Here is a 57671-nt window from a genome sequence, read left to right on the forward strand (position 1 = left end):
CGTCGCGGGTGTAGCCGTGGGTGGTCTGGAAATCTGCGGTCAAGCTGCTCAACGTAGTGCGGAACTGCTCTTCCAACCTGGCGATACGCGGGGTATAGCCAGGGTTGCCTTCGCAGGCCGCGGTGAATACATGGGGTATTTCTTCATCGCCATGGGCATCGACAAAGGCGTCCACACCGTACAAGTTCATCTGGCTTTGGGCGAAGAACACCTCGGGGCTTTGCTCAAGGCTGGCGTTCTGCCAGGCGCGATTGAGGTCCTGGCCCTTGAAGTTGGTGCGCAGGTGGCCGAGGAACGCGCCGTCGGGGTTCATGTTGGGAATCAGGTAGAGGTCGGCCTTGGCCAGCAGTTGCGCAATGGCCGGGTCGTTGGCCTGCAAACGGTCGATAACCCCTTCGATGAACCATTCGGCCATATGTTCGCCGGGGTGCTGCTGGGCGATGATCCACAGCTTGCGCTTGCCGGCACCGCCATCGCCTGCCCGCAGCAGCGGGATGTCCCGGCCTTGCACGCTGCGGCCGTTGGCTAGCACTTCGACGCCGGGGATTTGCCGGGCGCGTTCGATCAACTGGTTGTGGCGTGCGCGGGAGTAAGGCTCGAAATAGGCGAACCAGATAGTGTCGTGTTCGGCCTCGACTTCGAAGCTGAGCGCCTTGCCGTCGTACTGGCTGGGCACACGAAACCAGGTTTTCTGGTCGTAGGAGGCCGCCGCGTTGTAACCCGTCCAGGCGTTTTTGTACGAGGAGGCATGGGCGTTGTCGAGGCTGAAGCGATGCGTTTGCCCCACGATCAGGCCGCTGACCTTGAAGTGGAACCACTGGAAATGGCCGCTGTGGGTGTCCGGGCGGATATGCAGGTGCACCTGGGCGGGGTTGCTGGCATCTACCACATGGATATTGCCGGCATCGAACTCACAGTCGATGTGCAGTGGGGACAGCGTCACGGTCATTGCCAGGCTCCTGTCTTGGCGTTGTTGTGCGGTTACTCTACACCGCAACGCTGGCGACAGGGCGCGTGAAATTTCCTTCAAATAAGTCGGACTGTTCTGTGAGCTGACCAGCTTCTAACCGTGGCGTATTGGCTCAAGGGCAGGCAGGCGTTTTGGTCAGGCCCACAAACCCAGTGCTGCCAAGGCCGCTAGCCCTAGCGCAATGGTCACCGAGCAGCCGCCCAGCGACAGTGCCGCCCGGCCCTGGCGATACCAGCCATCCTGCCCGAGCAGCCGGGCCGGTGCCTGCAGGCTGCGCCAGCGCAGTTCGGTCTGGTGGAAGGCGTGCAGATGCTCGGGGGCTGCATCCAGCCAGCGGCGAAAATCGATACGTTCGCTGGCCGTCACTTCCGGGCTTTGCAGGCGCACGTACCATTGGATCGCCACACTGGCCAACGCGTCGCCCGGCTCGCGGGTGGTCTGCAGGGCCTGGTTCAGATGGCGCTCGATGGCCAGCAACGGCAAGCCCAGGCGCGCGGCAATCTCGGCGAAGGGCAATTGGTCGAGACGGTTGAGCAGAAAGACTTGCTGCACCCGCCGCGGCAGGCGCTTGAGTGCATGTAGCAGGGAGTCGGCAGGCTGGTCGGCGGTGCGCGGGTGTTGCTGTAGAGGCAACAGCAGACGGCTCATGGACAGCTCCTTGCTCAGGGAATGGAGGGAGGGGCGCGTCTTCCGTGACGCCGAACCAGCTTAATCGCAATGAGATTGATTCTCAAGTGCTGATTCGGCAAAGATTTGTAATGAGCGTTCACGCACTGAAACACTTTTGCTATGATCGCCGCCATTAAACGATCTTCATTAGCCTGAAGAGCAAAAAAAATGACCCGGCAAAAAGCCGGGTCAAAAACCGTGATTAGCCTGATGAGGAGATAATCTGAGAGTCCGACCTGAGGACTTGCAGGTTATCCAGCGGGTCTCGCGACCAGCTGAGTGCAATAATAATCGTTATCATTTGCCAGTCAAATGATTTTTACCGTACTCGGTAAAAAAAACGTACCGACGCACGCCTCATCCCTGCCAGCGGGGGATAGCACCAGCCCTGGGCATCACGTCCTGCTTCCTTCCTGCATTCAATCCTGTTCCATGGCGTGGCGCTGCTCCAGCAGAGCGCGGGCCATGTTGGTCATGTGCATCAACGCAAAAACCACCTCACGCGTCGTGCCCTGCTGATGGGCTGCGGTTTCCTGCGCGGTGGCCGCAGCGCAGCGCAGCAGCTCCAGGGCATGTTCCATGGCCTGCTCGCGGCTCACCCCGTCACGCAAGGTCCACAGCGAACGCTCAAGGTCGGGTGTGGCGGTGGGCGGGTTGAGGTAGTAGTCGAGGGCTCGGCGGGCGGCCTCGCTGTCGAGTTCTGTATCCGTTTTTTTCGGGCTGTTCATCCTGATTACCTGAGAGTCCAAGCGGGAAAGGGTGTTCGGCGAGTTTAATACCTTGAGTATTTTTAGTAGATTACTGAAATACTACTTTATGTGTATTGAGCGTGAGGTGGCAGCCCGTATTGTGCCTGCGATGAATATGGACAAATGGATCGCACTCATCCGAGACCGGATCGAGGAGCTGGATATCTCCCAGGAGCAGCTAGCCGAACGCGTTGGGGTTTCCCAGGGCAGCATTGGCCATTGGCTGCGTAAGCGCCGGCAACCGCGGGTCGAATCGATGAACCGGGTGTTCGTCGAATTGGGCATGCCGCATTACCAGGTCTGCATGCAGTTGCGTGTGCAGGGCCAGGTGGGCGAGGAGCGCGCCCGGTACGTGGTGGACGAAGACGAAAGCGTCGATGATGCCCAGGCTCAATACTTTGTGTGCTTCCGCTACCCGCTGCGCCAGTGGGTGGCGTTGGGCGAGCCTGAGGCAGAGGCACAGGTGTTCGAGCAGACGGACTATCTGGCCCAGGGCAAGGCGTTCTGGTTGACGGTGGAGAACGACAGCATGAACGCCGCCCACGGCACCAGCGTGCCCCAGGGGGTGCGCATTCTGGTCGACGACGGCCTGCCTGCCGAGCCTGGCAAGTTGGTGATTGCCCGGTTGCCTGGCAAGAGTGCGATCTTCAGGCAGCTGGTCGAGGAGGGTGGGCAGCGTTATCTGAAGGCACTAAACACAAGCTACCCGACGTTGTTGTGCGAGGACGGGTGCGAATTTCTTGGGGTGGTGGTGCGGATGCAGGGGGCTTTGTAGCTGGGGCTACACCAACCCCTTCTTTCAAGGGGGGCGCGAGAGGGCTGGCAGGTGCTCGCGGGCAGGTTTCCAGCGCCTACAAGATCGAGCGCCGCCCGCGCGGCGCATCGCGGGACAAGCCCGCTCGCCACAACTCTCTATCATTTCCCACAGCATTGGGTCCAACCAGCAATGTTGCGGTTGAGCACGGTCTCTGTGGGAGCTGGCGATAGCCTGCGATGCGCCGCGCGGGCGGCGCTCGATCTTGTAGGCGCTGAAAGGCTTCCGGCAAACACTTGGCAGCCCTGACTCGATCACCTCGATGCCCCCGCAGGTCGCCTGTCCCCTCACTCCATCTCCACCAACACCCTCCCTTCGCTCACCATCTCCCCCTCCTGGCAAAACAGCCCCTTGACCGTGCCATCCTCAACCGCGCGGATGCTGTGCTCCATCTTCATCGCCTCCAGCACCACCAGCGTCGCGCCTGCGGCAACCACCTGGCCAGGCTCCACCAGCACCCTGACGATGCTGCCATTCATCGGCGCTGCCAGCCCGCCATGGTGCCCCGGGCCCGCTTCAGCAGCGGCTATCGGGTCATGCTGGCGCAGCGTATGCAGCTCGCCCTGCCACTGCAGATACAGCACATCATCACGACGCACCGCCAGGTAGCGCCGGCGCAGGCCGTCGTGGTCGTGGCACAACTGCTCCCCGGCCAATTGCCAGGCGCTCGGTGCGTTACCTTCAACGGCAACCGCCTGGGCCTGCCCGTCGCTGTGCAGATACACGCTGCTGCGCGCAGGCAAACCCAGGCGCAGGCCATTGCGGGTGGCCCAAGGCGAGGCCGGGTCATCCTCGCGTTGCAGGGCCGGAGTGCTTTGCAACCAGGCCTGTGCGGCAGCCTCCCAGAACAACGCTGGCAGCGGCTCTGGGGCCGGTAGCAGCACCTGTTGATGACGTGGAATGAAGCCTGTGTCCAGTTCTGCCGCCGCAAAGCCTGGGTGGGCGAGAATGCGGCGCAGGAAGGCGATGTTGGTTTTCACCCCGCCGATAGCAAACTCGTCGAGCATTGCCAGCAGGCGCAGGCGCGCCTGTTCACGGTCCACGCCCCAAGCGATCAGCTTGCCCAGCATGGGGTCGTAGAACGGCGAGACTTCATCGCCCTCACTGACCCCGCTGTCCACACGGCGCCCGGCGCCGGGCGCCGATTCACGGTACAACGCAAGGGTGCCGGTGGCCGGCAGAAAGTCGTTGGCCGGGTCTTCGGCGTACAGTCGCACCTCGATGGCATGGCCATTGAGCGGCACCTGCTCCTGGGTGATCGGCAGCGGCTCGCCGCAGGCCACGCGGATCTGCCAGGCAACCAGATCCAGGCCGGTAATCGCCTCGGTGACCGGGTGCTCCACCTGCAGCCGCGTGTTCATCTCCATGAAGAAGAACTCGCCACGGGCATCGAGCAGAAATTCCACCGTGCCAGCCCCGACATAGCCGATGGCCTGGGCGGCGCGCACTGCCGCCTCACCCATGGCCTTGCGCAGCCCAGGCGCAAGGCCTGGCGCGGGGGCTTCCTCGACCACCTTTTGGTGGCGGCGCTGGATCGAGCAGTCGCGCTCGTTCAAATAAATGCAATTACCGTGCTGGTCGGCGAATACCTGAATCTCCACGTGCCGGGGCTTGAGCACGTATTTTTCCACCAGCATGTGCGCATCGCCGAACGAGGCCTGGGCTTCGCGCTGTGCCGAAGCCAGGGCATCGGCCAGTTGGCTGGGCTCATCAACCACTTTCATGCCCTTGCCGCCGCCACCGGCGCTGGCCTTGAGCAGCACCGGGTAGCCAATGCTTGCGGCCGCCTCGCGGAAGGTGTCCAGGTCCTGTGCCTGGCCATGGTAGCCGGGCACCAGCGGTACGCCAGCGGCCTGCATCAGCGTCTTGGCCGCCGACTTGCTGCCCATGGCATCGATGGCGCTGGCGGGTGGGCCGAGGAACATCAACCCGGCCGCTTCAATGGCGCGGGCAAAGGCGGCATTTTCCGACAGGAAACCATAGCCTGGGTGGATCGCCTGGGCGCCGCTGGCTTTGGCGGCCGCGAGGATCTTGTCGATCACCAGGTAGCTCTCGGCGGCTTTGCTGCCGCCCAGGTCGACGCGGATATCGGCTTCGCGGCTGTGCCGCGCGTCGCGGTCGATGGCGCTGTGGACGGCAACGGTGGTCAGGCCCATGGCCTTGGCGGTGCGCATCACCCTGCAGGCGATCTCGCCACGGTTGGCCACCAGCAGGGTAGTGAGGGTTGCGCGGCTCATGGCTGCTGCTCCTTGTGCGGCTTGGCTTGCCAGCTGGGCGGGCGTTTTTCGAGGAACGCGCGCAGCCCTTCCTGGCCCTCGTCGCTGACCCGAATGCGGGCGATGGCGTTTTCGCAGTAGCGGCGCAGTGCCGGGCTCAGTTCGCCGTCATCCACTTCGCGCAGCAGGTCTTTGGTGGCGCGCAGCGCCTGGGGGCTGTTTTGCAGCAGGGTTTCGATCCACGCCTCGGCCTGCGCGGGCAGCTCTGCGGCCGGGTATACCTCGGCCAGCAGCCCCAGTTCGCGGGCGCGCTCGGCGCTGAAACGCTCGGCGGTCAGGGCGTAGCGGCGTGCGGCGCGCTCGCCGATCGCCTTGACCACGAACGGGCTGATGACCGCCGGGGCCAGGCCAATGCGCACCTCCGACAGGCAAAACTGTGCATCATCGGCGCCAATGGCCATGTCGCAGCAACTGATCAGCCCCAGCGCGCCGCCGTAGGCTGCGCCTTGGACAACCGCCAGGGTCGGCACCTTGAGCCGGTGCAGGGCGTACATCAACTCGCCCAACTGGCGCGCGTCGTCCAGGTTGGTGTTGAAGTCCAGCGCAGCCGACTGCTGCATCCAGGCCAGGTCCGCCCCGGCGCTGAAGTGCCGGCCACGGGCACGCAGCAGCACAAAGCGCAGGCTAGCGTCGTTGCCAAGCTGTTCAATGGTCACGACCAGCTCGCGGATCATCTGGGCGTTGAAGGCGTTGTTCTTGTCCTCGCGGCTCAGCCACAGGGTGGCGAAGCCGCGAGGGTCCTTGTGCAGTTCGAGGGTGGCGAAATCGCTCATGGGTCACATCCGGAAGATGCCGAAACGGCTCTGTTCAATCGGGGCGTTCAGCGCAGCGGAAAGCGCCAGACCAAGCACGTCGCGGGTTTGCGCCGGGTCAATGACGCCGTCATCCCACAGCCTTGCGCTTGAGTAGTACGGGTGGCCCTGTTGCTCGTACTGATCGAGAATCGGTTGTTTGAGGCGCTGCTCGTCCTCAAGGCTGAACACCTCGCCGCTGCGCTCGCTCTGTTCGCGCTTGACCTGCGCCAGCACGCCGGCGGCTTGCTCGGCGCCCATCACGCCAATGCGCGCGTTTGGCCACATCCACAAAAAACGCGGGTCGTAGGCGCGCCCGCACATGCCGTAGTTGCCGGCACCGAAACTGCCGCCGATGATCACCGTGAACTTAGGCACCTGGGCGCAGGCCACGGCGGTCACCAGCTTGGCGCCGTGCTTGGCGATGCCGCCTTCTTCGTATTTCTTGCCGACCATGAACCCTGTGATGTTCTGCAAGAACAATAGCGGGATGCCACGCTGGCAGGCCAGTTCGATGAAGTGCGCACCTTTTTGCGCAGCTTCTGCGAACAAAATGCCGTTGTTGGCCAATATCGCGATCGGGTAGCCGTGCAGGTGGGCAAAGCCACACACCAGCGTGGTGCCGAACAGGGCCTTGAACTCATCGAATTGCGAACCGTCGACCAGCCGCGCGATCACCTCGCGCACATCAAACGGCTGCTTGGCCTCGGCGGGCACCACGCCATACAGCTCATTGGCGTCGTACAGCGGGGCAACCGGCGCCTGGCATTGCAGCCTGCCGAGCTTGTGCCAGTTGAGGTTGGCCACGCAGCGCCGGGCCAGGGCCAGGGCGTGTTCGTCATCTTCGGCGTAGTGGTCGGCGACGCCGCTGGTGCGGCAGTGCACATCGGCGCCGCCGAGGTCCTCGGCGCTGACCACTTCACCGGTGGCGGCCTTCACCAGCGGGGGGCCGGCGAGGAAGATGGTCGCTTGCTGGCGCACCATGATCGCCTCGTCGGCCATGGCTGGCACATAGGCGCCGCCAGCGGTGCACGAGCCCATTACCACGGCGATCTGCGGGATGCCTAGGGCGCTCATGTTGGCCTGGTTGAAGAAGATCCGGCCAAAGTGCTCGCGGTCAGGGAATACCTCGTCCTGGCGCGGCAGGTTGGCGCCGCCTGAGTCCACCAGGTACAGGCAGGGCAGGCGGTTCTGCAGGGCGATGGCCTGCGCGCGCAGGTGCTTTTTGACCGTAAGCGGGTAATACGAGCCGCCTTTGACCGTGGCGTCGTTGGCCACGATCATGCATTCCACGCCCTCGATGCGGCCGATCCCGGCAATCACGCCGGCAGCGGGCACGTCTTCGCCATACACCTGGTGGGCTGCCAGCTGGCCGATTTCAAGAAACGCCGAACCCGGGTCGAGCAGCCGATCGATACGTTCGCGTGGCAGTAACTTGCCGCGCGAGGTGTGGCGCTGCTGGGCCTTTTGCCCGCCGCCCTGGGCGACTTGGGCAAGCAGGCTGCGCAGGGCATTGACCTGCTCCAGCATGGCGGCGCTGTTGGCGGCGAAATCCGCCGCACGGGTGTTCAACTGAGACTTCAGAATCATCGCAGGTCCTTGGGCAGCGGCCAGGCTGTAACCGGCAAGCTGCAAGCTTGGTACGCGTGGGCTACCCGCTTTCAGCGGGTCTCGTTGAACAGTTCGCGGCCGATCAGCATGCGGCGGATTTCGCTGGTACCCGCGCCGATCTCGTACAACTTGGCATCGCGCAGCAGGCGCCCGGCGGGGAATTCGTTGATGTAGCCGTTGCCACCGAGAATCTGGATCGCCTCCAGGGCCATTTGCGTGGCGCGCTCGGCGCTGTACAGGATCACCCCGGCGGCATCCTTGCGTGTGGTCTCGCCACGGTCGCAAGCCTGGGCCACGGCATACAGGTACGCGCGGCTGGCGTTGAGCTGGGTGTACATGTCGGCGATCTTGCCCTGGATAAGCTGGAACTCGCCGATGCTCTGGCCAAACTGCTTGCGGTCGTGAATGTACGGCACCACCAGGTCCATGCAGCTTTGCATGATGCCGGTAGGGCCGCCGGCCAGCACCACTCGCTCGTAATCCAGGCCGCTCATCAGCACTTTTACGCCGCTGTTGAGCTGGCCAAGCATGTTTTCTTCGGGCACTTCGACGTCATCGAAGAACAGCTCGCAGGTGTTGGAGCCGCGCATGCCGAGCTTGTCGAACTTGTTGCTGCGGGTGAAGCCTTTCCAGTCGCGCTCGACAATGAACGCAGTGATGCCATGGGCGCCGCGTTCAAGGTCAGTCTTGGCGTAGATCACGTAAGTATTGGCGTCGGGGCCGTTGGTGATCCAGGTCTTGCTGCCGTTGAGCAGGTAATGGTCGCCGCGCTTGTCGGCGCGCAGCTTCATCGACACTACGTCGGAGCCGGCATTGGGCTCGCTCATGGCCAGCGCGCCGATGTGCTCGCCGCTGATCAGGCCCGGCAGGTACCTGGCCTTTTGCGCCGCGTTGCCGTTGCGGTTGATCTGGTTCACGCACAGGTTGGAGTGCGCGCCATAGGACAACGCCACCGAGGCCGAGCCGCGGCTGATTTCCTCCATGCATACCACATGCGCCAGATAGCCCAGGCCGGCGCCGCCGTACTCTTCAGACACGGTGATGCCCAGCAGGCCCATGTCGCCGAACTTGCGCCACATATCGGCGGGGAACAGGTTGTCTGCATCGATTTGCGCGGCGCGCGGGGCCAGCTCTGCTGCGACAAAGTGGCGGACCTGGTCGCGGAGCATGTCGATGGTTTCGCCCAGGGCGAAGTTCAGGGTTGGGTAATGCATGAGCGGCACCTTGTTGTTCTTGATATGGCTCGTGGGGGCGGGCTTGCAAGGCCAAAGCGGCAGTGGTTTACGTTAGCAATCGCGGGGCAAGCCCGCCCCCACAGGGCGTTTTTTTGATCACCTTTACGTTAACGTAAACCTGAGTGGGTGAATTGTCCAGCCGGCTGTTTGGGAGGGGTCAGGCTTTTGCGGCCAGCGCCTTGCGCACCAGTCGGTCGAGGGTTTTGAAAACTACGAGGGTGGGGATTTGTGTCGGGAGCCGGATGTCAAGTGCTTCCTCAGCCAGGGCCTGCATCTCGACCATGTCCATGCTGTCAGCGCCCAATTCGTGGAAGCTCAAGTCGCTCAAAAAGTCTTTTTCTTCCAGCTCCAAATGAGCCGCGAAGATGCGCAGAAGCGTGGTAGTGATGGAGTCGTGGGCGGGCATGGCGTTCATCGGCGAAAGGGATGAGCGTCTTGTTACGCGCATTGGCAGGGTGGGGCTACTGATAGAAATGTCAGTTGAGTGTTGCCGAAGGATATGCATCGTCGCCAGCGTGGGCGTAGCTTCCCAGGGCCTCCATTGAGCACCTGCTCAAGGACTCGCTACTAGCAAAATTACAGGTGCCGCCCAACCAGGCGCGGCAACCCGTCTATCCTCACACCTTCACCGGCGGCTCCTCGCTCGGTGGGTCACCCACGGTAGGCGGCACGGTTGGCTTGATCGGCAATTCATCCGGCTCATGCACCGGCGGCGGCAGGGGTGGCTCGTCGATGTTCGGGTCGGGAGTCTCTGGTGGCACTGGGATGTTCATGGGGCCTGACCTCGCGGGGGTGAATGAAGAGGTACTGCAGGCTACGACAAGTGCTTTGCGCCTTTCGCTCAGTTTTTTTGAACCCCCGCGCGCGTTCACGGCTCAGAACCCTTACCGCCACAATCCCCCTGGAGTGAGTGCGATGTCAGGTAACGAGCCCTTCGAAAGCGTGCCAATGGCCTTGGATCATCCGGACCAGGCCATCAGCCTGTCCCAGGCGTTGCTCGCGCCGCGCATCGTGATCGAGGATGCCGGCCCCGTGCTCGACGCTGGCGCATTTGCCGCCAAGGCCATCAGCGGCCAGCCGGTGCAGGCCAGCGCCAAGGTCTACAGCGATGGCCACGACCGCCTGGCGGTGATGCTGTACTGGCGCCAGGCCCACAGCCGGCGCTGGCACGCCGTGCCCATGCAGTCGCCGGGCAACGACCTGTGGTTGGCTGAATTCACGCCCACCGAGCTTGGCCTGCACCTGTTCAGCATCGAAGCGTGGATCGACCCGTTCGCCACCTATTGCTACGACCTCGAGAAAAAGTACGCAGCGGGCTTAGATGTCACCCTTGAACTCGAAGAGGGCCGGCTGATGCTCGGCAAAGGCATCGAGCGCAGCGACGGCTTGCTGCATGAGCAACTGCTGGAGATCCAGCAGCGCCTGCCAAGCCTTGCGCCGCACGAGCAGGTGGCGCAGTTGCTTGACGCCGACACCGCACGCCTGATGAATGAAGCCGAACACCGCAGCTACCTGACCCGCAGCCGCGAGTTCCCGCTGGACGTCGATCGTCCTGCGGCGCAATTTGCCAGTTGGTACGAGCTGTTCCCGCGCTCGGTCACCGACAGCCCGGAGCGCCACGGCACTTTCAACGATGTGCACAAGCGGCTGGCGGCGATCCGCGACATGGGCTTCGACGTGCTGTACTTCCCGCCCATTCACCCCATCGGCAAGCAGCACCGCAAAGGCCGTAACAACGCCTTGCAGGCCGGCCCCGATGACCCTGGCAGCCCTTACGCCATCGGCAGTGCCGAGGGTGGCCACGATGCCATCCACCCACAACTGGGTAGCCGCGAGGACTTCCGCCGGCTGGTGCTCGCCGCCGCCGAACATGGCTTGGAAATCGCCTTGGATTTTGCCATCCAGTGTTCCCAGGACCACCCGTGGCTCAAGGAACACCCCGGCTGGTTCAGCTGGCGCCCGGACGGCAGCATCCGCTATGCCGAGAACCCGCCGAAGAAGTACCAGGACATCGTCAACGTCGACTTCTATGCGCCCGACGCGGTGCCGGGGTTGTGGCTGGCCCTGCGCGATGTAGTGATTGGCTGGGTAGAGCAGGGGGTCAAGACCTTCCGCGTCGACAACCCGCACACCAAGCCCTTGCCGTTCTGGCAGTGGCTGATCGCCAATGTGCGCAGCCAGTACCCCGAGGTGCTGTTCCTCGCCGAGGCCTTTACCAAGCCCGCGATGATGGCCCGGCTGGGCAAGGTCGGCTACGCCCAGAGCTACACCTATTTCACCTGGCGCAACACCAAGCAAGAGCTGCGCGAGTATTTCGAAGAACTCAACCAGCCGCCCTGGAGCCACTGCTACCGGCCGAACTTCTTCGTCAATACCCCGGATATCAACCCGTTTTTCCTGCACAACTCTGGCCGCGCCGGTTTTCTCATCCGCGCAGCTTTGGCAACCATGGGCTCCGGGCTGTGGGGCATGTATTCAGGCTTTGAGCTGTGCGAAGCGGCAGCGCTACCGGGCAAGGAGGAATACCTGGACTCGGAAAAGTACGAAATTCGCCCGCGCGATTACACCGCCCCCGGCAACATCGTCGCCGAGATCGCCCAGCTCAACCGCATACGCCGGCAAAACCGCGCCCTGCAGACGCACCTTGGGGTGGTGTTCCTCAATTGCTGGAACGACCAGATCCTGTACTTCGCCAAAATGACACCTGCGCGCGACAACATCGTGCTGGTGGCCATCAGCCTTGACCCGCACAACGCCCAGGAAGCCAATTTCGAGCTGCCGCTGTGGGAGCTGGGGCTGGACGACACCGCCAGCACCCAAGGCGAAGACCTGATGACCGGCCACCGCTGGGCCTGGCATGGCAAGACCCAGTGGATGCGTATCGAGCCCTGGCACCAGCCGTTCGGCATCTGGCGCATCGAGAAAATGCGCTAGACGCACCGCGCACTTAAAGGAGTTGCACATGGCCAAGCGTTCCCGCCCGGCAGCGTTCATCGATGACCCGCTCTGGTACAAGGATGCGGTGATCTACCAATTGCACATCAAGTCGTTTTTCGATGCCAACAACGACGGTATCGGCGATTTTGCCGGGTTGATCAGCAAGCTCGACTATATTGCCGAACTGGGGGTGAACACCCTGTGGCTGCTGCCGTTCTACCCCTCGCCACGGCGCGACGACGGCTATGACATCGCCGAGTACAAGGCCGTACACCCCGACTACGGCAGCATGGCCGATGCCCGGCGCTTCATTGCCGAGGCGCACAAGCGCAACCTGCGGGTGATCACGGAGCTTGTCATCAACCACACCTCCGACCAGCACCCGTGGTTCCAGCGTGCGCGCCACGCCAAGCGCGGCAGCAAGGCGCGGGATTTTTACGTGTGGTCGGATGATGAACACAAATACGACGGCACGCGGATCATCTTTCTCGATACCGAGAAGTCCAACTGGACCTGGGACCCGGTGGCCGGTCAGTACTTCTGGCACCGGTTTTACTCCCATCAGCCGGACCTGAACTTCGACAACCCGCAGGTGCTCAAGGCGGTGATCGAGGTGATGCGTTTCTGGCTCGACCTTGGGGTCGATGGCCTGCGCCTGGATGCCATTCCGTACCTGATCGAACGCGACGGCACCAACAACGAGAACCTCCCGGAAACCCACGCCGTACTCAAGGCGATCCGCGCCGAAATCGACGCCAACTACCCCGACCGCATGCTGTTGGCCGAAGCCAACCAGTGGCCGGAGGATACGCGCCCGTATTTCGGTGAAGGCGACGGCGATGAATGCCACATGGCGTTCCATTTCCCGTTGATGCCGCGCATGTACATGGCGCTGGCCATGGAAGACCGCTTCCCGATTACCGACATCCTGCGCCAGACCCCGGAAATACCCGCCAATTGCCAATGGGCGATCTTCCTGCGCAACCACGATGAGCTGACCCTGGAAATGGTCACCGACCGTGAGCGCGACTACCTGTGGAACCACTACGCCGAGGACCGGCGCGCGCGTATCAACCTTGGCATTCGCCGGCGCCTGGCGCCGCTGCTGCAGCGCGACCGGCGGCGCATCGAGCTGCTGACCAGCCTGCTGCTGTCGATGCCCGGCACGCCCACGCTGTACTACGGCGACGAGCTAGGCATGGGCGACAACATCTACCTGGGCGACCGCGACGGCGTGCGCACCCCCATGCAGTGGTCACCAGACCGCAACGGCGGCTTCTCGCGGGCCGACCCGCAGCGCCTGGTGCTGCCGCCGGTCATGGACCCTTTGTATGGCTACCAGACCATCAACGTCGAAGCGCAGGCCCACGACCCGCATTCACTGCTGAACTGGAACCGCCGGCTGTTGGCAGTGCGTAACCAGCAAAAAGCCTTTGGGCGTGGCAGCCTGAAAATGCTCAGCCCCAGCAACCGGCGCATCCTTGCGTACATTCGCGAATACACCGACGCCGAAGGTCATACCGAGATCGTGCTGTGCGTGGCCAACGTGTCACGCGCTGCCCAGGCAGCAGAGCTTGAACTGTCGCAGTACGCCGACCGGGTGCCGGTGGAGATGCTTGGAGGCAGCGCGTTCCCACCCATCGGCCAGTTGCCGTTTCTGCTCACCCTGGCCCCGTATGGCTTCTACTGGTTTGTGCTGGCTGCCCATGACCGCATGCCCAGCTGGCACATCCAGCCCGCGCAGAGCCTGCCGGAACTCGATACCCTGGTGCTGCGCAAGCGCATGGAAGAACTGCTCGAAGCACAGCCACGCGATACCCTGCAAAGCGCGATCCTGCCGCAATACCTGCCTAAACGGCGCTGGTTCGCCGGCAAGGAAGGGCCTATCGACCAGGTGCGCCTGAGTTACGGCGTGCGCCTGGCCACTTCGGCGTTGCCGGTGCTGCTCAGCGAGTTCGAGGTGCACAGCGATGGCGTGGTTACCCACTACCAGTTGCCATTCGGCTTGCTGCCCGAAGACCAGATCAACGCTGCCTTGCCGCAGCAACTGGCGCTCGCGCGGGTACGTCGTGGCCGGCAGGTGGGGCTGATTACCGATGCTTTTGTCCTCGAGCCTTTCATCCGCGCGGTGTTGCGTGGCTGCCAGGACGGCCTGCGGCTGCCGTGCGGCGAGGGCCTGGGGGAGCTGCATTTCGAATGCACCGAGCAATTGGCAGCGCTGGGTCTGAACGATGAAAGCGAAGTGCGCTACCTGAGCGCCGAGCAGTCCAACAGTTCGGTGGTGGTCGGTGGTTGCGTGGTGCTCAAGCTGATCCGCCGGGTCAACCCCGGTATTCACCCCGAACTTGAAATGAGCGCGTACCTGACCGAAGCAGGCTTTGCCAATATCTCGCCGTTGCTGGCCTGGGTCAGCCGCGTCGATGCAGCGGAGCAGCCGCACCTGCTGATGATTGCCCAAGGTTACCTGAGCAACCAAGGCGATGCCTGGGCCTGGACGCAGAACACCCTCGAACGCGCTATCCGCGATGAGATGGAGCCGTCCAGCCACCAGCAGGAGGCCCATACCGATGCACTGGCCGAACTTGGCGCCTTCGCCGGCCTGCTCGGCCAGCGCCTTGGCGAGATGCACCTGTTGCTGGGCGCTCCAACAGACGATACGGCCTTTGCACCACGGCCCAGCACTGCCGAGGACAGCGAACGCTGGAGCACGCAGATCAACGCCGAGCTGGAGCATGCCCTCGACCTGTTGGCCCAGCACCGCGACAACCTCGCACCCGACAGCCAGGCGCTGGTCGACGACCTGCAGCAACAGCGCGCAGGGCTCGCCCAGCACATTGCCAACCTGGCACGGCAGGCTGAAGGCGGTCTTTTGATGCGGGTTCATGGCGACCTGCACTTGGGGCAGGTGCTGGTGGTGCAGGGCGATGCCTATCTGATCGACTTCGAGGGTGAGCCGGCGCGGCCTCTTGAAGAGCGGCGGGCCAGACACAGCCCGTACAAGGACGTCAGCGGCGTGCTGCGCTCGTTCGACTATGCTGCTGCGATGATTCTGCGCAGCGCCTCGGCGGTCGACCTGTCGGACGCCGCGGGCCAGGCTCGCCAGCGCGTTGCCCGGCAATACCTGCACCAGTCCAGGCATGCCTTTGTCGAAGCCTATGGCTTGGCCACGGCCGCCATGCCCCACGCGTGGCAGCACGCCGAGGGCGAGCGCGCGGCGCTGGAGCTGTTCTGCCTGGAAAAAGCCGCCTACGAGATCACCTACGAGGCCGAAAACCGGCCAAGCTGGCTGGCCGTGCCTTTGCATGGCTTGCATGGGTTGATCAGTACGTGGGGCGAGGCATGAACCTGAATGAACCTGGCGTTGCGCCGCAGCGTCAGACAATCGCTTTGAACTACACATGGAAAGGGGCTGTGAGATGAATGCAACCACGCGTGACAACGGCGGCCTCCGGCAGCGGGACCTCGATGCCCTGGCCAGCGCCGAGCACGCCGACCCGTTCGCCGTGCTCGGCCCGCACCCCGATGGTGCAGGCGGGCTGAACATCCGGGCCTACCTGCCCAACGCCCTGAGTGTGCAAGTGCTGGCCCGCGACGATGGCCGGCCTCTGGCCCAGATGCAGCAGGGCAAGTTGCCCGGGCTGTTCACCGCCCACGTGCAGCAGGCTCATCCCTACTTGCTGCAGATTGCCTGGGCCGGCGGCGAGCAGGTCACCGAAGACCCGTACAGCTTTGGCCCGCAACTGGGTGACATGGACATGCACCTGTTCGCCGAAGGCAACCACCGCGACCTGGCCGGGCGTTTTGGCGCCCAGCCGGTGCAGGTCGACGGTGTCGACGGGGTGTGCTTTTCGGTGTGGGCGCCCAACGCCCGGCGCGTGTCGGTAGTGGGCGACTTCAACAACTGGGACGGCCGCCGCCACCCAATGCGCCTGCGCCATGGCGCCGGGGTGTGGGAGTTGTTCATCCCGCGCCTGGCCGCAGGCGAAACCTACAAATACGAAGTGCTTGGAGCCGAAGGTGTGTTGCCGCTCAAGGCCGACCCACTGGCCCGTGCCACTGAGCTGCCGCCCAGCACCGCCTCCAAGGTAGCCGGCCCGCTGGCGCATGCCTGGCAGGACCAGCAATGGCTTGATCAGCGCGCCCATCGCCACGCCTACAACGCGCCGCTGTCGATCTACGAGCTGCACGTCGGCTCCTGGCGCTGCGAACTGGACGATGCCGGCGAGGTGGCGCGGTTCTACAACTGGCGCGAACTGGCCGAGCGTCTGGTGCCTTATGTGCAAGAGCTGGGCTTCACCCACATCGAACTGATGCCGATCATGGAGCACCCGTTCGGCGGCTCGTGGGGCTATCAGCCGCTGTCGATGTTCGCGCCCACCTCGCGCTATGGCAGCGCCGAAGACTTTGCCTTCTTCGTCGACGCCTGCCACCAAGGCGGCATTGGTGTGTTGCTGGACTGGGTGCCTGCGCATTTCCCCACCGACGAACATGGCCTGGCACGCTTCGACGGCACTGCGCTGTACGAGTACGACAACCCGCTCGAAGGCTTCCACCAGGACTGGAACACGCTCATCTACAACCTTGGGCGCAACGAGGTGCGCGGTTTCATGCTGGCCTCGGCACTGCATTGGCTCCGGCACTTCCATATCGACGGCCTGCGCGTGGACGCAGTCGCCTCGATGCTGTACCGCGACTACTCGCGCAAGGCCGGTGAGTGGGTGCCTAACCGCCATGGCGGGCGCGAGAACCTCGAGGCCATCGATTTTATCCGCCACCTCAATGAAGTGGCCGCCCACGAGGCCCCAGGCGCGCTGATCATCGCCGAGGAATCCACCGCATGGCCGGGCGTCAGCCAGCCGGTGCAGCAAGGCGGGTTGGGTTTTGCCTACAAATGGAACATGGGCTGGATGCACGACACGCTGCATTACATCCAGAACGACCCGGTGCATCGCAACCATCATCACAACGAGCTGAGCTTCGGGCTGATCTACGCGTATTCCGAGCACTTCATCCTGCCCATCTCCCACGATGAGGTGGTGCACGGCAAGCACTCGCTGATCGACAAGATGCCCGGTGACCGTTGGCAGAAGTTCGCCAACCTGCGTGCCTACCTTGCGTTCATGTGGACCCACCCCGGCAAGAAGCTACTGTTCATGGGCTGCGAGTTCGGCCAGTGGCGTGAGTGGAACCACGATCAGCAGTTGGACTGGTACCTGCTGCAGTACCCCGAGCACCAAGGGGTGCAGAAGCTGGTCGGCGACCTCAACCGTTTGTACCGCGAGCTGCCGGCGCTGCATGAGCAGGATTGCCAGCCCCAGGGCTTCCAGTGGCTGATTGGCGATGATGCGCAGAACAGCGTGTATGCCTGGTTGCGTTGGAGCAGCCAGGGTGAGCCGTTGCTGGTGGTCGCCAACTTCACCCCGGTGCCGCGCGAGGGGTATCGCATTGGTGTACCGTTTGGCGAACAGTGGCAGGAGTTGCTCAACAGTGATGCCGAGCTGTATGCCGGCTCCAACGTTGGCAACCTTGGGGCAGTGGCCAGTGATGCAATCGCCAGCCACGGCCAGCCATTGTCGCTGGCGCTGAACCTGCCGCCGCTGGGTGTTTTGGTCATGAAGCCCGCCTGACGCCCCCCGACCTTCACACGTTCACTGTAGGAGCGGCCTTGTGTCGCGAAAGGGCTGCGTAGCAGCCCCAGGATCTCTGTCTCACACAAAATCCCTGGGTTGCTACGCAGCCCTTTCGCGACATAAGGCCGCTCCTACAAGTGCGGCAAGAAGCCGATCGTTCCTACCACCGCATCCTCACCCCCAGGCTGCCAATCAGCCCGTTCAGGTCGTTGTCATCGACATCACTGCTGTAATCGGCGCTGACAAACAGCGCCACATTCGGCGTGACCCGCGCCACCAGCCCCAAGCCCAATTCCACGGTCGCCGCGCTGCGCGAGCTTGAGATCTTGTCCACTTCATCGAGCTTGACCGTGTCGTAGTTGCTGAAGTCGTACCACACGTTGGTGCGCACATAGGGTTCAATCGGCATGCCGCGTACCTCATAACGCGCCGACAGTTTCGCCCCCACCCGGCCGCTCCAGCTCGGCTGGCTGTCAAAGGCCTTCAGTGTCTCCTCCTGTACCTGGCTGCCGGGGAAGAACTGCTGGTTGATCAACTGGGCCTGGGGCTCGATCACCCAGTGGTCGCCCAGACCAATGGGAAAACCGCCTTCCACCGAAAAGGTCATGGCATGCCCGCTGTCATCGACCCGCTGGCCGCCCTCGGAACGGCCATTGACATCGATCCGCGACCCCATGGCCACGGCATCCACGTGCCAGCCCTGGGCATGGGTCATGCTCCAGTACACCCCAAGGCTCTCGCCGCTGAGGTTGACCGCATTGCGCTGCTTGTCACCGAGCAACGGGCGCATGCCATTGAAGCTGCTCTGCAGGTTGTTTTGGCCGACGAAGATCCCGGCCCGGTGCACATTGCCGCCAGCGGTTTCACGCACGAACAGGTCAGGCCCGACCATCATCTGCTGGCTGGGCGCCTCCAGATGCGCCGGCGCCTGGCCACCGGGTTGTGGCGCACTGGGGAAAAACTGCGCCCATTGGCTGGCGATCAGGTCTGGGGCGCTCTGGCCATGGCGCTCGCCCATCCGCTCGCTGAAGGCCGTGAGCATACCCTGGGTCAGGCCGTTGGCATTGAGGGGGTCGAGCGACAGGGTAGGCGTGGCCGGTACATCCAGATACCGGCTGAAGGGCTCGCGTTCCTGCTCATCGAAGGCAAACGTCTGCACCGGTAGCGAAAACAGCAATGATGCACAGAAAACAGCCTCACAACGCCGGGTGTTCGAAGTGTGGGTCATGGCGGATCTCCTGTTTGTCATGGGGTTGAACAACCACTACCTGGCGTGATGTCACTGAGCTGACGACAAAACAGGAGGCGACAAAGACCAGCGCCCCGGCCTTTCGTGAACACGCGCAAAGACGCGAGCTAGAGGCCCGGAACGTTTTATTACCGTTGTTGGTTCTGTTCAGCTAAGGAGACAGCCGCGCTTGCGTCAAGAAGCTGTGAAATGCGCGTGCACAGCGCGTGAAGGGCGCCAATGTATTGATTGGGAAGGGGATTGGAGGGTGGATATGGGCGTAGGTTATTTCGCCGCTGCTGGCTATGCCGAATCATTGCTAGGGCGCACCGGCGTCCTGCAAAAGACGGGGGCGTTACCGCCCCCGTCTACCGGTCACTCTTCCTCGCGTTGCAGCACCATCAGCAGCACCGAGCGGCCTTGCACCTGGAACTCGGTATCGAATTCCAGGCGCTGAGCCTTGCGCAGCTCCGGTCGGTCGGTATCGATGAGGCAGCTCCAGTACTCGCCCTCTGGCACCTGGGGCAGGGTGAATGGCACCACGTCATGGTAGGCGTTGACGATCAGCAGCATGGTCGCTTCGGCCCCTGGCCGGGCGATACCGCTGACCTGCGCGCGGCCGTCCATGAGCATGCCAAGGCAACGACCATGCGGGTCCTCCCACTGCTCGACGCTCATTTCATTGCCGTCGGGCGCAAGCCAGGTCACGTCCTTGACGCCAATCGCCTCGTTGTAGTCGCCCACCAGGAAGCGTGAGCGGCGCAGGATCGGGTATTTGAGGCGCAGGCGGTTGAGGCGTTTGACGAATGCCAGCAAGTGCTGGCCTTCTTCGTCTATGTCCCAATTCACCCAGCCGATCTCGCTGTCCTGGCAATAGGCGTTGTTGTTGCCGTGCTGGGTGCGGCTGAATTCGTCCCCGGCGACGATCATGGGCGTGCCTTGCGACAGCAGCAAGGTGGCGAAGAAATTGCGCATCTGGCGCATGCGCAAGGCATTGATCGCCTCGTCATCGGTGGGGCCTTCGGCGCCGCAGTTCCACGACAGGTTGTTGTCGGTGCCGTCCTGGTTGTTTTCGTCGTTGTCCTCGTTGTGCTTTTCGTTGTACGACACCAGGTCGCGCAAGGTGAAACCGTCGTGGGCAGTGATGAAGTTGACCGAGGCATAGGGGCGCCGGCCACGGTTGTTGAACAGGTCGCCAGAAGCCGTAATGCGCGCGGCAAAATCGGCAAGCTTGCCCTCATCACCTTTCCAGAAGCTGCGCACGGTGTCGCGGAAGCGGTCGTTCCATTCCGCCCAGCCTGGGGCGAAATTGCCCACCTGGTAACCGCCGGGGCCGCAGTCCCAAGGTTCGGCAATCAGTTTGACCTGGCTCAGCATCGGGTCCTGGCGGCAGGCCACGAGGAAGCCGTGTCGCTCGCTGTAACCATCGTGGTAACGGCCTAGAATGGTCGCCAGGTCGAAGCGGAAACCGTCCACGTGCATCTCGCCGGCCCAATAGCGCAGTGAGTCGGTGACCAGTTGCAGCACGCAGGGATGGCTCAGGTCCAGGGTGTTGCCGGTGCCGGAATCGTTGATGTAGTAACGCTTGTCGTCGGGCATCAGGCGGTAGTACGAGGCGTTGTCGATACCGCGCATCGACAGGGTCGGGCCGCGCTCGTTGCCTTCGGCGGTGTGGTTGTAGACCACGTCCAGAATCACTTCAAGGCCGGCATCGTGAAGGTGCGCGACCATTTCCTTGAATTCGGCAATCTTGCCACTGGCCAGGTACTTCGGGTGCGGGGCGAAGAACGCAATGCTGTTGTAGCCCCAGTAGTTGTTCAGGCCCTTGTCCAGCAGGTGCTGGTCATTGACGAAGGCGTGGATCGGCAACAGCTCGATGCTCGATACGCCAAGGTCCTTGATGTGCTTGAGCAGTTCGTCGTTGGCCAGCCCTGCAAAGGTGCCACGCAGCTCCTCGGGCACCGCCGGGTGGCGCATGCTGATGCCACGGGTGTGGGCTTCGTAGATGATCGTGCGCTCCCACGGCACCGATACACGTTGGTCGCGGCCCCAGGTAAACGCCGGGTCGATCACCTTGCATTTAGGCACGAATGGCGCGCTGTCGCGTTCATCGAATGACAGGTCGTCATCGGGGTGGCCAATGGTGTAGCCAAATAGCGCTTCGGACCATTTCAACTCGCCAACCAGTTGCTTGGCATAAGGGTCGATCAGCAGCTTGTTGGGGTTGAAACGGTGGCCGTTCTGCGGCTCGTAAGGGCCGTAGACGCGGTAGCCGTACACCAGCCCAGGATGCGCATCGGGCAGGTAGCCGTGGTAGATCTCATCGGTGTACTCCGGCAGTTCGATGCGTTCGAGCTCGTTTTCGCCCGTGGAGTCGAACAGGCACAGTTCGACTTTGGTGGCGTTTGCCGAGAACAGCGCAAAATTGACGCCCAGCCCATCCCAGTTGGCGCCGAGCGGGAAGGGCAGGCCCTCACGAATGCGCGACGGGGCAACGGAGCGGGTTTTCTTGTGGGTACGGGGGTTCATGGCAGGCCTCGTGGAGCCTCGCAACGCGAGCGCAAGGGCTTAACTGAAAGACGTTAGCCGGCGGCGTAACGCTGTTGTTCAAAGTCGCTGGGGCCGCTTTGCGGCCCTTTCGCGACACAAGGCCCCTCCTACAGAAGAGCGCAGCCCCGGGTACGAGCGGCCTTGTGTCGCGATGGGCTGCATCGCAGCCCCAAGTGGAGTGGTTATCCAGCGGCGGGCTTTTTCGCAGCCCTTGGCTTCTTCGCCGCCACCGGTTTTGCAACCGCTGCCGTGGCCGGTGGCACTTTTGCGTCAGCTTTGGGCTTGGGCGCAGGTTTCTTGCGTGGCGCCGCCTTAGGCGCTAACGATTCCGCCTCGGCCAGCTTGCGCGCCATGGCCCAATGGCGCTCCTCCTGCCCCTCGGGTTTCCCCTCTGACTCCCAGATCTCATAGGCAAATTCGCGAACCCGTTTTTCATCGACACTCATCACGACGCTCCTGAATACAGTTAGGCACGATCAATCAGTACATTGACCGGGAACTCCGCCAGCACGGTGCTCACTTTCAGCTCCCTTGAAGGGCTGACCGCGGTGCTGCCGAAAAGTCCCGAGCAATTGGCAGGCGACAAGGCGAACGGCAATATCAGCCGAGTATCGTCCCAGTTCTGCGCCGGGATCAGTGGGGTGGTGGCTGAGCCCAGCAGTGCGCTGGCCAGCCGCGGTACAACGATGATGGCGCGCTCACCCTCACCCAGGCGGGCGAAGGCCAGCACCTTGTCGGCGTGGCGCCCCTGCACCGTCAAGGGCAGGTACGCGCCGCGTCTGAACAGGTCGGCATGGGCCTGGCGGCAATCCAGCACACCGGCCACGAGGGCCTGCTTGATGCGCCCGTCGCGCCAATGTTGCAGCAGCGTCGGCAGCGGCGCGCTTGCGTTCAGGCTGGCCCGTCTTGCAGCGTAGTCCACCGGGCGGCGGTTGTCCGGGTCGACCAGGCTCAGGTCCCAGTACTCATTGCCTTGGTACAGGTCGGGTACCCCGGGCGTGGTCATGCGCAGCAGGCACTGCACCAAGCCATTGAGTGCGCCGGGGCAGGCGATCTGCTGCGCGGCATCGTGCAGCGACTGGCGCAGTTGCTGCGCATCGCCCAGCAGCAGCCCATCGAGGTAGCTGCTGCAGGCCTGTTCGTAGCGGTCATTGGGCGCTGCCCAGCTGCTACGCAATTTGGCCTCGCGCAGCGCTTTTTGCTGCCACTGGCGCACCCGCTCCGCGTAGCGCTGCAGCCCGGCTTGGTCATCGGGGTGCAGGTCCAGCGGCCAGCTGCCGAGCAGCGTCTGGTACAGCAGCAGCTCATCACCAGGGCTGGGTGCCGGGCCGTCTTCAAGCGCATCGCGCAGTGGCGCTGCCAGTTCGCGCCAATGCTCCACGCGGCTGGCCAGCCACGGCGCACGTTCGCTGAGCACGGCCAGGCGTGCGCGGCAGTCTTCGCCGCGCTTGTGGTCATGGGTTGCGGTCGCCAGCAGGTTGTCGGGGAAGTCACGCAGGCGGCGCTGCGCCTCGTTGCTGAACCAGGCGGGCTCGGCGCTGAAGCGTTCGGCCTCGAAGCCTACGTCATTGCGCGACAGCAGCCGGGCACTGCGGTAGAACGCGGTGTCTTCCACCGCCTTGGCGGCGCTGGGCGCGGTGAGCTGCTGGAAGCGCACGCAGGCATGGCGCAAATGCTTGCGTGGCCGGCCCGGGGGCAGCGCACGCCAGCGTTGGCCGCCCAGCCAGCGTTCCAGGTGCGCAAGCACCGGCCAGTCGGCCTCGCTCAGGGACTGGCGGGCGCCGTCCATGGCCTGCTGGAAGAATTTTTCGTCCTCGGCAGGGCGCCCGCAGGCATTGATGTAGGTGCGGTAGACCGGGTAGTGCTCCACCAACGCTTGCAGTGCCCGGCGGATCGCGCCCAAGGTCAGATCGCGGGTCATCAGGTCGTCGCGTGCCACTTGCAGCAGGGCCAAGGCCACCGACTCGCAATCGCCGGCAAGGCTTGCGTTAAGCACCAGGCGCCGGGCAATACGCACTTCCTCGGTGAACTCAGGGCGCTCGCTGACCGCCTGCCACAACTCGGTCAGGGGCGCTTCACCCGCGGGGTCATGCTGCAGCAGCGAGACCTGGTTCATGAACTCGTAGCCGGTGGTGCCGTCGGTGAGCCAGTCGCGGTGCAGGTGCTCGTCGGCGCCGAGAATCTTCTCGACGAAGATCGGGAAGTGCTCAAGTGCTGCGTGCATCGGGCGTTGGGCCAGCAGGCTGTTCACCCGCCGGCGCAGGTTGCGGCAATAGCGGCGCGGGTCGGCCAGGCCGTCGATGTGGTCGATACGCAGGCCATCGACCAGGCCGCGCTCGATCAGCTCGAACAGCTTGGCGTGGGTGGCCTCGAACACCACCGAGCGCTCCACCCGCAGCCCGCCCAGTTCGTTGATATCGAAAAAACGCCGCCAGTTGATATCGTCAGCGGCGGTGCGCCAGCTTGCCAGGCGGTAGCTCTGGCGTTCGAGCAGCAGGTGCAGGCGCTTGAAGCCGGCCTCGGTCTGGCTGTCGAAAGCCGCCAGCGCCGCCTCCAGGCTGACGCCGCCCTGCACCAGCCGGGCAAGCTCGCGGTGCAGCGGCTCGGCGCCGGCCAGCGGGTCGGCGCTGTTGGCCAGTGCGCTGAATTGCAACGCCAGTGCTTGCAGTTGCGGCTGGTCGGCCTCGCCAAGAATACGGCCGTAGTCCAATGGGCAGATCGGGAAGCGGTGGTCGTAATGGGCCACCTCGAACTGGCCGCTTTTGCCATCGAACGTCAGGGGCATTTCGCCGTTTTGCAGGGTTGCGCCGTAGTCGTTGCCCAGAAACGGCAGCAGCAACTGCCCGGCCAGCAGCGGGTCGCTTGAATGCCATTGGATATCGAAGAACTCCGCATAAGGGCTGCGCCGGCCCCAGGCAAGCAAGCTCTGCCACCAGGGGTTGTCGGCGCCGCCTACGGCCATGTGGTTGGACACGGTGTCCAGGATCAGCCCCATGCCGTGCTGGCGCAGCGCGCCAACCAGCCGCTCCAGCGCTGCCTCGCCGCCAAGCTCGGGGTTGACCTGGGTGGGGTCGACCACGTCGTAGCCGTGGCGCGAGCCCGCGCGGGCGGTGAGGATGGGCGAGGCATAGACATGGCTGATGCCCAGTTGGGCGAAGTAGGGCACCAGGGGGGTGGCATCGTCCAAGGTGAAATCGCTGTGCAGTTGCAGGCGCACAGTGGCGGTCAAGGGTTTCATCGGTCACGCTCCCAGGCTTGTTCGCGGGCCTGGGCCAGCAGTTCCAGGCGCCGTATGGCGTCTTCGTTGTCGAGTAGCTCACTGGCCGGCACGGCGAAACGCCGCTGCCAGTTGGGGTGGCCGCTGGTGGTGCCGGGGAGGTTGGGCTGCTCGTCGCAACCCAGCAGGTCTTCCAGCGGCAGCAACACCAGCGGGGCGCGGGTATGGCCGACATAGCGGATAGCGGCGTCGATCAGCGCCGGGTCGCCATCAAGGCGGCCGTAGTTGGCGATCAGCGTGCGGCGCAGGCCCTCGCTTTCCTGCTTGCGCTCATCGCGCCAGTGCATTTCGGTGGGCTGGTCGATCAGTTGCAAGCGGTGATGCCAGTCGATGTCGCGGGCTGTGAGCCAACCGGCCAAAGGCGCCAGGTCGTGGGTGCCGGTGGTGGCCAGGGCGTTGTCCGGCCAGTCGAGCAAGGGTTTGAAGCACCCTGGTGCGGTTTGCTCGAACGGCAGCACGCGCATGCCCAGCACGGCTTTGTCGGCCAGCCGCTCACGCAGGCCCTCCGGGACCGTGCCGAGGTCTTCGCCAAGGATGATGGCCTGGTGACGGTGCGATTCCAGCGCCAGCAGGCGGAGCAAGTCATCCAGCGGGTATTGCAAGTACGCGCCTTCGCTGGGCTTGGCGCCCCTTGGGATCAGCCACAGCCTGCGCAGGCCCATCACATGGTCGATGCGCAGCCCGCCGGCGTGGGCCAGGTTGGCCCGCAGCATTTCGATGAACGCGCGGTAGCCGTTGCGTTTCAAGCCCTCAGGGGAAAACGCGCAAATGCCCCAGTTCTGCCCGGCGCGGTTGAGGATGTCGGGTGGCGCGCCGACTTGCAGCTCGGCCAGCAGTTCGTCCTGGCGGCTCCAGGCCTGGCTGCCGGCGCCGTCGGCGCCCACGGCCAGGTCGGCGATCAGGCCGATGCGCATACCGTTGCCGCGTGCAGCATCCTGGGCACGTTGCAGGCTACGCTCGGCAAGCCACTGGCAGAACGCGTGGAATTCGACGCGCGCAGGGTAGCTGCTGGCGATGGCTTCGACTTCCGGGTCGTACGGGTCGCGCCACGCTTGCGGCCATTGGCGCCAGTCGGCACCGATTCCCTCGCTGACCGCTTCTGCCTGCAGCACTTCGAAGCGGCAATGGTGTTCCAGATGCTCGCCCGCGTTGGCGCGGAAGCTGTCGAAATCGGCGCGTAGTGGATGGTCGGTGCTGCTGAACTGCTGGTAAAGCGCTTCGAGCAGCTTCCAGCGCGCTTGGGCCGCCAGCGGCCAATCGACCAAAGGCTCGTGCGCCAACCCTTCAAGCATTTGCTCAAGGCCACACGTCTGGATAGCCTGGCGCACTTCCCGTTCGCCAAACAGCATGGCCGGGCTTGCATAGAGGGCATTGAGCAGCAGGCGGCTGGAAGGTGAATACGGGCTGTAGTGGCTTTGATCGAACGCCGAAAGCGTGTGCATCGGGCTGATCGCCAAGGCATCGGCACCGCGTTCGGCAGCGCTGCGGGCCAGTTCTTCCAAGGCCTGACAGTCACCGTAGCCACCATCGCCCGGGCGACGCAGGCTATACAACTGCACCGAAAGCCCCCAGCAGCGTGCGGGCGGCTGCTCGACTAAATCATCGAGGGCGTGGCAGCGCGGTGGCGCTACTGCCAAGGTGAAGGTGCGGTTGTCGATGGTCAGGCGGTGATAGCCAACGGGCAGTGTGCCTGGCAGGCGGGCCTCGGCGTCCAGGCTGGTCTGCAGGTTGCTACCGTCCTCAAGCACGCACTGCACTTGGGCTGCGGCGGCAAAGTAGTGGTGCAGGGCAAGTGGCTGGCCGCTGTCGGCGGTCAGCAATGGCGGCAGGTGTTGGCTGTCGTTGGCTTGTTCGACCGCGCGCAGGCTCGCGTTGATGGCGGCGTCATCGCCGGCAGGGTGGCCGAGGGCTTCGAGAATATCGCGCAGCACCGCGTCGCTGACCTGCTGCGCACGGTTATTGGCATCGACCCAGTCGCGGGCCAGGCCAACCTGCGCTGCCAGGCGGTGCAGGGGGTGTTCACTCATGGTGACTCCAGTTCGGGGGCAGCAGGCTGACTACGCAGCTGTGCGCGGCCAGTGTCGAGTCGGGGTGGGCGTTGTCGCTGGTGTCGTACAGGCGCAGCGCGCGCGCGGGCAATTGCACCGGCTGCGGCTGCTCATCCAGGTTCAGGTCGATGCGCAGTTGGCGGCCGTCGCCGAGCTGCCAGCGGGCTGTCAGGGCCTTGTTGCCGATGACCTCGCAGCCCAACGCACGGCTGCCTGGCAGGTGCGGGATGACGTGGCGGCGGCGCAGGTCGAGCAGTTGTTGATACAAGCCGTGCCAGCCGGCCAGTACCTCCTTATGGCCAAGCCTTGAACTGGCAAAGGTGCTGGCGGCGTTAGGGTCGGGGATCTGCGCGCGCTTGGCAGGGTCGGCAAAGGCGTCGAAATGGGCGAATTCGCCGCGCCTGCCTTCGCGCACGGCATCGGCCAGTTCGTCGTGGAAGTCAGTGAAGAACAGGAAGGGTTCCCGGCTGCCCTCGTCATCGCCCATGAATAGCAACGGAATCATCGGCGACAGCAGCAACAGTGCACTGGCCGCGCGCAGCGCCTGGGGCGGGCACAGGCGGCTCAGGCGCTCGCCAAAGGCGCGGTTGCCGACCTGGTCGTGGTTCTGCAAGAACAGCACGAAGGCGCTGGGCGGCAGGTGCGCGCTCGGTTCCCCGCGTGGGTTGCCATGGCGGTTGGGTTCGCCCTGGAACACGAAGCCTTCGGCCAGGCAGCGCGCCAGTTGCTCGATGGGGCGGTCCTTGTAGTCGGCGTAGTAACCCTCGGTTTCGCCGGTCAGCAGCACGTGCAGGGCGTTGTGGCCATCGTCGTTCCACTGGGCATCGAAGCCTTGTTCGAGCAGGGCGGCCTGGTTGTGCTCGTTTTCGAGTACCAGCCACACCTGGCGGCCAGGTTCCACCGTGGCGCGCACCCGCTGCGCCAGTTCGACCAGAAAGTCCGGTTGGTCAATGGCGTGCACGGCGTCCAGGCGCAGGCCGTCGCAGCGGTAGTCGCACAGCCACATCAGCGCGTTCTGGATGAAGAATTCACGCACCTCGGCGCGGCGGAAATCAATCGCCGCGCCCCACGGCGTCTGCCGGTCCTCGCGAAAGAACGCACTGGCGTACTGGTGCAGGTAATTGCCGTCGGGGCCGAAGTGGTTGTACACCACGTCCACCATCACCATCAGACCGTTGCCATGGGCCTCGTCGACCATCTGGCACAGCGCCTCTGGGGTGCCGTAAGTGTGTTGTGGGGCAAACGGCAGTACCCCGTCGTAGCCCCAGTTACGTTCACCAGGGAATTGCCCAAGCGGCATCAACTCGATGGCAGTGACGCCCACTTGGGCGATGCGCGGCAAGGCCTGACTGATGCCGGCGTAGCCGTCGAGCAAGCCAACGTGCAGCTCCTGGATCACCGCCTCGTGCCAAGGTCGGCCCTGCCAGGCGTGACGCCAGGTATAGGCGTTGGGGTTGATTACCTGGCTGGGGCCATGCACGCCTTGGGGTTGATAGCGCGAGGCCGGGTCGGCAACTTGCAGCTCGCCGTTGATCAGATAGTGGTAAAGGTTGCCCGCCTGGCAGGGGGCAATGCCTGTGAACCAGCCTTCTCCGTCGGGCAACAGCTCGACGGCTGGCTTATCCTGGATTACAACGCTCACGCTGCGCGCATCGGGTGCCCAGAGGGCGAAGCGCGCCGACGTGGCGTCCATTAGCTGTGCGCCATGTCTGTGCATCTTCAAACTCCGCTCAGTAGTGGGCCAATTGGCTTTGCTTGACCAGGTCCTCGTACAGGCGCGCGTAGGGTTCCACCGCCTGGCACCAGTTGAATGGCTGGGTCATCGACAGGCAGCGCATGGCGTTGAGCAGGTCTTTGTTGTCGAACACGTTGAAGGCACGGCTCAGGGCTTCGCGGTAGCTCTGCAGGGTGGAGTCGTTGAACAGAAAACCCGTGACCCCGTTCTCGATGGTGTCGGCCAGCCCACCGGTATTGCGCGCCACCGGCAGCGAGCCGAAGCGCTGGGCGTACATCTGACTCAGCCCGCAAGGCTCGTAGCGCGAGGGCATCAGCAGGAAGTCGGAGCCTGCGAACATGCGGCGGGCATCGGTTTCGTTGAAGCCAATGCGTACGCCAATGCGCCCTGGGTGACGTAGCGCCAGCTCACGCATGGCCTGTTCTTCTTCCGGCTCGCCGCGGCCGATAATCGCGATCTGGCCGCCTTTTTCGACGATATAGTCGGCAACGCCCAAAGTCAGGTCCAGGCCTTTCTGGTAGACCAGCCGCGAGACCACGGCAAACAGCGGGCCTTCGGACGGCTCAAGGCCGAACAATTCACGCACCTGGGTGGCGTTGCGCGCCTTGCCTTCCCAGTCGTTGATGCTGAAGTTGTGGTGCAGGTGCTGGTCAGTGGCCGCATCCCAGCTTTCGTCGATGCCGTTGGGGATACCGCCCAGCAGGCCCTGCTGGGCCTTGCTGGCCAGGAAACCGTCGAGGCCGCAGCCAAACTCAGGCGTGGTGATTTCGCGGGCGTAAGTAGCGCTCACCGTGGTGATATGGCTGGAGTAAGCGAGCCCGGCCTTGAGGAACGACAGCTTGCCGTAGAACTCCATGCCTTCCTGCTGCATGGCGTGTTCGGGGATCGCCAGCTCCGGGCTGCAGCCGCGGGCATACACGCCCTGGTAGGCCAGGTTGTGGATGGTGAACAAGGTCGGGGTGCTCAGGCCGCGCCAGTGCATGTAGGCCGGGGCCAGGCCGGCTGGCCAGTCGTGGGCGTGCACCAGCTCCGGGCGCCAGTGGGCCATGCCTTCACCGGCGGCCATTTCGGCGGCTGCAAGGCCCAGGCGGGCGAAGCGGATATGGTTGTCCGGCCAGTCGCGGCCGTTGTTGGCGCCGTAAGGGGTGCCTTCGCGCTGGTACAGCTCGGGGCAGACAAGAACGTAGATCACCAGGCCGTCGGGCAGGTCCATGCGCCCGATCTTGCACGGCGGCAGTGCTGCATGGCCACCTAGCTCACCGACGATATGGATCGGGTTGTCGCTGTCCATCACCTGCGGGTACCCGGGGATCAGCACGCGCACGTCGTGCAGGTGGGCCAGGGCGCGTGGCAGGGCAGCGGACACGTCGCCCAGGCCCCCGGTCTTGACCAGGTCGGCGATTTCCGAGGTGACGAACAGGACCTTGCGCTTGTTCGGGTTTTGCTGGCGCTGGGCGCCGGGTGCCTTGACTGCCGGTGCGAGGCTGGCAGGCAGCGGCTCGCGGTTATCCGGTTTGAATGACTCTACGTGAGGCTCGACAGCGGCACTGATCATACTTCTCTCCGTCCCTTGTTCGCGGGTGCTTTACGTTGGCTCGTGGTGACTCTCTCTGTTATCGGTGTTGCGTCTTCGTAGTGCGTTCCTTGCCCCATATTTGTGCGCACAAGCACTGCACGCCTGGCACTCCGGCCAAAGACGTGTGGACTGGTTGGGGTGGGTGGGCCGTGCGCAAGGATGTCCTTTGCATTGGCCTACTTAGTTCCTGACCTGCCCGCATTTCGGAAAGTTCGACTTATTTTCGTCACTTCTGACCGAGCAAGACGCGGGCCGAAATTGCAGTGTAGGAGAGGAAATACAAAAAAAGTGACCAGCGGGTCATGTTTGTGCTGACCGCTGGTCTGCGCAAACGTTGGCGGGGCAGGAGGGCGCTACGGGGGAGGTGCGATGGTGATGAGTGGGCTTGCCCCACACTGGGCTGCGTAGCAGCCCGTGGGGCCATCCCTTCCAAAACGATGCCGGAAAAGATGGTTTGGCTTATGTCTGAATCAACCCTGCGGTTGCAGCGAGGAGTGGTGCTGGCTGATCAGCCAGCGCTGGCCATCCCAGCGGTAGGTAAAGGTATAACGCGCTGCGACTTTTTGACCGGTGGCAGCAAACTCGAAGGTATAAAGGCCAGCGGCGGTGGCCTCGTTGCAGCCGGTTTGCACTTCGTGGGTATCGAGCTTGCCGCTAGGGCCGTCGCGCAGGAATTTCTCGAAGTAAGCCAGGCGGTCATCGTGGGTCAGTCGCGGGACTGGCGAGAGCGTGGGCAGCAGCACCGCGTCCTTGCTGTAAAGTTGGGCGACCTGGGCGGGGTCGCCGCTTAGCAGGCCGGCGTTCCACTGGTCGAACAGCACGAGCATTTCTGCCGCGCTGCTGGTTCGGCATTGCGAAAGGCTGGCCTGGGCGTGCAAGGCGGGGGCTGAAAGCAGAGCGAGGGTGACGGCAAGTGTTGCGCGTTTCATCGAAGGGGCCTGTGGCGACGCAGGTGCCGGGGTGGCCCTGCAAGGCGGCCCACTCTAGGAGCACTACCACAGGCGTCGTATAAGAAAAGGCCTTAAACGCTGTCAGATTTGCCTGCACTGCTTGTCTGATTCAACAGCAGATTCAATTGCGCGAGTTGCTGGCGCAACTGGTCGCGTTCGTCTTTCAATTGGCGCAGTTCGTCACGACGAATAGTGACGTAGAGGGTCTGGGTGGGGGTGGATGGCATCAGAGTACCCATGAGTACACCTCGCATTCTGGCTGGTGACAATTGAAAGCGTAGTCGCTTTATGCGGGCGCATTCTGAATTCTTTCCACATTGATTGGAACTTTTTTGTTTATGGTGGTCGCGCCGTTCGTCGGTGAACCCTCGGGCGGCGCGCTGGACTAATCTGAAATGCTTCAACGATGTCATCCATTTTTACCGGGAGTCGCCACATGCAACTGGGAATCGTCGGGCTGGGCCGCATGGGCGGCAATATCGCAAGGCGGCTGATGCGCGCCGGCCACCGCACCGTGGTGCATGATCGCAGCCGCGAGGCGGTCACGGTTCTTGAGGGCGAAGGTGCCCAAGGCGCCCACGACCTCGGCGCGCTGGTCCAAAAGCTCAAGGCGCCGCGCGCGGTGTGGGTGATGCTGCCGGCAGGCGAGGCCACCGAACAGACCATCGCGCAACTGGCCGACCTGCTCGAGCCTGGGGATGCCATCATCGATGGCGGCAACACCTTCTATAAGGACGACATGCGCCGCGCTACCGAACTTGCCCAGCGTGGCCTGCATTACCTCGATGTCGGCACCTCGGGCGGGGTATGGGGCCTGGATCGCGGCTATTGCATGATGATCGGCGGCGACAAATCGGTGTTCGAACGCCTGGAACCATTGTTCAAGGCGCTGGCGCCGGGTGTTGGCGACATTCCACGGACCCAAGGTCTCAGCGGTGAACACCAGCGCGCCGAACATGGCTACATTCATGCCGGCCCGCCAGGAGCCGGGCATTACGTGAAAATGGTTCACAACGGTATCGAGTACGGCCTGATGCAAGCCTACGCCGAAGGCTTCGACCTGCTGCGCAGCAAAGGTGGCCCTGAGTTGCCGCCAGAGCAGCGTTTTGATTTGAACGTCGCCGAAATTGCCGAAGTATGGCGGCGCGGCAGCGTGGTCACCTCGTGGCTGCTCGACCTCACCGCCGATGCGTTGGTGGCCGACCCGCAACTGGCGGCGTTCAGTGGCTCGGTGTCCGACAGCGGCGAAGGCCGTTGGACCATCGATGCTGCCGTCGAGCAGGCGGTGCCGGTGCCGGTACTGTCCAGCGCCTTGTTTGCGCGTTTCCGTTCGCGCCAGCAGCAAGGCACCTTCGGTGACAAGGTGCTGTCCGCCATGCGCCTGGGCTTCGGTGGTCATGTGGAGAAAAAAGGCCAATGACCGAAAAGAAGATACCGGCTGCACCGCCTTGCACGCTGTTTCTGTTCGGCGCCAACGGCGACTTGGTCAAGCGCCTGCTGATGCCGGCGCTATACAACTTGAGCCGCGACGGCTTGCTCGATCGCAATCTGCGAATTATCGGCGTTGACCACAACCCCGCCACGGCTGAAGAATTTGCCCAGCGCCTGCATGCCTTCATGCAAACCCGCGACAAAGGCGGCGAGGGCGCGCCCAAGTCGCTCGACGATAAAATCTGGGCCCGGTTGGCCAAGCGCCTGGACTACCAGACCGGCGATTTCCTCGACCCTGCAACCTATCAAGCCTTGGCCAAGCGGATCGACAAGACCAGCCACGGCAATGCCATTTTCTACCTGGCGACCTCGCCACGCTTCTTCCCTGAAGTGGCCCAGCGCCTTGGCGAGGCAGGCCTTCTGGACGAGACCGCTGGCGGCTTTCGCAGGGTGGTGGTGGAAAAGCCATTCGGCACCGATCTGGCCAGCGCCGAGGCGCTCAATGCCTGCCTGTTGAAGGTGATGAACGAGCGGCAGATCTACCGCATCGACCACTACCTGGGTAAGGAAACCGTGCAGAACATCCTCGTCAGCCGTTTCTCCAACGGCCTGTTCGAGTCATTCTGGAACAACCACTACATCGACCACGTACAAATCACCGCTGCCGAAACCGTCGGCGTCGAAACGCGCGGGGCGTTTTACGACAACACCGGCGCCCTGCGTGACATGGTGCCGAACCACCTGTTCCAACTGCTGGCGATGGTTGCCATGGAACCGCCTGCAGCATTCGGCGCCGATGCTGTGCGTGGCGAGAAAGCCAAGGTAATTGGTGCCATTCGCCCTTGGTCAAACAAGATGGCCCTGAAAAACTCGGTGCGCGGCCAGTACCTCAGCGCCAAGCAGGGCCGCAAGAAGCTCGCCGGCTACCGCGATGAGCCCAATGTCGCACCCGACAGCCAGACCGAAACCTATGTGGCGCTCAAGGTGATGATCGACAACTGGCGCTGGGCCGGGGTGCCGTTTTACCTGCGTACCGGCAAGCGCATGAGTGTGCGCGACACCGAAATCGCCATCTGTTTCAAGCCGGCGCCCTATGCGCAGTTCCGCGAAAGCGAGTTGGAGCGGCCCAAGCCCAACTACCTGAAAATTCAGATCCAGCCCAACGAGGGCATGTGGTTCGACCTGCAGGCCAAGCGCCCCGGCCCTGAACTGGTGATGGAGAACGTCGAGTTGGGCTTTGCCTACAAGGACTTCTTCAAGATGACCCCGGCAACCGGTTACGAAACCTTGATCTACGACTGCCTGACCGGCGATCAGACCCTGTTCCAGCGCGCCGACAACATCGAGAACGGCTGGCGCGCTGTGCAGCCGTTTCTGGATGCCTGGGCCAGTGGTGCAGGCGAGGTGCATGGTTATGCCGCAGGCGAAGATGGCCCCGAAGCCGGCAACGAGCTGCTGAGCCGCGACAAGCGCGAGTGGCACAGGCTGAGCTGACCAGGTGGGGCGGCAGAGCACGGCCGCATAAAGCCGTGCTTAGCTGCAAAAGCTGCTTCAAGCGGAACGACTGCGCCACCCCTGGCATCCAACCCTGCAAACCCGCTAACGCGCAGGAGCCCGGATGCCAGCCCCTATCGAAGACTACGCCCTTATTGGCAACTGCCGCAGCGCCGCCCTGGTCAGCCGCGACGGCGCCATCGACTGGCTGTGCCTGCCGCGTTTCGATGCCCCCGCAGTGTTCGCCGCCTTGCTGGGCAACGAAGACAACGGCCGCTGGCGCATCGCCCCAAGCGACGGCATCGAACAGTGCACGCGCCGCTACGTTGGCGACACGTTGGTCCTGGAAACCACTTGGGTCACCGCAACTGGCCGTGCCCGGGTGCTGGACTGTATGCCGGTGGGCGAGAGCAACGCAGTGCTGCGTGTGGTCGAAGGGCTGGCCGGAGAAACCGCATTCGAGATGGACCTGGTGCTGCGTTTCGACTACGGCCGCAGTGTGCCGTGGGTCGAAAAAATCGACCCGCTGACCCTGAGTGCGGTTGCCGGCCCCGACCGGCTGATCTTGCGCAGCACCTGCGCCACCCACGGCCAGGACCATCACAGCGTGGCCCGCTTTCGCGTGGCTGCAGGTGAGCGCCAGGTGTTCAGCCTGTGCCACCAGGCCTCGCACCTGCCGGTGCAGCCAGGCTGCGACGCCGACCATGACCTTGAACAGACCCTCGAACACTGGCAAGCCTTCGCCGACCGCTGCCCGAATGTCGGCCCCTACACGGCCTTGGTGCGGCGCTCGCTGATCACCTTGAAAGCGATGACCTATGCGCCCACCGGCGGCATGGTCGCGGCTGTCACCACCTCGCTGCCCGAGCGCGTGGGCGGTGAGCGCAACTGGGATTACCGCTACTGCTGGCTGCGCGATGCCACCATGACCCTGCTGGCGTTGATGAACCTGGGGTATTTCGACGAAGCCCAAGCGTGGCACGAATGGCTGTTGCGCTCGGTGGCCGGCAACCCCGAGCAGATGCAGATCATGTATGGCCTGGGGGGCGAGCGGGACCTCACCGAGTTCACCTTGCCCTGGCTTGCCGGCTATGAGCATTCACAACCGGTGCGCGTCGGCAACGCTGCGGCCGATCAGCGCCAGCTGGATATCTACGGCGAGTTGGCCGACGCCATGGCCCAGGCGATCAAGGGCGGCCTGCCGCGCCATCCGCGCAGCGCCGCCATTGCCCGGGCCATCCTGCCGTACCTGGAGCGCATCTGGCGCGACCCGGATGAAGGCATCTGGGAGGTGCGCGGCCCGCGCCAGCATTTTGTGCATTCCAAGGTCATGGCCTGGGTAGCCTTCGACCGCTCGGCGAGCCTTGCCGAAACCACCGAAGAGGGCCGCGAGCGCGCTGCGCACTACCGCCAGGTGGCGGACCAGATCCACCGCGCAGTGTGCGAGCACGGGCTTGACGCCGAGGGCGACTATTTTGTCCAGGCCTACGGTTCCAGCGATATGGACGCAAGCCTGCTGCAGATCGCCCTGACCGGCTTCCTGCCGGCCAGCGACCCGCGCTTTTTGCGCACCCTTGAGCAGATTGAACAGCGCCTGCTGCGCAATGGCCTGCTGCTGCGCTACGACAGTGACACCTGCACCGATGGCCTGACGGCGGGCGAGGGCACGTTCCTGGTCTGCTCGTTCTGGCTTGCCGACGTCTATGTGCTGCTGGGCCGCCACGCCCAAGCCCAGGCGTTGTACGAGTCATTGACCGGGCTCTGCAATGACGTCGGCTTGCTGGCCGAGCAGTACGACCCGGCCGGCCAGCGCATGCTGGGTAACTTCCCCCAGGCGTTCAGCCATATCGGCATTATCAACACCGCGCTGAACCTGCACCGGGCGCAGTGCCCGGTGCGTGACAGGGCTGCGCTGCTCTGACGAAGGCTCTGCCATGTCATGATGCCAAGCCCGCGTTTCAGCGCTCCCAGACAAGGACCAACCCAATGCCCTCGATCCCTCCCGACGGCCTGCCAGTGTATCGCCTGATAACCGGCAAGGATGATGCGAGCTTCTGCTGGCGCATCAGCGAACAGCTTGCGCTGGGCTATCAGTTGTATGGCTCGCCCAGTGTCACCTTCGACGCGACGCTTGGCCATGTGATTGCCGCCCAAGCGCTGATCTGGCCGCGCGACTGATCATTGATCAGACTCGCTCGATCGACGCCTGTGAAGACGTGGAGCCGGGCTTGCAACGTGATGAGGCCAGCAGGCCGAGCTGAGTTGGCCGATCTGACGCTATCGCGGGTCAAACCCACGGAATGTGGCTTGTCGCTATATCGGTGCCGTTTTACGCGGTCAGTGTGGGAGCGGCCTTGTGTCGCGATGGGCTGCGAAGCAGCCCCAGCGATTCTGGTGGGTGCACAGATCCTGGGGCTGCTTCGCAGCCCATCGCGACACAAGGCCGCTCCTACATAATCAAAAGCGACTTGCCCGAAACCATAGAATCTCCCACGTTGCCCAGTTCTCTGAGCGACAGCGCAGCCCGGAAGAGCTGGGCGATCTCCCACAGGGATCTGAGCGCTCGGCGCGGTCTTTGGAGGCGCTGGCGACAGCCTGCAATGAGGCCAGTACAAGCTTGCGCAAAACCATAGAATCCCCCACGCAGATGTTCAGCAGCATCTGCCCCCGTGCAAGCCTTTCCGTCTCCCTCTCGGACACCCGTGCGGGGCACTATGACGGCATTGTCCTGATGCCGGATCTGTCCCGCCCGTGCCTTGCGAAACGCATGTTCCCACCTTTAGCGTTGACACCATCGGCAGGCCGTTCGATGAGGCCTGCAGTGCTGTGCGGCAGGTATTTGAAGGGCTGTTCAGCGTTGATCCGATGCCCAAGCAAGGCTTCGGCGTCGCCATCGAGATCCAGCATTTCAGCCGCTTCATGTTGCTCGACAGCCAGTTGGACAGCGCCCGATATCGCCGTGATCCGCTGCAGCCTGGCGTTGGCGAACTCAATCACCTATTGCTGCATATACCCCTTTCAGGTGGCGTGCACATCGACCAAGGGCGACGGGTTCGTCCCGGTGACGTGGTGCTGCTGGACTTCACGCAAACCGCTGACTTTCACGTGTCGGCGGGGCGCAGCATCAGCTTGGTGATTCCGCGCAGCGAGCTGCCAGTTGCCCAATCGGCACAGTTGCACGGGCTAGTTCTGCGCAGGTTTAGCGCCTCCGCGAACCTGCTTACCAGCATGCTCTCGTCGTTGGCAGCAGTGGCGTCGCAGCTCGATGACTGTCAGCGAATTGGGTTCGGCCAGCCCTTGCTGGACATGATCAGCGCCTGCCTGGCGCGACACCTTAGCCAATGCAACGCACGTCCCGCTGTCGGGCTGGCAGAGTTGGGGGGGCGGGTGAGGTGCTTCATCGAACACAACCTGCACCGCAACGACCTCACTTCGGCGGTGCTCGCCAAGGCTGTGGGGACCTCGCGTAGCCAGCTGTACCGGGTTTTCGAACGGTTCGGCGGTGTACATCGTTACGTACAGCAGCGGCGCTTGCGTCGATGCCTGCTGGCACTGGGTGATAGGCACAACGCCGGGCTACGCATCGGCGAGCTGGCCTACGCCCATGGGTTTGTCGATGAGGCGCACTTCAGCAAGGCGTTTCGAAAGGCCTTCGGCATGTCCCCAGGCGCTGCTCGAAGCGCAGCGCGGCACGCTGTTTCGCTGGGTCAACCGGTTTGCGATGCGGCGCAGGTCCCGGTGCTGGCACGTCTGATCGCTGCACTGGACGGCAGTCCGGCGGAGTTGGGACGTACAGGCAACTTTCTGGAACGCACGCCCCGGGACGTCCCCCGGCCCACCTCGTAATCTTGCAGCGTCAGGGTCGAGACTTGGCCCAATCCGACGAAGAGTGGCCAGTTTCGCGGCCTGCCCAGCGCTCAACACGTGGGGGCCACCGGCCGGCCATTCTGGCTGAGTAATGAGGAGCAGACATGAATCAACACCTGGAACAATTCGTTGATCACCTGGAGGCTGCCGTGTTCGACGCGCGGCTCGCCATCGGCAGGCGGTGGGGGGGTATCGACATGACGTCCATGTCGGTTGCGCTACAGGCCTCGGTCGAGCCTGGAGACAGCGAGGATACCCTGGCGCTGAGGCTCAGCCCAAAACCTGCAGTGCGTCGGCGGGTCCATGAACTGAGCATTGAAATCCCGGATGAAAGTGGGGATATCCGGGTACTGTTCGATGGGCAACTGCTTGCCCGCTATGGGAGGACTGCCGATGCCTCGGAGTAATGGAGAATCGATCCGGATAGTGCTCACACCTGAAGAAACCGTCGCGTTGCGCGCGTTGCTGCGCGCAGCCCCTTCACGCCGGTTTGCGCAGCCCCGGACGCTGATTGCTTGCGGGTTGTGCGTAGCGCTGTTGACTGTGCCTTTTTTGCTCGGCTGGGTCAGGCCAGACTTGATCGACCAGGCGTTCCAGTGGGTGCGGCAAGTGCCGGTTGGTGTCTACGAGGCTAGCCAGCGGGAAGGAAAAATACCCTGAGAGTTCCAGCTCACCACCAGATGGCGAGCGCGAGTAACACCCGCCCCCGCTCGCCACCCTCGTCGGTTTTACTGCGCCCGGGTCACTCGCCAAATGGTATTGGCCAGGTCATCGGCAATGATCAGCGCACCCCGTGGGTCCACCGTCACTCCGACCGGTCGGCCCCGGGTCTTGCCGTCCTCGCCGCGGAACCCGGTGGCGAAGTCCACAGGCTCACCAGCAGGCTTGCCATCCTTGAATGGCACGAAGATCACCTTGTAGCCCACAGGGTTCGGCCGGTTCCAACTGCCGTGCTCGCCAATGAAGGCACCCTCGGCGAATTGTGGGCCCATGCTTGCTGTGGAGAAGTCCACGCCCAGTGCCGCCACGTGTGAACCCAGGCTGTAGTCAGGCTTGACGGCGGCCTTGACCTTGTCCGGGTTCTGCGGCCGCACGCGCTCGTCTACGTTCTGGCCCCAGTAGCTGTAAGGCCAGCCATAGAAGGCACCTTCCTGTACCGAGGTGAGGTAGTCCGGCACCAGGTCCGGGCCCAGTTCGTCACGCTCGTTGACCACCGCCCACAGCTGCCCGTTGCCGGGCTGGATGGTCAGCGCGGTAGGGTTGCGCAAGCCGGTGGCATAAGGGCGGTGAGCGCCGGTGACCGCATCGATCTGCCAGACCATGGCGCGGTCTGCCTCAACTTCAAGCCCGCGCTCGGTGATGTTGCTGTTCGAGCCGATACCCACATACAGGTAGCGCCCGTCCGGGCTGGCCGCCAGTGACTTGGTCCAGTGGTGGTTGATCTGGGAGGGCAGGTCGGTGACTTTTTCAGGTGCGCCTTCGGCTTTGGTCTGGCCGTCCCGATAGTCAAAGCGCACCAATGCATCCTGGTTGGCGACATACAGCTTGCCGTCTGCCAGCGCCAGGCCGTAGGGCGCGTTGAGGTTCTCGGCAAACACGGTGTTCAGCTCGTAGGTGCCGTCACCATCGGCGTCGCGAAGCAAGGTCAGGCGGTTGCCGCCTTTGACCTGAGTGTTGCCCTTGGCCTTGATCTGGCTGGCGATAACATCCTTGGGCTTGAGCTTGGCCGCGTTGCCGCCGCGGCCCTCGGCCACCAGGATGTCACCGTTGGGCAGCACCAGCGTCTGGCGCGGTATTTTCAGGTCGCGGGCGATGGCCGTGATGCGGTAGCCCTCGGGGACTTGTGGGGTGGCATCGCCCCAGGTGGTGGGCTCGGCGATCTTCATGCTGGGTAGCAGCCCGCGTTCCGGGGCCGGCAGTTTCGGTTCGGGGCCGCGGCTCTGAGTAGCTTCGCCATCGCCACCACAACCGCTGAGCAGCAGGGCCATGCTCAAGGCGCTGAGTGCAAGTTTCATACGCGGACCTCCGTGCGCAGGCCAGCCCAGGTGGCCACGCAGGCCAGCAGGGTGACAATCACCGACAGCACCAGCCCTGACGGCATCACCGCCCAGGCATCTTTGGCGTGCTCGAAGGCATTGACCAGGCCCAGCAGCCAGGTTGCCAGCAGCACCACGAAATAGAGTTTGCGGCGCGGCGCACGCAGTAGCCCGACCAGCGCGAACAGCAGCGCCAGGCCGCTGAGCAGCAGGCCGCCGGCAATCAGCCAGGCCGCGAAGTTGCTCCACTGGATCTGGTAGCTCTGGTAATAGGCGATGTCGCTGAGCAGCCCACCGACGAACAGCGGCAGGCTGCCGGCGAGCAAGGTGCTGTGCAGCACGCCGGGGTGGCTGTAGTAGAGCGGGGCGGGGGTGGTGGTCACGGGCACTCCTTATCGGTCGGCAATCCTCAGGCGCGCGCAGGGCGCCTAATTGAGGAGTGCCGCAGGGTGCATTGGTTCAGTCGGTGTGCTGTCGCGTCTACGCCAGAAGCGGTCGCAGGAAATTGCGCTCGTAGCTCAGGATGAACCGCTGTTCGGTGGCCAGGGCGAAGGCTGCAATGCACTCAGGGTCAGACGCCGAGTCTGCCCGGTACTGCTCGTAGGCGGCCAGGCTCGGGAAGCTGAACAGCGCGTAGGCGACATTGTTGGCGCCTTCGCTTGGCAGGAAGTAGCCGTGGTGGGTGCCGCCCATGCGGTTGACGATGGGGATCCACAGCTTGGCGTAGGCCTCGAAGGCCGGAATCTGATAGGGGTCGAGGATGTACTTGAGGTGGCAGGTGACCATTGCACGCAGTCCTTTGGGTGAGCCTTTTCGGAAGGCTCACCTTACAGGCCGGTGCTTGCAGCGTCACGGGGTATCGGGCTGGCGCCAGATCAGATCCTCGGTGGCATACCCCTGTTTGCGGGCAATCTGCAGCAACTGATCGCGAGTCTGCTGGCTGACGGTTGGGGTGCGCGAGAGCAGCCACAGGTATTCGCGGTTAGGGTGTCCGACCAGTGCGACTTTGTAGTCGGGGTCGACATACAGCACCCAGTACTCACCCTTGGTCAGCCCCGGCGCCAGGCGGCTGAACCAGTTGTCGAAGCGCACCCACAGCTTGTCGGTGTTCCCGGCGACCTCGGGCTCGGCGATGCCGTGGGCATCGTTCCATTTGCCGTCGTCTTCCTTGCAGCGGTTGTTCACGTCGATGCGGCCGTCTTCACGCAGGCCGTAGTGGGCCTCGGATTGCACGCAGTTGCGCTGGAAGAACATCGGCAGGCGCGCCAGCTCGTACCAGGTGCCCTGGTAGCGCTTGAGGTCGACCGATTGGGTGATAGGTGGAGCTTGCTGCTCATCGCGCGAACTGGAGCAGCCGACCAGTGCGAGGGTGAGGCAGGACAGCAGCAGGGCCGAACGCATCGTCATGGAAACCTCCTGGAAAAAGGGAAGTGTTACAGGGTGTTCGATGCGCGGGCAGTGAGAAAGTTGTATCGAGGCGTTGCGAGTATGCTCAGGGGGTTATGCGCATTCACTGTGCGCTGGAGTGGGCTGCGCGCTCGCGCAGGCATCTCTGGTCATTGTGGGAGCGGGCTTGACCCGCGATGAGGGCAGCAGGCAGATTTGAGTTGCCTGGTCTGATGCTATCGCGGGGCAAGCCCGCTCCCACGCTTTCGGCGGCAAAGGGCTGGGTGATCAACGTTCAGCCCCAGCGTGCGGTGGGCCCAGCCCCGAGATCTCAGGCCAGCACGGCAAACCCATGGGTGCCATCGCGTTCGAGCTGGGCAATCAGCCCGAACTCCCAATCCAGATACCCCTGCATCGCCTCGCGGGGCGCGTCGGTGCCTTCATAGGGCCGGCGATAACGGTCGCTGCGGGGTACGGCCAGGTGGGTTTCGCCGCTCTGCAGCGGCAGTCCGGCAGCTATCCAGCGTGCGGTACCGCCTTCGAGCACATACACCGGCACCTGGGTCAGCGCCTGCAAGTCACGGGCGGCGAAGCGCGCCAGCAGGCTGCTGCCGCAGGTCAGTACATAGCGCTGTGCTTGCGGCACGGCCTCCAGCGCTTGTGGCAACTGGGCGCGGATCGCCCAGTGGGCGCCGGGGATGTGGCGTTTGACGTAGTTGGCGCTGGTGGTGAAGTCCAGCAACACCGTGCCAGCCTCGGGCAGCCAGGCATCCAGCTGTTCAACACCAATCGCCTCAACCTCAGGCACTTCAGGCAACGTTGGCTGCCATTCGCCGGGGGCGCTGAAGTCTGCTGCAGACAGCCCATCGAGCACCGCCACTTGCCACCCCATCTGTGCCAGCCATGAGGCGCTCATGTTGGCGCGCACGCCATCGTCGTCCACCAACACGATGCGAGCGCCGCGCACGCTGGCCACATGGTCGGTTTCCTGTACCAACTGCCCACCCGGTACCGAGCGGCTGCCCGGCAGGTGGCCGGCGCTGTATTGCTCGGGCGTGCGCACATCGAACAGGTACGTGGTGCGCGCCGCATCGGCCTGCCACCCAGCGAGCCCTTCGCGGTCCAGGCGCAGCACACCGGCGCGATCAGCCACCGAGCGCGCCTGGCGGGCGGCGTTGGCGCGGGTGCCGGCGCTCACCTCGGCAAAGGTGCGGCTTTGCCCGTGGGCCAGTTGCTGCCCGGCGAGGGTCCAGCCAATGGTACCGTTGCGCAGGGCCGCCACCGGGTTGGGAATGCCGGCGTTGACCAGCGACTGGGTGCCGATGATGCTGCGGGTGCGCCCTGCGCAGTTGACGATTACCTGGGTAGCTGGATCGGGCGCAAGTTCCGCCACCCGCAATACCAGCTCGGCGCCAGGCACACTGATGCCGCCAGGGATGCTCATGGTCTGGTATTCATCGAAGCGCCGCGCATCGAGCACCACCACATTGGCGTTGCCGGCAAGCAGCGCCTGAACCTGCTCGGCGCCCAGCGACGGGGTATGGCGCACGTTCTCAACCAACTCGCCAAAGGCCTTGCTGGGCACATTGACGTCGCGAAACAGCTCGCCACCCGACGCGCGCCAGCCTGCCAGGCCGCCATCCAGCACCGCCACGTTGCTATAGCCGAGCGCGAGCAGACGCTCCGCGGCCAGCACCGCCAGGCCCTCGCCATTGTCGTAGACGGTGATGGCGGTATCGCGCCGGGGCACGCGGTCATACACCTCGATTTCGAGCTTGGACAAGGGAATGTTGGCGGCGAACAGCGGGTGGTCCTGGGCAAACGGGTCTTCTTCGCGCACATCGACCAGCGCCAGTTCCTCATGGGCCAGCAGGGCGCGGCGGATATCCTGGTAATTGCGGGTAGTCACTGAGGTCATGGGGCAGGGTTCTCTTTGGACAGGTCCCAGATGTTGGGCAGGCGGGTATTGGAGTAGCCGGAAATAAAGGTTTTTTCGCTGCCGTCCTCGGCGTACACCGCGCGCTTGACCGCGCCGATATTGCCGCCATAGACGTGGATGCTGATCGACACCTGGTCGCTGAAGGCATTGTTGACCTGGTGGATGTCGCCAATGCGTGGCGACACCGCCTCCACCTGGCCGGGCGCCAGCCGCACCGGCTCGCCCTCGGCCACCAGCGCGCCGTCGGCGCTGCGGCTGAAGCCCTGCGAGTATTCAGCACCGCGCAACATGCCGATCAGCCCCCAGACGCGATGATCGTGGATCGGCGTGCGCTGGCCAGGCCCCCAGACAAAGCTCACCACCGAAAAGCGCTGGCGCGAATCGCAATGCAACAGGTATTGCTGGTAGCGCTCGGCGTTGGGCTGGGCAAGCTCGTCGGGTAACCAGTCATCATGGGCGACCAGATTGGCCAGCAATGTGTGGCCGTGGTCCAGCAGGTTGGCTTCGTCGGGGTGCTGATCGAGCAGCGCGGCAAGGCTGTCGATGAAATGGCGCAGGCGCTCGGGGCGCAGGTTCTGGGTCATGGTGCAGGCTCGGCGATCAGGTTTCATAGCACCCTAGCAAAGCCTTGCGCTATTAACAAAATGCAAAATATGCATAAGCTAATATGCAAATAATGCATTTACAAATTTGCCGCTGTGCTTTCAAATCCAGGCATGACGTTATGCCTAAAGCGCATTTCACAGTTAATTGAATGCGCTATAGATTATAAAAGGCTTCTCGGTAAGACCAAAAAGCTATAAATAACTGCGACGAGACCGCACGCGCGGATCGCCTTACTGCCCTTGCCGGGCATCTGGAGACCCCCGTGCGCTATTTGAAACAACTCGCCGCCACCGTGCTGGCTACCTCGCTGAGCCTTAGTGCTGCTGCCCAGACCCTGGTCGTCGGTGACCAGAGCTACAACGCCCGCGCTGTCATGGAAGCTGCCGGGGTGCTCGACGACCTGCCTTATACCCTGGAATGGAAGCAATTCACCGCAGGCTCACCGGTGGCCGAGGCGCTCAATGTCGGCAGCCTCGACATCGGCCTGCTGGGTGATGCACCGCCCCTGTTTCTCGGCGCCCTAGGCGCGCCGATCAAGGTGATCGCTGTCAGCCGGCAGAACCTCGAAGGGGTTGCCATCCTCGCCCGCAAGGACTCCTCCATCCATAGCCTGCAAGACCTTCGCGGCAAGCGTGCGGCCATCTGGAAGGGATCGTGGAGCCAGCAACTGCTGTTCAGCGCCCTGGACAAGGCTGGGGTGCCGCGAGATTCCCTGGAGCTGCGCTATCTCAGCGCGCTGGACGCCTCCCACGCCCTGGACGGCGGTTCGGTTGACGTGATCGCCACCTGGGAACCCTATGTCACCCAGCAGGAGCGCCAGGGCGCGCGAGTGCTGGCCACTGCCGAAGGGGTGATCCCGGCGCAGAGCTTTGTGGTTGCCAACAGCAAGGCGGTGGACGCCAAGCGCGCGCAGATTGCGGACTTTTTGCAGCGGTTGAAAAAGGCCCGCGACTGGACCTTGAACGACCCTGCCAACACCGAGGCCTACGCCGATGCCTGGGCCAAGCGCACCCGCGCCGACCGTGACATTGCCCGCGCCTGGTTCGCCCGCGCGCGTACGGACCTTGCGCCGCTGAACCCACAGGTGATCGTCGATGCGCAGAAGACCGTGGACTTTTTTGCAGGGCTTGGGCTGATCAAGGCCTATCCGGCCAGCAGCTTGTTCGATACCTCGTTCGGGGCCGCCATCGAGCAACCGACGGTCAGCCAGCATTGAGCCAACCCGTTCCCAAGGATTCCCCATGAGCAAACGACAGATCAAACTCGGCGCCCTGACCATGGGCTGCGGCGGCCCCGGCCGGCACAATCTGTGGCTGGACCCTGAGCTACCCAGCGATGCCAGCGTCAATATCGACTGGTACATCGATATCGCCCGCCAGGCCGAAGCCGCGCTGTTCGACCTGGTGTTCATCGTCGATAGCCAGTTCATCACCCCCGGCTCGCCGTCGCATTACCTCAACCGCCTGGAACCCCTGACGCTGCTTTCGGCGTTGGCGGTCAGCACCCGCCATATCGGCCTGGTCGGCACCCTGACCACCTCCTATAACGCCCCGTACAACGTTGCCCGCCGGCTGGCGTCGCTGGACCTGATCAGCAAGGGCCGCGCCGGTTGGAACGTTGTCACCAGCGGCGACGCCGGCACCGCAGGCAACTACAGCCTGGATGAGCACTACGACTACGACACCCGCTACGCCCGCGCCCAGGAGCATGTGCAGGTGGTGCAAGGCTTGTGGCAGTCGTACGAGGACGACGCGTTCCCCCGTGACCGCTCGACCGGCCGCTTTCTGGACCCTGCCAAGCTGCATGCGCTCGAACACAAGGGCGAGCATTTTTCGGTGGTCGGCCCGCTGAATATCCAGCGCTCGCCACAGGGCCAGCCGGTGATTTTCCAGGCAGGTGACTCCGAGCAGGGCCGCGACCTGGGCGCCGCCACCGCTGATGTGGTGTTTACCCACGCCGCCAGCATTGAGCAGGGCCAGGCGTTCTACCGCGACATCAAGGCCCGCGCTCAACGCCTGGGGCGCGACCCTGAGCAGTTGCTGGTGTTGCCGGGCGCGGAAATCTACGTAGGTGATACCGATGAGCACGCCCGCGAGATCGAGCGCCATTACCATCAGACCGACCATAGTTTCGAGCTGGCGCTCAAAGAATTCGGGCGTACCTTTGGCTGGCATGATTTCAGCCAGTACGACCTGGATGCGCCGTTCCCGCAGCAAAGCCTTGAGTACGCGCGCAGCAGTTTCTTCACCAATGCCAAGCGCATTGCCGACCAAGCGCGGGAGAAGGGCTTCAGCCTGCGCCAGGCCGTGGAGTTCGGCCGCCAGTTGCGCCCTGGGGCCTTCGTGGGTTCGGCGCAGACGGTGGCAGCGAAGATGGCTGAGTGGTTCGAGGCGCGGGCGCTGGATGGCTTCAATATCTATATCGGGCACCCCGCACAGTTTCGCCGGTTCACCCAGGAAGTGCTGCCGTTGCTGCAGGAACGTGGGGTTTACCGTACGGCTTACGAGGGGACGACGCTGCGCGAGAGCCTGGGGTTGGCGATCCCGCGCTTTGCGCAATAGGTCAGCCCTGTTGCAGGGCCTTGACCACCTGTTCGACGCAGGCCTTGAGCCCGGCCACGGTATCTTCCGGGTCGCTCTCCACGACCACCAGGCGGGCCCCGGATTTTGCGATGGCTTCGGCGACTTTCGGGTCAGGCTGGCGGTGGTGCAACACCAGCGCCACGTCCTGGCCCTTGAGGTTTTCGGTCAGTGCCGTGAGCGCGGCATCATCCCATTTGTCTTCGGCCGGCAGCGGTTGCTCGACAACATCCAGGTTCAGCCCGCTGGCCAGGTAACCCAGGCGCTCGGACAGGTTCACCACGCTCAGGTTATCGACCTCGGCCAGTTGCTGCTGGCTGCTGGCGGTGAGTTCCAGCATCTGCCGCTTGAGGGCGGCAAGGTTGGTTTGAATTTTGGCTTTGTCTGCCGGCGACAGGCGCTCCAGGTCATTGGCCACCACGTCAGCCATACGCCCCAGATTGCCCGGGTTCAGCCAAGGGTAAGCGCCAAAGGCTTCGTCACCTTTTACCGCGATACCCGGCAAGGCGCCGTCTACCGGGCGCGCCGCGTCGATTTCGACGATACGGATATTGCTGCGCCGGGCCATCGGGTACAGCGGGTCGTCGCGCCAGATCGAACGCACGCCGATCACCGCATCGGCCTTGAGCGCCGCCTTGTGCAGGCTGGCCCCGCCACGGCCGCTGAAGTACGACGGCTGGCGCGTGGCCGGCAGGTTGGCCGGCGCTGCGCGGGTCAGTTGCACCGAGGTGCCTTGCAGCAGGTTGCTGGCCAGGCTGTGGGTCAGCGCCAAGGTGGTCAGCACCTGGGTTTCGGCCGCCTGGCCCATGGCAGGCAGGCCGGCCAGCGCCAGGGCGAGGGTCAGGCGTTTGAGCAGTAGGGTCATGCCGGGTTTCCTTGCAGGCGGGGGACGAGGGCGCGGGCGAGGGCGGCGAGGGCAAAGCACACGCCGGCCACCAGAATGATCGCGGCGCCCGAGGGCACCGGCAGGTCGAAGACGATCGGCAGCAGGATGCCAAGCAGGGTGCTCAAGGTGGCAATCACCACCGAGATGAAGAAGAACCCCTTGAGGGACTGGCTCACCAGCCGTGCTGCTGCTGCCGGGATCACCAGCAGGGCACCGACCAGAATCGCGCCGATCACCTTCACTGCCGCCACGGTGACCAGCGTCACCAGCACCACGAACAGATAGTCCAGGGTCTTTACCGCCACCCCGCGCACGGCGGCCAGTTGCGGGTTGAAGCTGGCCAGCATGATGCGGTTGTACAGCGGCAGCGCCAAAGCCAGCACCAGCGTTGCGACGATGCCCAGCACCAGCAAGTCCTGGCCGCTGACGGTCAGCACCGAGCCGAACAGCACGTTTTCGAGGATGTGCACGTTGATCTTGCCAGCCAGCATCAGCAGCAGGCTGGCGCCCAAGGCCAGGGATACCGAGAGAAACACCCCGATCAGCGTGTCTGGCGACAGCCCGGTGCGGTTGCGCAGGTAATTGAGCAGAATGCCGAACAGCAGGCAGTAGCCGAACAGGCTGCCGTAGGGCCCGGTATAGGGCTCACCCAGCAGTATGCCTATGGCAACGCCCGTCAGCGCGGCGTGGCCGACCGCTTCGGAGAAAAACGCAAAGCGCTTGACCACCACCAGCGTGCCCAGCCCGCCCAGCACCGGGCCGATCATCAGCCCGGCTAGCAGGGCGTTGACCACAAAACCGTAGGCCAGCGCTTCTGGCAGGTAGCCGGCGGTAGCCCAGTGCTGGACCAGTTCGCGGAAGGCTTCGTAAGTCATCAGGCAAGGCTCTCGCTGCGCGGGTGAACGGAAAACAGCCCAAGCAGCCGCTCAGGCGTCAGTGCCTCGGCGGGTGGGGCATCGAACAGCACTTTGCGGCTCAGCCCGGTGACCCGGTCGGCCAGGCGCAGCACCGCTTCCAGGTCGTGCTCGATCCACAGCACCGTGGTGCCGGCCTTGCGCCAGCCGTGCAGCAGTTGCTCGAACACCCGAATACCCGCCTCATCCAGCGCCGACATCGGCTCGTCCAGCACCAGCAGTTGTGGCTCGGGAATCAACCCCTGGGCCAGCAGCACGCGCTGGCGCTCACCGCCCGACAGCGCGCCCATGCGCCGCTTGCGCTTGTCGAGCATGCCCACCTGCGCCAGCGCCGCGTCGATGGCCGGGCGCACACGCTGTGACAGGCCCAGGAACGCTGGCCGGCGCTGGCACATGGCAGCCATGAAATCGTCGACGGTCATGGGCAGGCCGCGGTCGAACTCCAGCGCCTGTGGCACATAGCCGATCACTTCGCCGGCGCTTGGCCAGTGCAAGGTCAACTGGCCCTGGTGCGGCATTTGCCCAAGCAGGGTCTTGATCAACGAGCTCTTGCCGCCGCCGTTGGGGCCGACGATGGCGTGCACGCTGCCGGGGGCGACGCTGAACGCGACGTTTTCCAGGATGCGCGTGCGGCCCAAGGTCAGGTCGATGCCGGCGAACTCGATGCGCGGCCCTGCCGCCAGGGGCAGGTTGGCTGCGGCGGTCACGCGCGGTTCTCCTGAATGGCCTGCACCACGGTATCGAGGTTGCGCTTCATTTCGACTTCGTACTTGTCCTTGGTGTATTCGCCGTAGGAGATATGTGTCAGCGGGTAGATGCGCACCCCCGACTCACGCTGGATGGTCTCGACATAGGCGGAAGGGAAGTCCATTTCCGAGAAGATCACCTTCACGTCCAGCGCCTTGAGCTGGTCGATGGTCTTCTTCAGTTGCGCAGGGCTCGGCTCGATGCCGTGGGCCGGCTCCACCACGGCGGTGACCTCAAGGCCGAAGTCGCGCACCAGGTAGTCGTAGGCGGCATGGATGGTGGCCACGCGGAAGGTCGCGTCCGGCGCCTGGGTCACCTTGGCCAGGGCGTCGGCGCGCAGCCCACGCAGGCGCTTGGCGTAGGCGCGGGCGTTTTGCTGGTAAAAGCGGGCGTTGTCGGGGTCGAGCTTGCCCAGTTCGCGGGCGATGTTATTCACCTGGGCGATGGTGGCGCTGATCGACAGGAAGGTATGCGGGTTGACCACTTTGCCTGCCCCGCGCGCGGCGATGCCGGTGGCGGCCAGCAGTGGCACGTTGGCGTTGGACTCGATGGTCTTGATATCGGGTTTTTCGCTGGCCGCGATCATGCGGTCGGCAAAATCGTCATGGCCCACGCCATTGAGCACGACCACATCGAGGCTGCCGATACGCTTGATGTCTTCTGCGCGCGGCTCGTAGGCGTGCGGGTTGAAGCCTGCGGGAATCAGCGGCACCACCTCGGCCTTGTCGCCGACGATGTTGCTCACATAGCTGTAGTAAGGGTGCAGGGTGATGCCGATGCGCAGCGGCTTGCCGTTGTCGGCGAGGGCCACGGCGGGGAGGGTGGCAGCCAGAAGCAGCGCCAGGGCGCGGGCGAAGCGGAACATGGGCAGGTCCTTGGGTTCAGTGGCGATGTTGGCGGGTAACCCCGGCATCGTAGTGGGTGACGACCTGCTGCCAGCCGGCGGCGATCAGCGTATTCGGGTCGAGGGCATCGGGCGTCACGGCGGCGCTGTCGCGGCGCAGCCAGACATCGGGCTGGGCGGCGCTGTCCTGCGCCACGATCAGCACGAAGCTGCCGGCCACTTGCGGGTCCTGGCTGCGGCCCAGATACGCCCCGCCTGGCAGTTGCGTCCATTGGTGGTTGCCACGGCTCTGGCTGCTGGCGTCGGCGGCGAAGGGTGGCAGGCCTTCTTCGGCCAGGGCAGCAACGCTCGGGGCGGTGCCGGTTTCGTCGCCCAGGGCGCGAATTTCCTCAGCGGCGACCCACAGGTCGGTGTGCAGGCCCTGTTCGGCGGCATTCAGGTCGCGGCGGGCATCAAGCTGATGGGCGGCGATGGGCTGCTCGTCCTCACGCTCGCCGCGCAGCGACACCACGCCTGCGGCCAGCGCCATGATCAGCAGCGCGGCCAGCAACACGTACAGGGTTTCGTGCCCGGCGCCGGCCGGGCGTATCACCTGGGCGCGGCTCATGGTGCACCGATGTCGGCATGGTCCACTTCGACCACGTGGCCGGGGCCGGCATCGAACAGCACATAGAATTCGCCGTCGGGGCGCTTGAACGACAGCGTGGAGTCTGCGCCCAGCTTGCTGGCGACCAGCACCTGCTCGTCATAGCCGATCACATCCAAGGTCACGCCGGGGGCGCCGCTGCCATCGGAGAAGCCGCCCTTGCAGGTGATCTGCTCGCCGCTTTCGGTGCATTCGCACATGGGGTTGTGCGCCAGCGCCGGGGTGGCGGCCAGCAACAGGCAGGGCAGGGCGAGCCTGCGCATCAGGTGTTTCATTTGTTGCCTCCTTGTTTCTCGAGCCAGGCTGCGGTGGCAGGCGAGGCTTTGGCCAGCGGCACCGACGCCTGGTACATCTTGCCGTCCCAGCCTTCGATGGTGACCCAGATGTCGGCATCCGGGCGGGTGCGCGGCGGGATTGGCAGGTTGGTGCCCATGCGCGAGGGCGGGCCAAAGAAGATGCTGCCAGCAGCGCGCAGGCTGCGCGGTTTGCCGATGCGCAGGTAGATGGCCTTGACCCCTTCGGCGCAGGTGTTGCACAGCGCGGCGTTGAACGCCTTGAAGTCACCCGCCGGGCCGTCGGCGCGCGGGGCCTCATCGCGCAGCTCGGCCAGGTCCAGGGTCCAGCGCCCCACTTGCAGGCCTTGCACCACGTTGGCGCCCAGGCCGCTGTCACCACGGAACAGGCTGGCATCGGCGAAGTACTTGGGCATGAAGCCCAGCGGGATCAGAATCAGCAGGATGTTCAGGTGGAAGCGCCACTTCAGCCACCACTGCTTGAAGCCGCCTTGCGGCAAGGTGTGCGCCTGGCTCATGGCTGGGCCTCCAAGGTGGTTTCACGCGCAGGCTTGGCCCGCGCCGGGCGCTCGGCGCGCTTGAGTGCAGCGGCGGTGGCGTGGGCGGTGCGCTTGGTCCAGATCAGCAGGCCGCTGAGCACCATCAGTGTCAACACCAGGCCGAAGAAGAACCAGATCAGTTTGATTGCCAGCCCGCCGAAATCGCCGGTGTGCAGCGGGCGCATCGACTCGGTGACGAACTCCAGGGTGGAACGGTCGCTGAGCAGGAACTGGCTGTCGACGTTGCGCGTATAAGGGTTGACCTCGGCGGTCTGATACATCAGCGGGTACCAGCCGCGCCCGCCCATGCTCATGTGGCTGTAGGCGGTGGCCGGCAATGAAATGAACGTGACGTCCAGGCCAGGGATGGTCTGGGTGGCGATGCGCGCGGCTTCGTCCAGGTCGATGCGCGGTGCCGGGCTGCCATCGGCGGTCTGCGGTACTTGCTCACGGGCGATCACTGGCACGATCGGCTCGGTGGAGATGGTCACATGGTTGTCGCCAAGGATCGCCTGGATCAGGAACCAGGTGCCGGTAATCGAAATGACCGCGATGAACCAGATCGACCACACCCCAGCCAGGCGGTGCACGTCACCCCAGAAGATTCGCGAGCCGTGGCCGGTGCGCACCGGCTTGAAGAAGCCGCGCCAGAACTTCTTGTACACCACAAGCCCGGTCACCAGCGAAGCCAGCATCGGCAGGCCGAGCAATGACACCAGGTACCAGCCCCAGCTGTAGCCGTTGGTGAACGGCACCAGCCACCAGCCATGCAGGGCGCGCGTGAAGGCCTCGAAGTCAAAGTCCGGCCGCTGGCCCTGGATCGCCCCGGTGTACGGGTTGACGTAGAGCAGCGCGCTGGTGCCATCGGCGCGGGTCACCGAGGCCTGCAGGGCAAAGTGCGAGCCGTCGGGCTGGCTGATGAACCGTACCGAGGTGTCCGGCTCGGCCTTTTGCATGGCCTCGTAGACCTGCTGGAAGCTCAGGCGCTCGCCGGCGTCATCCGGCTTGCTGGCGCGCACATCGGGGTTGGCCAGCCAGACGATCTCCTGGCTGACCACCGCCAGCATGCCGGTGAAGCACACGATCAGCACAAAGAACCAGATCGGCAGGGCGAGCCAGCTGTGCACCAGGAACCACAGCTTGGATTTGGATTTCTTTTTCGGTTGTTGGGCCATCAGTCGGTCTTCTGCATAAAAAGTGCGGTCGAGCATCGGCTCAACCGAGAAGGCTGCACTAATTAAGACGAATGAGAATGAGAAACCTGCAAGGTTAAATGCAAGCAAATGTTTCAAGGTTGTCGGCGGGCCCGCATGCCCGCACGTCGTAGGGTTAATTTTTTGCAACTTGTATCCGTTTCGTAGGGATAGCCGGGCACTGCCCGTGGTACCTCACTTGTACGGAAGCAACCTGAATGAATGCCGAAAAGTCCCTGCAACTGGCTCGTCGTTTCATTGAACTGCCGCTGGAAAAGCGTCGCGTGTTCCTTGAAAGCCTGGCGAGGGAGGGCGTGGACTTTTCCCAGTTTCCGATTCCGGCCGGGGTGCAGGCCGAAGACCGCATGGCGCCGTCTTTTGCCCAGCAGCGCATGTGGGTGCTTTGGCAGCTTGACCCGCAAAGCGGCGCCTACAATCTGCCGGGGGCGGTGCGGCTCACTGGGCGTCTTGACCCAGCGGCGCTCGAAAAGGCCTTCGCAACGCTGCTTGAGCGTCATCAGGCCCTGGCCTGCGTGTTCCAGCTCCAGGCCGATGAGCGGCTTGCCCAGGTGCGCCAGCCGGGGCCTGTGCACATTCAGCGGGTCGATCTGCGCGAGCTCGATGGCAGCGCACGTGAGCAGCATGTGCAAGACGAAGTGCTAGCAGAATCGCAGCGCCCCTTCGACCTGGAGCGCGGCCCGTTGCTGCGTGTCCGACTGCTGCAACTGGCTGAGCAGGAGCATGTGCTGCTGCTCACCCTGCACCACATCGTTTCCGATGGTTGGTCGATGAACGTGCTGATCGAGGAGTTCAGCCATTGCTATGACGCCTTTGCTGGTGGCCGCCAGCCGCAGTTGCCGGAATTGCCGATCCAGTACGTCGACTACGCGCTGTGGCAGCGGCGCTGGCTTGAAGCCGGCGAGCTGGAGCGCCAACTCGGCTATTGGCAGGCTACGTTGGGCGCCGAGCAGCCCGTGCTTGAGCTGCCGCTGGATCACCTGCGCCCGGCCACGCCGAGTTTTCGCGGCAACCGTCTCGAGTTTGCGCTCGATCCTGCTTTGGCTGAGCAACTGCGAAGCTTTGCCCGTCAGCACAACCTGACGCTGTTCATGCTGCTGCTGGGTGGCTTTGGCCTGCTGCTGCAGCGTTATACCGGCCAGGCCGACCTGCGCATCGGAAGCCCGGTGGCCAACCGCAATCGTAACGAAATCGAAGGCCTGATCGGGCTCTTCGTCAACACCCAGGTGCTACGCCTGCAGCCCGATACGCAAACCGATGTGATGGCCTACCTGCAGGCTGTGCGCCAGACCGTACTAGGTGCCCAGGCGCATCAGGACCTGCCGTTCGAGCGTTTGGTCGATGCCCTGCAGGTCGAGCGCAGCCTGGCCCACGCGCCGCTGTTCCAGGTGATGTACAACCACCAGCCGCAAGTCGCCGATCTGGCGGCAGTGACGCTTGCGGCCGATCTTGAGCTGGCGCCGCTGGAGTGGCGCAGCCGCACCACGCAGTTTGACCTGAGCCTGGATACTTTCGAGCGCGGTGGTGTGCTGCACGCAGCGTTCACCTATGCCTGCGACCTTTTCGATGTGGCCACCATCGAAGCCATGGCCGGGCATTGGCAAACCTTGCTGCGTGGGCTGGTCGAGCAGCCGCAGCGGGCTCTGCAGCAGTTACCGATGCTTGATGCCGAAACGCTTGCGGCGGTGCTCCATGGCTGGAATGCAACGGCCACGGACTACCCGTTGCAGCGGGCGGTACACCAGTTGATCGAAGATCAGGTGCAACTCACCCCGGACGCCTGCGCACTGGTGTTCGGCGAACGCCGCCTGAGTTACGCCGAGCTGGACGCCGAGGCCAACCGCCTGGCCCATTACCTGCGTGCCCAAGGCGTCTGCGCGGATGGCCTGGTAGGCATCAGCGTGCAGCGCAGCGTGGAAATGGTCGTGGGCCTGTTGGCTATTCTCAAGGCCGGCGCGGCCTACGCGCCACTAGACCCGGAATACCCCAAGGAGCGCCTGGCCTATATGGTCGAGGACAGTGGCATCCAACTGCTGTTGACCCAGCAGGCGCTGATTCCCGAAATTGCCGTACCGGCGGGTGTGCGCTGTATTGCCCTGGACACGTTGGTGCTGGTTGAGCAGCCGGCCACGGCACTTGGCCTTGCGGTCGACCCCGGGCAGTTGGCTTATGTGATCTACACCTCCGGCTCAACCGGTCGCCCCAAAGGCGCTGGCAACAGCCATCGGGCGCTGACCAACCGCTTGTGCTGGATGCAGCAGGCCTATGGGCTGGACTGCAGCGATACCGTGCTGCAAAAAACGCCGTTCAGTTTCGATGTGTCGGTGTGGGAATTCTTCTGGCCGCTGATGACCGGCGCCCGTCTGGCGGTGGCCGCGCCGGGCGAACACCGCGACCCTGCGCAACTGATTGCCAGCATCCAGCGCTATCAGGTCACAACCTTGCACTTCGTGCCATCAATGCTGCAGGCGTTCATTCATGAGCCAGGCGTTGCTGGCTGTACCAGCCTGCGCCGCGTGGTGTGCAGCGGCGAGGCGCTGCCGGTGGACGCTCAGCAGCATGTCTTTGCCAGGCTGCCGGGCGCAGGGCTGTACAACTTGTATGGCCCCACTGAGGCGGCCATCGACGTGACCCACTGGACCTGCCGCGACGAAAACCGCGACAGCGTGCCGATTGGCCAGCCTATCGCCAACCTGCGCACCTATGTGCTCGACGCCGGCCTGGAGCCTGTGGCGCCCGGGGTTGCGGGTGAGTTGTATCTGGGTGGCGTTGGCCTTGCGCGGGGTTATCACCGCCGTCCGGGGCTCACCGCAGAGCGCTTCGTTGCCGACCCATACGGCAGTGGCGAGCGCCTGTACCGCACCGGCGACCGAGTGCGGCAGCGCCGCAACGGGGTGATCGAGTACCTGGGGCGCTTTGATCACCAGGTGAAGATCCGCGGCCTGCGTATCGAGTTGGGCGAAATCGAGGCGCGTCTGGCCCAGCATCCGAGCGTGCGCGAGGCGGTTGTGCTGGCTGTGGACGGCAAGCAGCTGGTTGGCTACCTGGTCCTCAACCATCCCCATGATCTGCAACAGCAAGTGCTCAAGGACTGGCTATTGCTGGCGTTGCCCGAGTTCATGGTGCCGACCCACCTGATTGCGCTTGACCGTTTGCCGCTGACGCCCAACGGCAAGCTCGACCGTAAAGCCCTGCCGCAGCCCGAGGCGGCTGCGCGTGAGGTGTATGCCGCCCCGGTGGATGAGGCTCAGCGCCAGCTTGCCGAGGTGTGGGCGCAGGTGCTTGGGCTTGCCCAAGTGGGCATTGATGACAATTTCTTCGAGCTGGGCGGCGACTCGATCATCGCCATTCAGGTGGTCAGCCGCGCTCGCCGCCTAGGTTTGCAGTTCAGTCCGCGTGACCTGTTCCAGTACCAGACGGTGCGAAGCTTGGCCGCAGCTGCTGGGCAGGTGCTGGCGGTTGCCGCCGAGCAGGGGCAGGTCACTGGCCAGGCAGTGCTCAGCCCGATTCAGCGCCAGTTCTTCGATCAACCCGTGCCGGTACGCGCACACTGGAACCAGTCAGTGCTGCTGATGCCGCGCCAGCCGCTGGACGGGCAGCGCCTGGCGGCGGCGGTGGCGCAGGTGCTGCAACAGCACGATGCCTTGCGCCTGCGCTTCAGTGAGCAACAGGGCCAGTGGCAGGCTTGGCACGGCGATGCGGGCGAGGTGTTCAGCCAGCAGTCGGTGGCCAACGAACAGGCGCTGGCCGAGCTGTGTCAGGCGACCCAGCAGAGCCTGGACCTGGCCCATGGCCCGCTGTTGCGTGCTGTACTGGCGCAACTGCCCGACGGCTCTCAGCGCTTGCTGCTGGTCATTCACCACTTGGTAGTTGATGGTGTGTCGTGGCGTATGTTGCTTGAAGATCTGCAACTGGCCTATCAGCAGCAGCCGCTGCCGCCCAAGACCAGTGCCTGGCAGGCTTGGGCTGCGCGCCTGCCAGCGCTGGCGGCGCATCATGCCGATGAGTTGGATTACTGGCGCGCGCAGCGCGTCTCTGCCGAGCTGCCCTGCGACAACCCCCATGGGCAGGCCACTAACCGCCATGGGTGCAAGCTGGAGAGCCGTTTTGACGCCACTTTCACTCGCCAGTTGTTGCAACAGGCGCCCGCCGCCTATCGCACCCAGGTCAACGACCTGCTGTTGACCGCCCTGGCCCAGGCTGTGGCCGACTGGAGTGGGCAGGCCGAGGTATTGGTGCAGCTCGAAGGCCATGGCCGTGAGGAGGTGTTCGAAGATACCGACCTGTCGCGCACGGTGGGTTGGTTCACCACGCTGTTCCCGGTGCGCCTGACCCCAGTCGCCGAACCGGGTGCGGCGCTCAAGATCATCAAGGAACAGCTGCGCGGGGTGCCGAACAAGGGCCTGGGGCACGGTCTGCTGAGCCAGCTGGGCAGCCCCGAGCAGCGCGCGGCATTAGCCGCGATGTCTGCACCGCGCATCACCTTCAACTACCTGGGCCAGTTCGACCAGCAGTTCGATGAACGTGCCCTGTGGGAGCCTGCCGTCGAGAGCAGCGGCGGGGCCCAGGACGCCGATGCGCCGCTGGCCAACTGGCTGACGGTGGAAGGCCAGGTGTATGGCGCCGAACTGGCGTTGCAGTTCGGCTTTAGTGGGCAGATGTATCAGCAGGCGAGCATTGCCCGTTTGCAGCAGTGTTTCGAGGCGCGCTTGCAAGCGTTGGTCGCGCATTGCTGCGCGCTGCCCGCGCCGCAGGCAACCCCCTCGGACTTCCCACTGGCGCATATCGATCAGGCCGGGCTCGATGCCCTTGCCTTGCCCCTGGCGCAAGTGGCTGACGTGTATGGGCTGTCACCGATGCAGCAGGGCATGTTGTTCCACAGCTTGATCGACCCGCTAAGCGGCAGCTACATCAATCAGCTTTGCGTTCAGGTCGATGGTGTCGATGTCGAGCGGTTCCGTGCCGCCTGGCAGGCTTCGCTGGATGCCCACGACATTCTGCGCACTGGCTTCGTCTGGGAGGGTGCGCTAGAGCATCCGTTGCAGGTGGTGCAGCGCACGGCCGAACTGCCGTTCAGTTACCTGGACTGGCGCGAGGGCAGCGGGACCGAGGCTGCGCTGCAGGCGCTGGCCGAGCAGGAACGCCAGCGCGGTTTCGACCTGCGCCAGCCGCCGCTGCTGCGAGTGCTTCTGGTGCGTCTGAGCGAT

45 protein-coding genes (2 of these 45 only partly in view) are annotated in these 57671 nt (G+C 64.0%); 13 read left to right on the top strand and 32 right to left on the bottom strand.

What is annotated here, in order from left to right; genetic code table 11:
* From HU719_RS20870 to HU719_RS20880, 3 genes are all read right to left on the bottom strand, one after another.
* Positions 1-949: the 5' portion of a M14 family metallopeptidase gene (locus HU719_RS20870; protein ID WP_186535571.1), read on the bottom strand. The gene continues 200 nt to the left of window position 1, outside the view; the window shows 949 of its 1149 coding nt (coding positions 1-949); its start codon is at positions 947-949; the stop codon falls past the left edge of the window.
* 156 nt (positions 950-1105) lie between these two features.
* Complete coding sequence (locus HU719_RS20875; RefSeq protein WP_186535572.1) at positions 1106-1618, bottom strand: DUF4880 domain-containing protein; 513 nt, start codon at positions 1616-1618, stop codon at positions 1106-1108.
* A gap of 440 nt (positions 1619-2058) precedes the next feature.
* Complete coding sequence (locus tag HU719_RS20880; RefSeq protein ID WP_186517074.1) at positions 2059-2367, bottom strand: DUF6124 family protein; 309 nt, start codon at positions 2365-2367, stop codon at positions 2059-2061.
* Between the two features lie 88 nt (positions 2368-2455).
* Between HU719_RS20880 and HU719_RS20885 the strand changes: the two genes are divergently transcribed.
* On the top strand, positions 2456-3163 hold the full coding sequence (locus tag HU719_RS20885; RefSeq protein ID WP_186535573.1) for an XRE family transcriptional regulator: 708 nt from the start codon (positions 2456-2458) through the stop codon (positions 3161-3163).
* Between the two features lie 326 nt (positions 3164-3489).
* Here the strand turns inward: HU719_RS20885 and HU719_RS20890 are convergent, their stop codons facing one another.
* From HU719_RS20890 to HU719_RS20915, 6 genes are all read right to left on the bottom strand, one after another.
* On the bottom strand, positions 3490-5439 hold the full coding sequence (locus HU719_RS20890) for an acetyl/propionyl/methylcrotonyl-CoA carboxylase subunit alpha (RefSeq protein ID WP_186535574.1): 1950 nt from the start codon (positions 5437-5439) through the stop codon (positions 3490-3492).
* Positions 5436-6251 (bottom strand): gamma-carboxygeranoyl-CoA hydratase, encoded by an 816-nt coding sequence (locus HU719_RS20895; protein ID WP_186535576.1) that lies wholly within the window; start codon positions 6249-6251, stop codon positions 5436-5438. The genes HU719_RS20890 and HU719_RS20895 overlap by 4 nt, the downstream gene beginning before the upstream one ends.
* Positions 6252-6254: 3 nt before the next feature.
* A complete protein-coding gene (locus HU719_RS20900; RefSeq protein WP_186535578.1) occupies positions 6255-7859 on the bottom strand; it encodes a carboxyl transferase domain-containing protein in 1605 nt (534 codons plus the stop codon).
* 71 nt (positions 7860-7930) lie between these two features.
* Positions 7931-9094 carry an isovaleryl-CoA dehydrogenase gene (locus HU719_RS20905; RefSeq protein ID WP_186535580.1) on the bottom strand — a complete coding sequence of 388 codons (1164 nt, stop codon included), beginning with the start codon at positions 9092-9094 and terminating at the stop codon, positions 7931-7933.
* A gap of 178 nt (positions 9095-9272) precedes the next feature.
* Positions 9273-9521 carry an acyl carrier protein gene (locus tag HU719_RS20910; RefSeq protein WP_186535582.1) on the bottom strand — a complete coding sequence of 83 codons (249 nt, stop codon included), beginning with the start codon at positions 9519-9521 and terminating at the stop codon, positions 9273-9275.
* 211 nt (positions 9522-9732) lie between these two features.
* Positions 9733-9888, bottom strand: coding sequence for a hypothetical protein (locus tag HU719_RS20915; protein ID WP_186517085.1), 156 nt, complete (start codon positions 9886-9888; stop codon positions 9733-9735).
* Positions 9889-10030: 142 nt separating this feature from the next.
* On the opposite strand from HU719_RS20915, the gene HU719_RS20920 reads away from it, so the two are divergent.
* The 3 genes from HU719_RS20920 (at position 10031) to glgB (ending at position 17679) form a co-directional block, all read left to right on the top strand.
* A complete protein-coding gene (locus HU719_RS20920; RefSeq protein ID WP_186535583.1) occupies positions 10031-12049 on the top strand; it encodes an alpha-1,4-glucan--maltose-1-phosphate maltosyltransferase in 2019 nt (672 codons plus the stop codon).
* A gap of 28 nt (positions 12050-12077) precedes the next feature.
* Entirely contained in the window at positions 12078-15395 is a 3318-nt protein-coding gene (gene treS, locus HU719_RS20925; RefSeq protein ID WP_186535584.1) for a maltose alpha-D-glucosyltransferase, read from the top strand.
* A 73-nt stretch (positions 15396-15468) separates the two neighbouring features.
* Positions 15469-17679: a 1,4-alpha-glucan branching protein GlgB gene (glgB, locus tag HU719_RS20930; protein ID WP_186535585.1), complete on the top strand. Its 2211-nt coding sequence runs from the start codon at positions 15469-15471 to the stop codon at positions 17677-17679.
* 163 nt (positions 17680-17842) lie between these two features.
* Here glgB and HU719_RS20935 read toward each other — a convergent pair whose 3' ends face one another.
* The 9 genes from HU719_RS20935 to HU719_RS20975 form a co-directional block, all read right to left on the bottom strand.
* The gene (locus HU719_RS20935; RefSeq protein WP_186517094.1) at positions 17843-18910 is read right to left on the bottom strand and encodes an autotransporter domain-containing protein; all 1068 of its coding nucleotides are present in this window, start codon (positions 18908-18910) and stop codon (positions 17843-17845) included.
* Between the two features lie 375 nt (positions 18911-19285).
* The gene (gene glgX / locus HU719_RS20940) at positions 19286-21439 is read right to left on the bottom strand and encodes a glycogen debranching protein GlgX (protein WP_186535586.1); all 2154 of its coding nucleotides are present in this window, start codon (positions 21437-21439) and stop codon (positions 19286-19288) included.
* 203 nt (positions 21440-21642) lie between these two features.
* Positions 21643-21906 carry a DUF2934 domain-containing protein gene (locus tag HU719_RS20945; protein ID WP_189659846.1) on the bottom strand — a complete coding sequence of 88 codons (264 nt, stop codon included), beginning with the start codon at positions 21904-21906 and terminating at the stop codon, positions 21643-21645.
* A gap of 20 nt (positions 21907-21926) precedes the next feature.
* A complete protein-coding gene (locus HU719_RS20950) occupies positions 21927-24698 on the bottom strand; it encodes a malto-oligosyltrehalose synthase (protein ID WP_186535587.1) in 2772 nt (923 codons plus the stop codon).
* On the bottom strand, positions 24695-26764 hold the full coding sequence (gene malQ, locus HU719_RS20955) for a 4-alpha-glucanotransferase (protein WP_186535588.1): 2070 nt from the start codon (positions 26762-26764) through the stop codon (positions 24695-24697). The genes HU719_RS20950 and malQ overlap by 4 nt, the downstream gene beginning before the upstream one ends.
* The gene (gene treZ, locus HU719_RS20960; protein WP_186535589.1) at positions 26757-28502 is read right to left on the bottom strand and encodes a malto-oligosyltrehalose trehalohydrolase; all 1746 of its coding nucleotides are present in this window, start codon (positions 28500-28502) and stop codon (positions 26757-26759) included. The genes malQ and treZ overlap by 8 nt, the downstream gene beginning before the upstream one ends.
* 13 nt (positions 28503-28515) lie before the next feature.
* Complete coding sequence (glgA, locus tag HU719_RS20965) at positions 28516-30075, bottom strand: glycogen synthase GlgA (RefSeq protein ID WP_186535591.1); 1560 nt, start codon at positions 30073-30075, stop codon at positions 28516-28518.
* A 491-nt stretch (positions 30076-30566) separates the two neighbouring features.
* Positions 30567-31025, bottom strand: coding sequence for an SgcJ/EcaC family oxidoreductase (locus tag HU719_RS20970; RefSeq protein ID WP_186535598.1), 459 nt, complete (start codon positions 31023-31025; stop codon positions 30567-30569).
* A 92-nt stretch (positions 31026-31117) separates the two neighbouring features.
* Positions 31118-31285 (bottom strand): DUF6026 family protein, encoded by a 168-nt coding sequence (locus tag HU719_RS20975; RefSeq protein ID WP_186517102.1) that lies wholly within the window; start codon positions 31283-31285, stop codon positions 31118-31120.
* A 197-nt stretch (positions 31286-31482) separates the two neighbouring features.
* On the opposite strand from HU719_RS20975, the gene gnd reads away from it, so the two are divergent.
* From gnd to HU719_RS21005, 6 genes are all read left to right on the top strand, one after another.
* Positions 31483-32466: a phosphogluconate dehydrogenase (NAD(+)-dependent, decarboxylating) gene (gnd, locus tag HU719_RS20980; protein ID WP_186535599.1), complete on the top strand. Its 984-nt coding sequence runs from the start codon at positions 31483-31485 to the stop codon at positions 32464-32466.
* Positions 32463-33971 carry a glucose-6-phosphate dehydrogenase gene (zwf, locus tag HU719_RS20985; protein ID WP_186535600.1) on the top strand — a complete coding sequence of 503 codons (1509 nt, stop codon included), beginning with the start codon at positions 32463-32465 and terminating at the stop codon, positions 33969-33971. Before gnd ends, zwf begins: the two co-directional genes overlap by 4 nt.
* 124 nt (positions 33972-34095) lie before the next feature.
* On the top strand, positions 34096-35892 hold the full coding sequence (locus tag HU719_RS20990) for a glycoside hydrolase family 15 protein (RefSeq protein ID WP_186535601.1): 1797 nt from the start codon (positions 34096-34098) through the stop codon (positions 35890-35892).
* Between the two features lie 65 nt (positions 35893-35957).
* Positions 35958-36149 carry a DUF1737 domain-containing protein gene (locus HU719_RS20995; RefSeq protein ID WP_186535602.1) on the top strand — a complete coding sequence of 64 codons (192 nt, stop codon included), beginning with the start codon at positions 35958-35960 and terminating at the stop codon, positions 36147-36149.
* Positions 36150-36797: 648 nt separating this feature from the next.
* Positions 36798-37817: a helix-turn-helix domain-containing protein gene (locus tag HU719_RS21000; RefSeq protein WP_186537093.1), complete on the top strand. Its 1020-nt coding sequence runs from the start codon at positions 36798-36800 to the stop codon at positions 37815-37817.
* Positions 37818-37942: 125 nt separating this feature from the next.
* The gene (locus HU719_RS21005) at positions 37943-38245 is read left to right on the top strand and encodes a hypothetical protein (RefSeq protein WP_186521551.1); all 303 of its coding nucleotides are present in this window, start codon (positions 37943-37945) and stop codon (positions 38243-38245) included.
* A 321-nt stretch (positions 38246-38566) separates the two neighbouring features.
* Here HU719_RS21005 and HU719_RS21010 read toward each other — a convergent pair whose 3' ends face one another.
* The 6 genes from HU719_RS21010 to HU719_RS21035 all read right to left on the bottom strand — a co-directional run bounded on the left by HU719_RS21010 (position 38567) and on the right by HU719_RS21035 (position 43783).
* Complete coding sequence (locus HU719_RS21010) at positions 38567-39853, bottom strand: PQQ-dependent sugar dehydrogenase (protein WP_186537092.1); 1287 nt, start codon at positions 39851-39853, stop codon at positions 38567-38569.
* Entirely contained in the window at positions 39850-40257 is a 408-nt protein-coding gene (locus tag HU719_RS21015) for a DUF2231 domain-containing protein (RefSeq protein ID WP_186521555.1), read from the bottom strand. Before HU719_RS21015 ends, HU719_RS21010 begins: the two co-directional genes overlap by 4 nt.
* Before the next feature lie 97 nt (positions 40258-40354).
* Positions 40355-40660, bottom strand: coding sequence for an NIPSNAP family protein (locus tag HU719_RS21020; RefSeq protein ID WP_186521556.1), 306 nt, complete (start codon positions 40658-40660; stop codon positions 40355-40357).
* Between the two features lie 63 nt (positions 40661-40723).
* Complete coding sequence (locus HU719_RS21025) at positions 40724-41281, bottom strand: lipocalin family protein (protein WP_186537091.1); 558 nt, start codon at positions 41279-41281, stop codon at positions 40724-40726.
* 310 nt (positions 41282-41591) lie between these two features.
* The gene (locus HU719_RS21030) at positions 41592-43178 is read right to left on the bottom strand and encodes a rhodanese-related sulfurtransferase (RefSeq protein ID WP_186537090.1); all 1587 of its coding nucleotides are present in this window, start codon (positions 43176-43178) and stop codon (positions 41592-41594) included.
* Positions 43175-43783, bottom strand: a complete 609-nt coding sequence (locus tag HU719_RS21035) for a cysteine dioxygenase family protein (protein ID WP_186537089.1) — start codon at positions 43781-43783, stop codon at positions 43175-43177. Before HU719_RS21035 ends, HU719_RS21030 begins: the two co-directional genes overlap by 4 nt.
* A gap of 284 nt (positions 43784-44067) precedes the next feature.
* Here HU719_RS21035 and HU719_RS21040 point away from each other — a divergent pair, with 284 nt between their 5' ends.
* The gene (locus HU719_RS21040) at positions 44068-45021 is read left to right on the top strand and encodes an aliphatic sulfonate ABC transporter substrate-binding protein (protein WP_186521560.1); all 954 of its coding nucleotides are present in this window, start codon (positions 44068-44070) and stop codon (positions 45019-45021) included.
* A gap of 25 nt (positions 45022-45046) precedes the next feature.
* A complete protein-coding gene (locus HU719_RS21045; RefSeq protein WP_186537088.1) occupies positions 45047-46366 on the top strand; it encodes an LLM class flavin-dependent oxidoreductase in 1320 nt (439 codons plus the stop codon).
* A 1-nt stretch (position 46367) separates the two neighbouring features.
* On the opposite strand, the gene HU719_RS21050 is transcribed toward HU719_RS21045, so the two are convergent.
* From HU719_RS21050 to HU719_RS21085, 8 genes are read right to left on the bottom strand one after another with little or no spacing between them, the layout of a single operon-like run.
* Positions 46368-47249: a metal ABC transporter solute-binding protein, Zn/Mn family gene (locus HU719_RS21050; RefSeq protein ID WP_186521570.1), complete on the bottom strand. Its 882-nt coding sequence runs from the start codon at positions 47247-47249 to the stop codon at positions 46368-46370.
* Positions 47246-48145 (bottom strand): metal ABC transporter permease, encoded by a 900-nt coding sequence (locus tag HU719_RS21055; RefSeq protein WP_186537087.1) that lies wholly within the window; start codon positions 48143-48145, stop codon positions 47246-47248. The genes HU719_RS21050 and HU719_RS21055 overlap by 4 nt, the downstream gene beginning before the upstream one ends.
* A complete protein-coding gene (locus HU719_RS21060; RefSeq protein ID WP_186537086.1) occupies positions 48145-48891 on the bottom strand; it encodes a metal ABC transporter ATP-binding protein in 747 nt (248 codons plus the stop codon). The genes HU719_RS21055 and HU719_RS21060 overlap by 1 nt, the downstream gene beginning before the upstream one ends.
* Complete coding sequence (locus HU719_RS21065; protein ID WP_186521576.1) at positions 48888-49796, bottom strand: metal ABC transporter substrate-binding protein; 909 nt, start codon at positions 49794-49796, stop codon at positions 48888-48890. Before HU719_RS21065 ends, HU719_RS21060 begins: the two co-directional genes overlap by 4 nt.
* A gap of 16 nt (positions 49797-49812) precedes the next feature.
* Positions 49813-50382: a DUF6162 family protein gene (locus tag HU719_RS21070; protein ID WP_186537085.1), complete on the bottom strand. Its 570-nt coding sequence runs from the start codon at positions 50380-50382 to the stop codon at positions 49813-49815.
* Positions 50379-50696 (bottom strand): hypothetical protein, encoded by a 318-nt coding sequence (locus HU719_RS21075; RefSeq protein WP_186521580.1) that lies wholly within the window; start codon positions 50694-50696, stop codon positions 50379-50381. The genes HU719_RS21070 and HU719_RS21075 overlap by 4 nt, the downstream gene beginning before the upstream one ends.
* Positions 50693-51232 (bottom strand): PA2404 family protein, encoded by a 540-nt coding sequence (locus HU719_RS21080; RefSeq protein WP_186537084.1) that lies wholly within the window; start codon positions 51230-51232, stop codon positions 50693-50695. Before HU719_RS21080 ends, HU719_RS21075 begins: the two co-directional genes overlap by 4 nt.
* Positions 51229-52428: a PepSY-associated TM helix domain-containing protein gene (locus HU719_RS21085; RefSeq protein WP_186537083.1), complete on the bottom strand. Its 1200-nt coding sequence runs from the start codon at positions 52426-52428 to the stop codon at positions 51229-51231. Before HU719_RS21085 ends, HU719_RS21080 begins: the two co-directional genes overlap by 4 nt.
* A 236-nt stretch (positions 52429-52664) precedes the next feature.
* Between HU719_RS21085 and HU719_RS21090 the strand changes: the two genes are divergently transcribed.
* Positions 52665-57671, top strand: the 5' portion of a protein-coding gene (locus tag HU719_RS21090; protein WP_217843721.1) for a non-ribosomal peptide synthetase. The gene runs 2784 nt beyond the window's last position; 5007 of the gene's 7791 nt are visible here — the first part of the coding sequence; the start codon lies at positions 52665-52667; its stop codon lies beyond the right edge, outside the window.

The sequence above is a fragment of the Pseudomonas farsensis genome (assembly GCF_014268805.2).
Taxonomy (GTDB): domain Bacteria; phylum Pseudomonadota; class Gammaproteobacteria; order Pseudomonadales; family Pseudomonadaceae; genus Aquipseudomonas; species Aquipseudomonas farsensis.

What these genes read in the sequence shown, in the direction of transcription:
- HU719_RS21010 (WP_186537092.1), bottom strand. Translation starts at nt 39,853, where the DNA reads ATGAAACTTGCACTCAGCGCCTTGAGCATGGCCCTGCTGCTCAGCGGT.
- HU719_RS20945 (WP_189659846.1), bottom strand. Translation starts at nt 21,906, where the DNA reads ATGAGTGTCGATGAAAAACGGGTTCGCGAATTTGCCTATGAGATCTGG.
- HU719_RS21080 (WP_186537084.1), bottom strand. Translation starts at nt 51,232, where the DNA reads ATGAGCCAGGCGCACACCTTGCCGCAAGGCGGCTTCAAGCAGTGGTGG.
- glgA (WP_186535591.1), bottom strand. Translation starts at nt 30,075, where the DNA reads ATGATCAGTGCCGCTGTCGAGCCTCACGTAGAGTCATTCAAACCGGAT.
- glgB (WP_186535585.1), top strand. Translation starts at nt 15,469, where the DNA reads ATGAATGCAACCACGCGTGACAACGGCGGCCTCCGGCAGCGGGACCTC.
- gnd (WP_186535599.1), top strand. Translation starts at nt 31,483, where the DNA reads ATGCAACTGGGAATCGTCGGGCTGGGCCGCATGGGCGGCAATATCGCA.
- HU719_RS20890 (WP_186535574.1), bottom strand. Translation starts at nt 5,439, where the DNA reads ATGAGCCGCGCAACCCTCACTACCCTGCTGGTGGCCAACCGTGGCGAG.
- HU719_RS20875 (WP_186535572.1), bottom strand. Translation starts at nt 1,618, where the DNA reads ATGAGCCGTCTGCTGTTGCCTCTACAGCAACACCCGCGCACCGCCGAC.
- HU719_RS20950 (WP_186535587.1), bottom strand. Translation starts at nt 24,698, where the DNA reads ATGAAACCCTTGACCGCCACTGTGCGCCTGCAACTGCACAGCGATTTC.
- HU719_RS20910 (WP_186535582.1), bottom strand. Translation starts at nt 9,521, where the DNA reads ATGCCCGCCCACGACTCCATCACTACCACGCTTCTGCGCATCTTCGCG.
- zwf (WP_186535600.1), top strand. Translation starts at nt 32,463, where the DNA reads ATGACCGAAAAGAAGATACCGGCTGCACCGCCTTGCACGCTGTTTCTG.
- HU719_RS21045 (WP_186537088.1), top strand. Translation starts at nt 45,047, where the DNA reads ATGAGCAAACGACAGATCAAACTCGGCGCCCTGACCATGGGCTGCGGC.
- HU719_RS21075 (WP_186521580.1), bottom strand. Translation starts at nt 50,696, where the DNA reads ATGAAACACCTGATGCGCAGGCTCGCCCTGCCCTGCCTGTTGCTGGCC.
- HU719_RS20895 (WP_186535576.1), bottom strand. Translation starts at nt 6,251, where the DNA reads ATGAGCGATTTCGCCACCCTCGAACTGCACAAGGACCCTCGCGGCTTC.
- HU719_RS20885 (WP_186535573.1), top strand. Translation starts at nt 2,456, where the DNA reads ATGTGTATTGAGCGTGAGGTGGCAGCCCGTATTGTGCCTGCGATGAAT.
- HU719_RS20905 (WP_186535580.1), bottom strand. Translation starts at nt 9,094, where the DNA reads ATGCATTACCCAACCCTGAACTTCGCCCTGGGCGAAACCATCGACATG.
- treS (WP_186535584.1), top strand. Translation starts at nt 12,078, where the DNA reads ATGGCCAAGCGTTCCCGCCCGGCAGCGTTCATCGATGACCCGCTCTGG.
- HU719_RS21085 (WP_186537083.1), bottom strand. Translation starts at nt 52,428, where the DNA reads ATGGCCCAACAACCGAAAAAGAAATCCAAATCCAAGCTGTGGTTCCTG.
- HU719_RS21065 (WP_186521576.1), bottom strand. Translation starts at nt 49,796, where the DNA reads ATGTTCCGCTTCGCCCGCGCCCTGGCGCTGCTTCTGGCTGCCACCCTC.
- HU719_RS21030 (WP_186537090.1), bottom strand. Translation starts at nt 43,178, where the DNA reads ATGACCTCAGTGACTACCCGCAATTACCAGGATATCCGCCGCGCCCTG.
- HU719_RS21055 (WP_186537087.1), bottom strand. Translation starts at nt 48,145, where the DNA reads ATGACTTACGAAGCCTTCCGCGAACTGGTCCAGCACTGGGCTACCGCC.
- HU719_RS21050 (WP_186521570.1), bottom strand. Translation starts at nt 47,249, where the DNA reads ATGACCCTACTGCTCAAACGCCTGACCCTCGCCCTGGCGCTGGCCGGC.
- HU719_RS20920 (WP_186535583.1), top strand. Translation starts at nt 10,031, where the DNA reads ATGTCAGGTAACGAGCCCTTCGAAAGCGTGCCAATGGCCTTGGATCAT.
- HU719_RS21070 (WP_186537085.1), bottom strand. Translation starts at nt 50,382, where the DNA reads ATGAGCCGCGCCCAGGTGATACGCCCGGCCGGCGCCGGGCACGAAACC.
- HU719_RS20915 (WP_186517085.1), bottom strand. Translation starts at nt 9,888, where the DNA reads ATGAACATCCCAGTGCCACCAGAGACTCCCGACCCGAACATCGACGAG.
- HU719_RS21005 (WP_186521551.1), top strand. Translation starts at nt 37,943, where the DNA reads ATGAATCAACACCTGGAACAATTCGTTGATCACCTGGAGGCTGCCGTG.
- HU719_RS21025 (WP_186537091.1), bottom strand. Translation starts at nt 41,281, where the DNA reads ATGACGATGCGTTCGGCCCTGCTGCTGTCCTGCCTCACCCTCGCACTG.
- HU719_RS20975 (WP_186517102.1), bottom strand. Translation starts at nt 31,285, where the DNA reads ATGGGTACTCTGATGCCATCCACCCCCACCCAGACCCTCTACGTCACT.
- glgX (WP_186535586.1), bottom strand. Translation starts at nt 21,439, where the DNA reads ATGAACCCCCGTACCCACAAGAAAACCCGCTCCGTTGCCCCGTCGCGC.
- HU719_RS20935 (WP_186517094.1), bottom strand. Translation starts at nt 18,910, where the DNA reads ATGACCCACACTTCGAACACCCGGCGTTGTGAGGCTGTTTTCTGTGCA.
- HU719_RS21020 (WP_186521556.1), bottom strand. Translation starts at nt 40,660, where the DNA reads ATGGTCACCTGCCACCTCAAGTACATCCTCGACCCCTATCAGATTCCG.
- HU719_RS21035 (WP_186537089.1), bottom strand. Translation starts at nt 43,783, where the DNA reads ATGACCCAGAACCTGCGCCCCGAGCGCCTGCGCCATTTCATCGACAGC.
- HU719_RS20900 (WP_186535578.1), bottom strand. Translation starts at nt 7,859, where the DNA reads ATGATTCTGAAGTCTCAGTTGAACACCCGTGCGGCGGATTTCGCCGCC.
- malQ (WP_186535588.1), bottom strand. Translation starts at nt 26,764, where the DNA reads ATGAGTGAACACCCCCTGCACCGCCTGGCAGCGCAGGTTGGCCTGGCC.
- HU719_RS20970 (WP_186535598.1), bottom strand. Translation starts at nt 31,025, where the DNA reads ATGAAACGCGCAACACTTGCCGTCACCCTCGCTCTGCTTTCAGCCCCC.
- HU719_RS20990 (WP_186535601.1), top strand. Translation starts at nt 34,096, where the DNA reads ATGCCAGCCCCTATCGAAGACTACGCCCTTATTGGCAACTGCCGCAGC.
- HU719_RS20995 (WP_186535602.1), top strand. Translation starts at nt 35,958, where the DNA reads ATGCCCTCGATCCCTCCCGACGGCCTGCCAGTGTATCGCCTGATAACC.
- HU719_RS20880 (WP_186517074.1), bottom strand. Translation starts at nt 2,367, where the DNA reads ATGAACAGCCCGAAAAAAACGGATACAGAACTCGACAGCGAGGCCGCC.
- treZ (WP_186535589.1), bottom strand. Translation starts at nt 28,502, where the DNA reads ATGCACAGACATGGCGCACAGCTAATGGACGCCACGTCGGCGCGCTTC.